The 57671-nt window shown below is 63.7% G+C and carries 46 protein-coding genes (1 of these 46 running past the window's edge); 22 read left to right on the top strand and 24 right to left on the bottom strand.

Annotation, left to right across the window (positions count from 1 at the left end):
* Nucleotides 1-646, bottom strand: the start of a protein-coding gene (locus IG122_RS17580) for a long-chain-fatty-acid--CoA ligase (protein WP_226893707.1). The gene continues 992 nt to the left of window position 1, outside the view; 646 of the gene's 1638 nt are visible here — the first part of the coding sequence; the start codon lies at nucleotides 644-646; its stop codon lies beyond the left edge, outside the window.
* A 160-nt stretch (nucleotides 647-806) separates the two neighbouring features.
* Between IG122_RS17580 and IG122_RS17575 the strand changes: the two genes are divergently transcribed.
* On the top strand, nucleotides 807-1628 hold the full coding sequence (locus IG122_RS17575; protein ID WP_193186678.1) for an SDR family NAD(P)-dependent oxidoreductase: 822 nt from the start codon (nucleotides 807-809) through the stop codon (nucleotides 1626-1628).
* On the opposite strand, the gene IG122_RS17570 is transcribed toward IG122_RS17575, so the two are convergent.
* The 8 genes from IG122_RS17570 to IG122_RS17535 all read right to left on the bottom strand — a co-directional run bounded on the left by IG122_RS17570 (nucleotide 1625) and on the right by IG122_RS17535 (nucleotide 8804).
* A complete protein-coding gene (locus IG122_RS17570; protein ID WP_193186674.1) occupies nucleotides 1625-2623 on the bottom strand; it encodes an MDR family oxidoreductase in 999 nt (332 codons plus the stop codon). The genes IG122_RS17575 and IG122_RS17570 overlap by 4 nt on opposite strands.
* 14 nt (nucleotides 2624-2637) lie before the next feature.
* Nucleotides 2638-3150: a GNAT family N-acetyltransferase gene (locus tag IG122_RS17565; protein WP_404924639.1), complete on the bottom strand. Its 513-nt coding sequence runs from the start codon at nucleotides 3148-3150 to the stop codon at nucleotides 2638-2640.
* Between the two features lie 19 nt (nucleotides 3151-3169).
* Nucleotides 3170-4336 carry an acetyl-CoA acetyltransferase gene (locus IG122_RS17560; protein ID WP_193186668.1) on the bottom strand — a complete coding sequence of 389 codons (1167 nt, stop codon included), beginning with the start codon at nucleotides 4334-4336 and terminating at the stop codon, nucleotides 3170-3172.
* Between the two features lie 131 nt (nucleotides 4337-4467).
* Nucleotides 4468-4989 (bottom strand): hypothetical protein, encoded by a 522-nt coding sequence (locus IG122_RS17555; RefSeq protein ID WP_193186665.1) that lies wholly within the window; start codon nucleotides 4987-4989, stop codon nucleotides 4468-4470.
* A gap of 5 nt (nucleotides 4990-4994) precedes the next feature.
* Nucleotides 4995-5675, bottom strand: a complete 681-nt coding sequence (locus IG122_RS17550; protein ID WP_193186663.1) for a hypothetical protein — start codon at nucleotides 5673-5675, stop codon at nucleotides 4995-4997.
* Between the two features lie 89 nt (nucleotides 5676-5764).
* The gene (locus tag IG122_RS17545) at nucleotides 5765-6745 is read right to left on the bottom strand and encodes a hypothetical protein (protein ID WP_193186660.1); all 981 of its coding nucleotides are present in this window, start codon (nucleotides 6743-6745) and stop codon (nucleotides 5765-5767) included.
* A gap of 16 nt (nucleotides 6746-6761) precedes the next feature.
* Entirely contained in the window at nucleotides 6762-7382 is a 621-nt protein-coding gene (locus IG122_RS17540) for a hypothetical protein (RefSeq protein ID WP_193186657.1), read from the bottom strand.
* Between the two features lie 93 nt (nucleotides 7383-7475).
* A complete protein-coding gene (locus IG122_RS17535; RefSeq protein ID WP_193186654.1) occupies nucleotides 7476-8804 on the bottom strand; it encodes a dihydroorotase in 1329 nt (442 codons plus the stop codon).
* A gap of 165 nt (nucleotides 8805-8969) precedes the next feature.
* On the opposite strand from IG122_RS17535, the gene IG122_RS17530 reads away from it, so the two are divergent.
* Entirely contained in the window at nucleotides 8970-10133 is a 1164-nt protein-coding gene (locus IG122_RS17530) for a YjgN family protein (RefSeq protein ID WP_193186651.1), read from the top strand.
* A 4-nt stretch (nucleotides 10134-10137) separates the two neighbouring features.
* Entirely contained in the window at nucleotides 10138-11199 is a 1062-nt protein-coding gene (locus IG122_RS17525; RefSeq protein ID WP_193186648.1) for a M48 family metallopeptidase, read from the top strand.
* On the opposite strand, the gene IG122_RS17520 is transcribed toward IG122_RS17525, so the two are convergent.
* The 7 genes from IG122_RS17520 to IG122_RS17490 form a co-directional block, all read right to left on the bottom strand.
* Nucleotides 11196-11747 carry a tetratricopeptide repeat protein gene (locus IG122_RS17520; RefSeq protein ID WP_226893706.1) on the bottom strand — a complete coding sequence of 184 codons (552 nt, stop codon included), beginning with the start codon at nucleotides 11745-11747 and terminating at the stop codon, nucleotides 11196-11198. The genes IG122_RS17525 and IG122_RS17520 overlap by 4 nt on opposite strands.
* Nucleotides 11748-11792: 45 nt before the next feature.
* The gene (gene glcF / locus IG122_RS17515; RefSeq protein ID WP_193186645.1) at nucleotides 11793-13100 is read right to left on the bottom strand and encodes a glycolate oxidase subunit GlcF; all 1308 of its coding nucleotides are present in this window, start codon (nucleotides 13098-13100) and stop codon (nucleotides 11793-11795) included.
* Nucleotides 13101-13114: 14 nt separating this feature from the next.
* Nucleotides 13115-14338, bottom strand: a complete 1224-nt coding sequence (locus tag IG122_RS17510) for an FAD-binding protein (protein ID WP_193186642.1) — start codon at nucleotides 14336-14338, stop codon at nucleotides 13115-13117.
* Nucleotides 14339-14375: 37 nt separating this feature from the next.
* A complete protein-coding gene (gene ppk2 / locus IG122_RS17505; protein ID WP_319024918.1) occupies nucleotides 14376-15353 on the bottom strand; it encodes a polyphosphate kinase 2 in 978 nt (325 codons plus the stop codon).
* A 150-nt stretch (nucleotides 15354-15503) separates the two neighbouring features.
* Nucleotides 15504-16991, bottom strand: a complete 1488-nt coding sequence (locus IG122_RS17500) for an FAD-linked oxidase C-terminal domain-containing protein (protein WP_193186637.1) — start codon at nucleotides 16989-16991, stop codon at nucleotides 15504-15506.
* A 175-nt stretch (nucleotides 16992-17166) separates the two neighbouring features.
* The gene (gene ykgO / locus IG122_RS17495) at nucleotides 17167-17292 is read right to left on the bottom strand and encodes a type B 50S ribosomal protein L36 (RefSeq protein ID WP_193186635.1); all 126 of its coding nucleotides are present in this window, start codon (nucleotides 17290-17292) and stop codon (nucleotides 17167-17169) included.
* A 139-nt stretch (nucleotides 17293-17431) separates the two neighbouring features.
* Nucleotides 17432-18301 carry a methyltransferase domain-containing protein gene (locus IG122_RS17490; protein ID WP_193186633.1) on the bottom strand — a complete coding sequence of 290 codons (870 nt, stop codon included), beginning with the start codon at nucleotides 18299-18301 and terminating at the stop codon, nucleotides 17432-17434.
* Nucleotides 18302-18634: 333 nt separating this feature from the next.
* Between IG122_RS17490 and IG122_RS17485 the strand changes: the two genes are divergently transcribed.
* Entirely contained in the window at nucleotides 18635-19444 is an 810-nt protein-coding gene (locus IG122_RS17485) for an acyl-CoA thioesterase (RefSeq protein WP_193186631.1), read from the top strand.
* 3 nt (nucleotides 19445-19447) lie between these two features.
* On the opposite strand, the gene IG122_RS17480 is transcribed toward IG122_RS17485, so the two are convergent.
* Nucleotides 19448-21052, bottom strand: coding sequence for a 5-guanidino-2-oxopentanoate decarboxylase (locus IG122_RS17480; RefSeq protein ID WP_193186629.1), 1605 nt, complete (start codon nucleotides 21050-21052; stop codon nucleotides 19448-19450).
* A 149-nt stretch (nucleotides 21053-21201) separates the two neighbouring features.
* Here IG122_RS17480 and IG122_RS17475 point away from each other — a divergent pair, with 149 nt between their 5' ends.
* The 7 genes from IG122_RS17475 (at nucleotide 21202) to IG122_RS17445 (ending at nucleotide 30944) form a co-directional block, all read left to right on the top strand.
* Nucleotides 21202-21948 (top strand): aldolase, encoded by a 747-nt coding sequence (locus tag IG122_RS17475; protein ID WP_193186627.1) that lies wholly within the window; start codon nucleotides 21202-21204, stop codon nucleotides 21946-21948.
* 132 nt (nucleotides 21949-22080) lie between these two features.
* Nucleotides 22081-22986: an HAD-IA family hydrolase gene (locus IG122_RS17470; protein WP_226893705.1), complete on the top strand. Its 906-nt coding sequence runs from the start codon at nucleotides 22081-22083 to the stop codon at nucleotides 22984-22986.
* Between the two features lie 200 nt (nucleotides 22987-23186).
* Nucleotides 23187-25376, top strand: coding sequence for a glycosyltransferase (locus IG122_RS17465; RefSeq protein WP_193186623.1), 2190 nt, complete (start codon nucleotides 23187-23189; stop codon nucleotides 25374-25376).
* Nucleotides 25377-25416: 40 nt separating this feature from the next.
* On the top strand, nucleotides 25417-26397 hold the full coding sequence (locus IG122_RS17460; RefSeq protein ID WP_193186621.1) for a calcium-binding protein: 981 nt from the start codon (nucleotides 25417-25419) through the stop codon (nucleotides 26395-26397).
* Nucleotides 26398-26400: 3 nt separating this feature from the next.
* Nucleotides 26401-28131, top strand: a complete 1731-nt coding sequence (locus tag IG122_RS17455) for a type I secretion system permease/ATPase (protein ID WP_193186618.1) — start codon at nucleotides 26401-26403, stop codon at nucleotides 28129-28131.
* On the top strand, nucleotides 28128-29432 hold the full coding sequence (locus IG122_RS17450; protein WP_193186615.1) for an HlyD family type I secretion periplasmic adaptor subunit: 1305 nt from the start codon (nucleotides 28128-28130) through the stop codon (nucleotides 29430-29432). The genes IG122_RS17455 and IG122_RS17450 overlap by 4 nt, the downstream gene beginning before the upstream one ends.
* A gap of 78 nt (nucleotides 29433-29510) precedes the next feature.
* The gene (locus tag IG122_RS17445; protein WP_193186612.1) at nucleotides 29511-30944 is read left to right on the top strand and encodes an ABC transporter substrate-binding protein; all 1434 of its coding nucleotides are present in this window, start codon (nucleotides 29511-29513) and stop codon (nucleotides 30942-30944) included.
* A gap of 14 nt (nucleotides 30945-30958) precedes the next feature.
* Here IG122_RS17445 and IG122_RS17440 read toward each other — a convergent pair whose 3' ends face one another.
* The 3 genes from IG122_RS17440 to IG122_RS17430 form a co-directional block, all read right to left on the bottom strand.
* Nucleotides 30959-32128 carry a pyridoxal-phosphate-dependent aminotransferase family protein gene (locus IG122_RS17440; RefSeq protein WP_193186609.1) on the bottom strand — a complete coding sequence of 390 codons (1170 nt, stop codon included), beginning with the start codon at nucleotides 32126-32128 and terminating at the stop codon, nucleotides 30959-30961.
* A gap of 22 nt (nucleotides 32129-32150) precedes the next feature.
* The gene (locus tag IG122_RS17435; protein WP_193186606.1) at nucleotides 32151-35057 is read right to left on the bottom strand and encodes an FAD-binding and (Fe-S)-binding domain-containing protein; all 2907 of its coding nucleotides are present in this window, start codon (nucleotides 35055-35057) and stop codon (nucleotides 32151-32153) included.
* 92 nt (nucleotides 35058-35149) lie between these two features.
* The gene (locus IG122_RS17430) at nucleotides 35150-36007 is read right to left on the bottom strand and encodes an isocitrate lyase/PEP mutase family protein (protein WP_319024917.1); all 858 of its coding nucleotides are present in this window, start codon (nucleotides 36005-36007) and stop codon (nucleotides 35150-35152) included.
* Nucleotides 36008-36147: 140 nt separating this feature from the next.
* Here IG122_RS17430 and IG122_RS17425 point away from each other — a divergent pair, with 140 nt between their 5' ends.
* The 4 genes from IG122_RS17425 (at nucleotide 36148) to IG122_RS17410 (ending at nucleotide 39867) form a co-directional block, all read left to right on the top strand.
* Nucleotides 36148-37545 carry a dipeptidase gene (locus tag IG122_RS17425; RefSeq protein WP_193186603.1) on the top strand — a complete coding sequence of 466 codons (1398 nt, stop codon included), beginning with the start codon at nucleotides 36148-36150 and terminating at the stop codon, nucleotides 37543-37545.
* Nucleotides 37546-37801: 256 nt separating this feature from the next.
* Nucleotides 37802-38365 carry a GNAT family N-acetyltransferase gene (locus IG122_RS17420; protein ID WP_193186600.1) on the top strand — a complete coding sequence of 188 codons (564 nt, stop codon included), beginning with the start codon at nucleotides 37802-37804 and terminating at the stop codon, nucleotides 38363-38365.
* 31 nt (nucleotides 38366-38396) lie between these two features.
* Entirely contained in the window at nucleotides 38397-39155 is a 759-nt protein-coding gene (locus tag IG122_RS17415) for a sulfite exporter TauE/SafE family protein (protein WP_193186597.1), read from the top strand.
* A 43-nt stretch (nucleotides 39156-39198) separates the two neighbouring features.
* The gene (locus IG122_RS17410) at nucleotides 39199-39867 is read left to right on the top strand and encodes a glutathione S-transferase family protein (protein WP_193186594.1); all 669 of its coding nucleotides are present in this window, start codon (nucleotides 39199-39201) and stop codon (nucleotides 39865-39867) included.
* A gap of 79 nt (nucleotides 39868-39946) precedes the next feature.
* Here IG122_RS17410 and IG122_RS17405 read toward each other — a convergent pair whose 3' ends face one another.
* On the bottom strand, nucleotides 39947-43462 hold the full coding sequence (locus tag IG122_RS17405) for a DUF4347 domain-containing protein (RefSeq protein ID WP_193186591.1): 3516 nt from the start codon (nucleotides 43460-43462) through the stop codon (nucleotides 39947-39949).
* A 464-nt stretch (nucleotides 43463-43926) separates the two neighbouring features.
* Between IG122_RS17405 and IG122_RS17400 the strand changes: the two genes are divergently transcribed.
* Entirely contained in the window at nucleotides 43927-46005 is a 2079-nt protein-coding gene (locus IG122_RS17400; RefSeq protein WP_193186588.1) for a tetratricopeptide repeat protein, read from the top strand.
* Between the two features lie 94 nt (nucleotides 46006-46099).
* On the opposite strand, the gene IG122_RS24495 is transcribed toward IG122_RS17400, so the two are convergent.
* Complete coding sequence (locus tag IG122_RS24495) at nucleotides 46100-46867, bottom strand: tetratricopeptide repeat protein (RefSeq protein WP_193186586.1); 768 nt, start codon at nucleotides 46865-46867, stop codon at nucleotides 46100-46102.
* On the bottom strand, nucleotides 46849-47631 hold the full coding sequence (locus IG122_RS17390) for an alpha/beta hydrolase (protein ID WP_193186583.1): 783 nt from the start codon (nucleotides 47629-47631) through the stop codon (nucleotides 46849-46851). The genes IG122_RS24495 and IG122_RS17390 overlap by 19 nt, the downstream gene beginning before the upstream one ends.
* Before the next feature lie 111 nt (nucleotides 47632-47742).
* On the opposite strand from IG122_RS17390, the gene IG122_RS17385 reads away from it, so the two are divergent.
* Both IG122_RS17385 and IG122_RS17380 read left to right on the top strand, forming a co-directional pair.
* The gene (locus tag IG122_RS17385) at nucleotides 47743-48915 is read left to right on the top strand and encodes a glycosyltransferase family 4 protein (RefSeq protein WP_193186580.1); all 1173 of its coding nucleotides are present in this window, start codon (nucleotides 47743-47745) and stop codon (nucleotides 48913-48915) included.
* The gene (locus IG122_RS17380; RefSeq protein ID WP_193186577.1) at nucleotides 48902-49882 is read left to right on the top strand and encodes a glycosyltransferase family 9 protein; all 981 of its coding nucleotides are present in this window, start codon (nucleotides 48902-48904) and stop codon (nucleotides 49880-49882) included. The genes IG122_RS17385 and IG122_RS17380 overlap by 14 nt, the downstream gene beginning before the upstream one ends.
* A gap of 20 nt (nucleotides 49883-49902) precedes the next feature.
* On the opposite strand, the gene IG122_RS17375 is transcribed toward IG122_RS17380, so the two are convergent.
* Nucleotides 49903-50778: an FkbM family methyltransferase gene (locus tag IG122_RS17375; protein WP_193186574.1), complete on the bottom strand. Its 876-nt coding sequence runs from the start codon at nucleotides 50776-50778 to the stop codon at nucleotides 49903-49905.
* A gap of 321 nt (nucleotides 50779-51099) precedes the next feature.
* Between IG122_RS17375 and thrS the strand changes: the two genes are divergently transcribed.
* The 4 genes from thrS (at nucleotide 51100) to hemH (ending at nucleotide 57499) form a co-directional block, all read left to right on the top strand.
* Entirely contained in the window at nucleotides 51100-53019 is a 1920-nt protein-coding gene (thrS, locus tag IG122_RS17370) for a threonine--tRNA ligase (protein WP_193186571.1), read from the top strand.
* A 107-nt stretch (nucleotides 53020-53126) separates the two neighbouring features.
* Nucleotides 53127-53615: a translation initiation factor IF-3 gene (infC, locus tag IG122_RS17365; RefSeq protein ID WP_319024916.1), complete on the top strand. Its 489-nt coding sequence runs from the start codon at nucleotides 53127-53129 to the stop codon at nucleotides 53613-53615.
* 247 nt (nucleotides 53616-53862) lie between these two features.
* Nucleotides 53863-56373, top strand: a complete 2511-nt coding sequence (locus IG122_RS17360; protein ID WP_193186568.1) for a DUF4347 domain-containing protein — start codon at nucleotides 53863-53865, stop codon at nucleotides 56371-56373.
* Between the two features lie 88 nt (nucleotides 56374-56461).
* On the top strand, nucleotides 56462-57499 hold the full coding sequence (hemH, locus tag IG122_RS17355) for a ferrochelatase (RefSeq protein ID WP_193186566.1): 1038 nt from the start codon (nucleotides 56462-56464) through the stop codon (nucleotides 57497-57499).
* Nucleotides 57500-57671 lie beyond the last annotated feature (172 nt).

Here is a 57671-nt window from a genome sequence, read left to right as displayed (position 1 = left end):
TCTTCTCCGCCACCGCGAGAAGCCCCATGGTGTGGATCAGAGTGGAACGGTGCGAATAGAGCACGCCCTTCGGATTGCCCGTAGTCCCCGAGGTGTAGCAAAGGCCCGAGGCCTGCCGCTCGTCCAGTTCCGGCCAGACGATGCTGTCCGGCTGCCCGCTCAGAAGTTCCTCGTAGACAAGGACATCGAGCCCGGTCTCCGGCAGATCCTCCCGCGCGCAGAGAACGACGTAGCGGAGATCCTTCGGCAACCGGTCCGCCAGCTTCTCGACCAGCGGCAGGAAGCTCGTCTCCAGGAACAGGATCCGGTCCGCCGCATGACCGACGATATAGAGAATCTGATCCTCGAACAGACGCGGGTTGATGGTGTGACAGACGGCGCCGATGCCGGAGATCGCGTAATAGAGCTCGAAATGCCGGTAGCCGTTCCAGGCCAGCGTCGCCACCCGGTCGCCGTCGCCGATCCCGAGCTCCTTCAATGCATTGGCGAGGCGGCTCACCCGCCGGTGCGCGTCGGCATAGCTGTAGCGATGCACGTCCCCCTCGACCCGCGCCGAGACGACGGACGCGTCACCGTGAATCTCCGCGGCAAAATCGAGGATACTCGGAACCGTCAGCGGACGGTCCATCATGTTCCCTGGCAGCATTCGTTTCCTCCGGCAGAGGCCGGGCTCTCCGGCCCGGTCCGGTGCGTGTCGGCGCCGAGTCTAGCAAGCGTCGCGGAGACTTGAACAGGCCCCCGCATTGCCGCCCGGCGCGCGTGGCGCCATAGTTCCGTCAAACGAAGGGAAAACGGGAGGGACCGGAATGGAACATCAGGCATTCGCCGCTGGAAATGTCGCGCTGGTGACTGGCGCCGCCCTCGGGATCGGCCGCGCCGCGGCGCTGAAATTCGCCCGGATGGGTCTCCGGGTCTGCATGGTGGACCTGCCGTCCGACGATCTGGATGCGAGCTTCGAGGAAGTCAGTTCGGCCGCGTCGGACGAGGTCGCGGCGGTCCCGGCCGATGTCTCGGATCTGAAGGCGATGGAGGGCCTCCGGGACTCGGTCGGACGCCATTTCGGAGGTGTCGACATCCTCATGAACAACGCCGCCTCGCGCGCCGGGCGCGGCTTCGACGCTGATCTCGCGGATTGGCGCCGGCTGGTGGAGGTCAATCTCTGGGGCGTGATCCACGGCGTGAAATGCTTCCTGCCAGGAATGGGCGCGGGCGGAAAACCGGGCGTGATCGTGAATGTCGGTTCCAAGCAGGGCATCACCAACCCGCCGGGCCACCCGGTCTACAATCTCAGCAAGGCGGCGGTGAAATCCTACACCGAGAGCCTTGCGCACGAGCTCCGGACCAACGGCCCAACCTCGGTGACGGCGCATCTCCTGGTGCCCGGCTGGACCACCACCGGCAAGAACGAGCACAAGCCCGGCGCCTGGCTGCCGGAGCAGGTCGTGGATTACATGCTGAAAGGCATCGATGCCGGAAGCTTCTACATCATCTGCCCGGACGGCGAGGTCTCGGAGGCGGAGGACCGGCGACGCATTCTCTGGGGCGCGGGCGACATCACCGAAGACCGCCCCGCCCTCTCCCGCTGGCATCCGGACTGGAAGGCGGCCTTCGAGACTTTCGAAGTCTAGCTCTTCGCGACCTCGATCACCGTGCGACCGCGGACGCCGCCCTCGAGGATCTTCTTCCCGAGTTCGGGGAGGTCCTCCAGCGTGTGCCGCTCGATCATGTGATGCAGCTTCTGCATCGGCAGGTCCGTGGCGATCCGCTTCCAGATGCCGAGCCGGCGTTCCTTCGGGCACATCACGGAATCGATGCCGAGGATGCTGACCCCGCGGAGCAGGAAGGGCAGCACGGTGGTGTGCAGCTCGTTCCCACCTGCGAGCCCGACGGCGGCGACGGCGCTGCCGTATTTCATCTGCGTCAGCACGTTGGAGAGGGTCGGCCCGGCGACATTGTCGATGCAGCCGGCGAAACGCTCGCCCGCGAGCGGACGCGAGGGCGCCTGCGCCAGTTCGGCACGGTCGATCACCTGCGCGGCGCCGAGATCGGTCAGATAGCTGGCCTGCTCCGGGCGCCCCGTAGAGCCCGCCACCGAATAGCCGAGATTGGCGAGGATCGCGGTCGCCACACTGCCAACGCCGCCGGCAGCCCCGGTGATGAGAACGTCGCCCTGATCCTTCTGAAGGCCGTGCCGCTCCAGCGTGTCGACGGAGAGCATCGCCGTGAAGCCCGCCGTTCCGATCGCCATCGCGTCGTCGAGCCCGATCCCGTCCGGCAGCTTCACCAGCCAGTCGCCGCTGACACGCGCCAGTTCGCCATACCCGCCCCAGTGGATCTCGCCGACCCGCCAGCCGGTCAGCACGACCTTGTCGCCCGGCTGGTAGTCCGGGTGCTCGGAGCTTTCGACAATGCCAGAGAAATCGACGCCCGGGATATGCGGATAGTCGCGCACCAGGCGACCGATGCCGTTCATCACCATGCCGTCCTTGTAGTTCAGCGTGGTGTAGGCGACGCGCACCGTGACATCGCCCTCCGGCAGATCCTCGACCGGGACCTGCTCTATGGCGGCTGTCACTTTCCGGTCCGCCTCGCGCAGCAGAATTGCTTTGAATGTCTCGGTCATTCCTCGATCCCCCCTCAGAAATCAAATCTCATCGCGACCCGGCTGGAGACTGGATATCCGCCTGCCTCCGCGAAGAGCGCGTTTTTCAGTGTCTCCGTCAGCCCGTCCCCAGAAAGCGGCCTGAACCCGATGCGCTCGTAATAGGGTGCATTCCACGGCACATCGGCGAAGGTCGTCAATGTCAGATGCCCGAAACCGCGCCCGGCGAAGAAGCGGCCGAGCGACCGGACCAGCCCGGCCGTCCGCTTTGCGCCGGCATGGACCGGATCGACATCGAGCTGCCGCAGGTGAAGTCCGTCGCCGGACGGCAGAACGCGAAGTGCGCCGACCGGCCGGTCCCGGTCATCGACAGAGACCCAGAGCCACCATCGGTCCTGCGCCGCGGCAAGTTCCTCAGCAGTGTCCGGTTCATGCTCGGCAATTTCCGGATATGGGCTTTCAAGAAACAGGCGGCCCGCCGCGCGCTGGATCTCCCGGATGCGTTCAATCTCATCCGGGCGCGCCAGCCGGCTGGGGCCGCCATTCATCGCCGTCACGACAAGCCGCTTAGCGCAGCGGCTCGAGGATGGAGACGTAGTTCGCGACCGCGGCTCCGCCCATGTTGAAAATACCGCCGATCTTCGCGCCCTTGACCTGCATGTCGCCGGCATCGCCGCGCAGCTGCATCGACGTCATGACATGCATCGAGACGCCGGTCGCGCCGATCGGATGGCCCTTGGCCTTCAGCCCGCCGGACGGGTTCACAGGCAGCTTGCCGTCCTTGTAGGTCCAGCCTTCCTTGACCGCCCGCGCGCCTTCGCCCGGCGCCGTCAGGCCCATGGCCTCGTATTCCAGCAACTCGGCGATGGTGAAGCAGTCATGGGTCTCGACGAAGCTGAGATCGTCGAGCGTCAGGTTCGCCGCGCCGAGCGCCTGCTTCCAGGCCTGGCCGCAGCCCTCGAAGCGGATGATGTCGCGCTTCGACATCGGCAGGAAGTCGTTGACCTGCGCCGCCGCCCGGAAGGCGATCGCCTTGTCCCGGCCGAGCGCCGTCTCGACGTCGGTCAGCACCAGCGCCGCCGCACCGTCGGAGACGAGCGAGCAGTCGGTACGCTTCAGCGGCCCGGCGACGAACGGGTTCTTTTCCGACTCGTTGCGGCAGAACTCGTAACCGAGATCCTTGCGCATCTGGGCGTAGGGATTGTGCACGCCGTTCGCGTGGTTCTTCGACGCGATCAGGGCGAGCGCGTCGGACTGGTCGCCGTGGCGCTGGTAATAGGCCTGGGCAATCTGACCGAAGACGCCGGCGAAACCACCTTCGATGCCGGCCTCTTCCTTCAGATAGCTCGCCTTCAGCAGCGTCTCGCCGATCTGCTTGCCCGGCAGCTTGGTCATCTGCTCGACGCCGACGCAGAGCACGACGCGCGCCTTCTTCGCGGCGATCAGGTTCAGCCCCTGATGCACGGCGGCGCTGCCCGTGGCGCAGGCATTCTCGACCCGGGTGGCCGGCTTGAAGCGGAAATCGTCGGAGCTCTGGAACACCAGGCTGGCGGTGAAATCCTGCGGCGAGAAACCGCCGTTGAAATGGCCGAGATAGACGGCATCCACGTCCTTCGGCTCGAAGCCGGCATCGGCGACGGCCTCGGCCGCGACCTTGACGATCATGCTCTCGACGTCTTCGTCCTCATGCTTCCCGAAGGGCATGTGGGACCAGCCAACGATACATCCGGTCATACGACTTACTCCCTGAGTTTCTGCGCCGCGGACGCGGCTTTGCTTCTCCCTAACAGAAATCGGGAAGAGAGTCCCAACCTACAATGCTGCGGTGCGGGACGGGATCGGTGACGTTCCGGAACGGGCGGGAATCAATCGAGAGCGAGCAAGGCGATACCTATTCTGGTCTTCAACAGGTGAATTCTGTCCCGCAATTCGCTCAGCGGCCTGTTGTAGCTCGCCGCGCTGCCCGGCTGAATGGTCGCGTCGGTATTGAACGGACCCGACTTCGACTGCTGCTCGTTGAGGGCGATCTGGCTGGCGATGACCGGCAGCAGCGCGTCGATACGCTTGCCGATCTCGGTGCCTTTCGACTTCAACTGCACCTCGATCCGGCCTTTCGCCGTGGGTCCGGCAGCGGGCAAGGCAGCGGCGAGCTCCCGCCATTCCGCTCCGTCCAGGGCGAGGGAGTTCAGCAATTCCTTCAGGGAGGGCGACTGGCCGGTCATGATCGCGCCGGGTACCAGTCTTCCGGCTGCGGCCTTGATCCAGCTCCATTCCGCGTCAAATGCGGGCGGATCGGATGTCTCGACAGGCGGGAGATCGATCACGTATCCCCTGATGGGTGCGGTGCTCACGAAATTCTGCCGGATGAACTCGTCGCTGCCCGTCATGCGCCCTAGTCCTCCACAATGTCAGCAACGACATAGGAGATGAACAGCGCCTTATCTTTCTCAAAGTCTGGAGGCTTGCCGAAGGGACGCATCGGCCCATCCGTTATGTGCGGTGCTTGCAAGCATTTCGTCAGCACTTCTTCACGACGACCGACGCGAGGACGAATGTCTTCAATCACATCCATTTGGTAATCGATAAATTTGAGACCCTCTTCCACGCGTTCTGCCGTGAGCCAGTGAGCGGCGTTGATCTGCCCCCGCCCCAGCGCGGTGGTCCAGCGTCCGATCAAGTAGGCGAAACGTGTCCCGATCGGGTAATCTTCCATAAGAGATGTTGCCTCATCGAGGGTCAAAGGGTCGTCGGACGATCCGGTGATATCGACAGTTGCACGTCTACCGCGAGGATTGATGCGCCCGAGAACAAAGTGCAGTCCTTTCACCTGATGGTCGAGGGTCTCCCGGCCCTTTGAGGCGCGCGGCAATCGCTTCAGACCTTCCCAGTAAGCGCCGAAAATTTCATCGCAATCTAGCGGCGGCGCCCGGTGATCGGGGAACTTGTCCAAGAGAATCTTTATCCAGGAACTGCAATTTCCCGTGTCCACGACGCCGCATAGCGTACAGAAAGCACAATTCAAACCAGCAGCCACCGCATTGCTCGCATCATTGACAGGATTGAAGACGGGCATGCACCGAACCTCTCGATATGCCTCAGGAACAGAGACGCACGGAACCCGTTCTGTGAACGGTGTAAGGCGGGAACCTGTTCCACATGCCGTCAGAAATACGCGGCGTTGCCGTAGAAGTTAGGATTGCCATTTCGCCATTCCGAGAATGTCGTGATGAATTGCTGCTGCAAGCCGACATCCGCCGTCACCTCCACCTGCCGTTCCGGATGGTCGCTGTCGAGCCCGAACGCTTCGAACATGGCGTCGATGTTCTCTGTCAGAAGTTCCGCAAATCCGTCGCCTTCCGCCCCGGTCTGCACGGTCGCCTGGTAAGCCAGAAGCAATACGACGATGCGGAACTCCCCGAAGCTGATGGATTCCTCCTCCCGGTCGGTTACCTCGCCGTATGAGAAGGAAGGAGGTTCCTTGCCATATCCAAGGCCGGCCGCGACCCGCAGCACCATCAGGGGCAGCCTGTCGTATAAGACTTCGGGCTGCAGCAATGCAATCAGGGCCTGCCTGAGGCCGGCAAACTCCGGCTCGTCGCTTGCGCAATACATCACCACGGTGTCGAGCTTGTCGTTCTGACCCGGCCCGAGAAACTTCATCACCGAAACCGCGTTCTGGGCATCCATGACCCCGGCAATGTTGCCGACCGCGTCGACCATGCGCTGAGGAAGGACATCCAACACAAAACGCGCGTCTGCGACCGGCCGGTCGCCTTGCGGAGCCAGGTAGATATAGTCGTTGCTGAAGTACATATTGAGATAAGCGTAATACATCAGGGCGCCCGCCTCTTGCGACTGCGCTTCGACATTCAGTGCGACGGCCTCGAACAATTCCCAGAAATCATTGTCAACTTTCGACGTTTGGGTTTGGAATGTCCGCCGCCGGACAACGTCGGTATGGATCGTGTTCAAGGCCTGATTGAGGTCCTCGCCATCTGCGACGACCGGTCTGTCATCATTGTTCGTAGGCGCCAGGTTGGCATAAAGGTCATACATCTCCTCCGGATCCGGATCCGGCCCGTCCGGATGCTGGATTCGATACGCCACCAACCAGTCCCGAAAAACGACAACAGACGGATCCATTTGCCGGGTCCTTCGCTTATTTGAGTTTGGGATAGGCACCCGGATTTGCGGCGACAGCCGCAAGGCCGGATTGGGTTGCCTTCAGCGACGCGCTCTTGACCGTTGCGGGGAAGTCGGCATTGCCGGCCGCCTCGCTTTCTGTGATGCGCGAAACCTCCGTTTCGAAACTGTCGGGGGGAGCAATCATTGCGTTGAAGTCGCTGCCGATCACGGTCAGCACGGACGCAATCGAATCCGAGAGAGTGGCGTCCGTCGCCTGCTGCCGCCGTGCGAGTACCCGGGCACTATCCTGATCCAGAGGCCCCGTTGCGCGGATCTTGTTCTGATCGGCAATCACCGCCGCTGCCAGGGTATCGTCAAATCCGTCAAAACCGAGCGACAACGCCTGCAATCGGGAATTCAGCGCCCTCGTGTCGACCGTTCCGCGCTTCGCCTGCTGCACCAGCGCCTCGTCGTAGAGTGCATCCGCACCCGCGATCTGGCGTCTCAGGCCGGCGATGGCATCGTTGATTTTGTCCTGCGCGGACTTCGGGTGAAATCCGTTCGAATTTCGGTTGTAGCTGTCTACGGCGATCGCGAATTGCGACGAGTAAGGACTTAGCTCGGAGGATTTCCCCGGAGTTCCGCCGCTGGCCATGGAAGTCTCCCGCGCTGTCATTCCTTGTGACAACGCGTGACGGGGCCATTTGTGAACGCTTCAGTTATCGATGCGACAGATCGCGCCGACCGGTCAGAGCGTCTCGACGAAACGGACCGGTTTGCCGGTCGGGCCGCCGACAAGTTCGTCCTCGCGCATGACGAACTTGCCGCGCACCAGCGTCGCCATCACCCAGCCGGTGACCTGCTTGCCGTCGAACGGGGTCCAGCCGCATTTGCTGGCGATCCAGTCGTTGGTGATGGTGCGCTTCGCCTTCAGGTCCACCACCGCGAAGTCGGCATCGTAGCCGCGCGCGATCCGGCCCTTGGCTGCAATGTTGTAGACCCGCTGGGGACCTGCGGAGGTGAGCTCGACCAGACGGCGGAGCGAGAGCCTTCCCTCGTGCACATGGTTCAGCATGTTGACCAGCAGGGTCTGCACCCCGGTCATGCCGCTCGGGCTCTGCGGATAGGGCTTCGCCTTCTCCTCAAGCGTGTGCGGCGCGTGATCGGAGCCGATGACGTCGACCACGCCTTCCTCGATCGCGCGCCAGAGCGCGGCGCGGTGACGCTCCTCGCGCACCGGCGGGTTCATCTGCGCGCGGGTGCCAAGTTCCTCGTAGCAATCGGGCGCGGTCAGCGTCAGATGGTTCGGCGTCACCTCGACGGTCGCGACGTCCTTGTTGGCGGCGAGGATTTCCATCTCCTCCGCCGTCGTCACGTGCAGGATATGCACCGGGCGTCCGGCCTCGCGGGAGAGTTTCAGGATCCGCTTGGTCGCCCGGACCGCGGTCTCCTCGTCGCGCCAGATATTGTGGACGCGGGGATGGCCTTCCTTCTCGGCGATATGCTTGCGCTCCTCCAGCCGGTACTCGTCCTCGGCATGGACGGCGAAGCGGCGGCGGCCGTCGGCGAGGATCCTCGCCAGGGTCCCGTCGTCCTTCGCCAGCAGCGAGCCGGTCGAGGAGCCCATGAAGATCTTGATGCCCGGGCAGCCCGGCAGGTTCTCGTATTCGTGCAGCCTGCCGACATTCTCCGCCGAACCGCCGACGAAGAACGCGAAATCGACCCAGCCGCCCTTCTCGCCCCGTGCGATCTTGTCGGCATGGGTCTCCGGCGACAGCGTCAGCGGCGTGGTGTTCGGCATCTCGAAGATCGCCGTCACCCCGCCCATGGCGGCCGCCATGGTGCCGTGCGTGATGTCTTCCTTGTGTTCGGCGCCCGGCTCGCGGAAATGGACCTGGGTGTCGATCACGCCGGGCAGGATGTGGAGGCCGGTCGCATCGAATACTTCCGGCGCCTTGTCCGGATCGAAGCTGCCGAGGCCGGCGATCTTGCCGTCCTTCACCGCGATATCCATCACTTCGATCGCGCCGGGCGTGGCGACGGTGCCGTTCTTCAGGATCAGATCGTAGTGGGACATGGGGCGGGCCTTTCGGGCGGTTCGGTCACGGAAGCGCTAGCGATACCCTCCAAGGGGCCTCGAAGACAAGCTTGGGGCTACGCACACGAGACAAGTGACGAACCGCGCACAAACGGCTACGACGTCATTGGGGAATACAATGTCGAATGCGTTTGGGGAGCATCCATGACGTTCGAAAGCAGCGGGGCCGGCAGCATCGGACCGGCCGGCGAGAAGGAGCTCGCTAAGCACGAGCTCAGCTTCGATACGAGCGGAGCGGGCGGGCTGATCGGCCTGCATATCGTGAACCTGATCTTCATGGCCCTGACCCTGATGGTCTACCGTTTCTGGGCGCTCACCCGCGTCCGCCGCGCGGTCTGGCCGCGCATGAGGCTCGACGGATCGCCACTCGAATATGCCGGGAACGGGCTGGAGATCTTCCTCGGTTTCCTGAAGGTCTTCGTCCTGATCCTCGTGCCCTACATCCTCGCGTCGAACTGGATCAACTCCAACGTCGTCGACCCCAAACTCGGCCTCGACCCGACCTTCGCGGCGCTTTATCTCCTGCTCGGTATCGGCGCGGTCTTCCTGCTCTCCGCCGCGCGCTATCTCGCCTACCGCTATCGGGTGAACCGGACGCAATGGCGCGGCATCCGCGGCTCCGTCGGGGGTGCCGCTTACGTCTACGGCCTCCGGGTAATCTTCTATTACTTCCTGACCCTGATCTCGTTTGGCGTCCTCAAGCCCTGGGCGGATATCAGGATCCTGCAATACCGGATCGAGAATACGAAATTCGGCGGCCGCCCTCTGGCCTTCGATGCAACCGCGCGCGGCCTCTGGCTGCCGTACATCGTGTTCCTTGCGTTGTACCTAGGTTTCCTTGGTAGCTTTTTCGTTCCCTATCTGACGCTGTTCGGGGATTTCCTCGTCGCTCTGTTCTCCGGCAACTTGAACGGCGCCAATCTTGAGCTTAATGACGAGGACCTCAAATCCGCCGCTATCGGAACGTCTTTCGGCTTGGCGCTCGTCTTAGTCCTCGGCGCCGGGCTCGCCTATCTGAACTATCTGGTGGTGTTCTGGAAGAACGTGGTCGGCAAGCTCCGCTTCGGCCGGGCCCGTTTCAGTTTCCGGCCGACCCGATGGCAGATCTTCTGCCTCTTCCTCGGCAATGCGCTGATCGTTCAGCTCACCTTCTGGCTACTGCTTCCGATTGCCTGGCTGCGCAAGGGCAAGTTCCTGGCGAAGCATCTCGTGATTATCGGAGATCTCGACGAGGACGAGCTAGTGCAGGCGGAGTTCGAGACCGGCACCACCGGCGAGGGCTTCCTCGGCGATTTCGATCTGGCCTAGACGCATGGGATCGCATTTCTTCGACGGTGCCACTCCGAAGCGCCACGATATCGAGCCAGACATCGGTCCAGAAGGCATCGCTTTCAAGACCGAGCGGGGCACGCTTGCTTGGCGTTACGAGGACCTGATCCGGATCTGGGATTACCGGCCCCAGGAGCATCTCGCCTTCACCCATAGACGGCATCAGGACAGCCGGCTGATCATCGAGGAAACCTGGGCGACCGAAACCGTCGCCCGGCAGGCCCCGCGGCTGGTCGAGCGCGGCCGCGAGCGCTGGCGCCATACCGGGATCGCAGCGGGCCTCAGCCTCGGCGTGCTCGCCCTGATCGCCGGGCTCTATTTCTTCGTGCCGCCGGTGATGGACCGCCTCGCACGCGCAATGCCCTGGTCCTTCGAGGCCGCCGACCGGCCGGAGCTCGACGCGCTCGCCATTATGATCGGCAAGCGATGTACCGCCGAAGAACCGAACCGCATCCTGCGCGGTCTCGTCGAGGATCTGCTGAAGACCGCAGAGTTCCCGCATCCGATCACCGTCGACGTCACCAGCTCGAAGATGGTGAACGCCCTGACCTTCGCCGGCGGACGGATCGTGCTGTTGCGGGGACTGATCCAGAAGGCGCGCAGCCCGAACGAGCTCGCAGCCGTGATCGGTCACGAGATCGGTCATGTCGTGCACCGGGACCATACGGAGCGCTGGATGCGCCAGAACGCGCTTGGCGCAGCGTCGGTCCTGCTTTTCGGCTTCGACGGTAGCAGCACGATCGGGCAGACCGTCTTCGAGACCGGGCTCTCCCTCTCCTTTTCCCGGGACAGCGAACGCGACGCGGATCGCTATGCCCTGCGCCTGCTCAACCGCCTGGATCTCGACCCGGCCGGGGGTGCGGAGTTCTTCGAGCGCATGAAGGGCAAAGGCAATCTCTCGGGCCTGTTGCCGGGCTATCTCAGCACCCACCCCGACAATGACGGCCGTGCGGCGCTCTTCCGCGAACAGGGGACCGGCTCAAGGCAGGCACTGACATCGCGGGACTGGCTGATCCTGAAACAGATCTGCGACGAGACCGGCTAGAGCGGCTTGCCCGCCATCGCTTCTGTCAACGTATCCAGCCGCTCCTTGATGTGCGGCATGTGCGGATTGATCTCTAGCGCGGCGCGGAAGGCCTTGATGGCACCGTCGGGGCTCTCGAGCTGCTGGTAGATCAGGCCGAGCCCGGAAAGCGCGCCGAAATGGCGAGGCTCGAGCGCCAGCGTCCGCTCGATATCCCGGACCGAGCCCGCATAGTCGCCGGTGAAATAGAGCAAGGTCGCACGCTTGTTCCAGGCCTCGGCGAAATCGGGGGCGACGTCGATGACAACGCTGAACATCCGGATCGCGCGCTCCAGATGCCCCGCATTCATCAGCAGCAGGCCTTCGTTAAAGCGCATCTCCGCTTCGACATCGGCACCGTGCTCGGACCAGATGCCCCAGATCTCGCGCTCGATATAGCGCGCGTCGGTGACGGAGGCGGCGGTCTTCAGCTCCTCGAACAGCGGATCAAGGCGCGGATCGCGCTGGTCCGCCACCGCCTGGAAGGCGGACAGAAGGGTTAGGATCGTGGCGACGAAAAGACTGCGCATTTTTCTAACCTAGCGCAGCCTGCCCCCGAGCCAAGTCTCAACCCATCACATATGGTCGAGCGCGTCCGGCTTCGGTCCGCCCGTCGCCCAGTCCAGAAGCTCGACCGTATGGACGATCGGCACCTCGGTCCCGGAGCCGATCTGCGTGATACAGCCGAGGTTTCCGGCGGCGATCACTTCCGGTCGCGTCTTGGCGATATTCGACACCTTCCGGTCACGCAGGCGCGTGGCGAGCTGCGGCTGCAGCATGTTGTAGGTTCCGGCGGAACCGCAACAGAGATGGCCTTCCGGAACATCGCTGACAGTGAAACCGGCTTTCCTCAGCAGCGCCTGCGGCAGGCTCTTGATCTTCTGGCCATGCTGCATGGAACAGGCGGAATGGTAGGTCACCCGCATGCTCTCGCCTGCCACCGTTTCCGGCAGGCCGATCTCGGTCAGCAATTCGGTCACGTCCTTCGCCTTGGCGGCGATCCGCGCTGCCTTCTCCGCGTAGGCCTTATCCTCGCGCAGCAGAAAGCCGTAATCCTTCACCGTGGTGCCGCAGCCCGAAGCGTTGATCACCACCGCGTCGAGACCGCCCCCTTCCGCCTCCAGCGCCGCCCAGGCATCGATATTGGCGCGGGCGGAAGCCTTGGCGCTCTCCTCCTTGCCCATGTGATGGGTCAGCGCGCCGCAGCAGCCGGCGCTCTTCGGCACCACGACCTCGACGCCGAGCCGGGTCAGCAGGCGGATCGTCGCGTCGTTGATCGAGGGCGCGAGCGCCCGCTGGGCGCAGCCGGCCAGCATTGCGACCCGCATCTTCCGGGATCCGGCCGCCACGTGTGTGCCCGGCTTGTCAAGCGGGCTGCGCACCGGGAAGCGCTTCGGCGCGAGCGACAGCATCGCCTTGATCCGGCCGCCCAGCGCGTCGCCGAAGATCCCGGCGAAAGGCCGCGCCATCGACGCGCCGAGCAGAGCGAAGCGGAAGCGGTTCGGATAAGGCAGCAGGAAGGCGAGGAGCGCGCGCAGAGCCCGGTCGAGCAGCGGACGGCTGTAGGTCTCCTCGATATGGGTGCGGGCGTGGTCGACCAGGTGCATGTAGTTCACACCGGAAGGGCAGGTCGTCATGCAGGAGAGGCAGGAAAGGCAGCGGTCGACATGGCGCACGACCTCGTCGTTTGCCGGTTTGCCGTTCTCCAGCATGTCCTTGATCAGGTAGATCCGCCCGCGCGGACTGTCGAGCTCGTCGCCGAGCAGGACAAAGGTCGGGCAGGTCGCGGTACAGAAGCCGCAATGCACGCATTTGCGCAGGATGGACTCTGATTCCTTCACCGCGGGATCGGCGAGTTGGGCGAGGGTGAAATTGGTCTGCATCTCTCGTCGCCCTCTCAGATCCCCGCATACATGCGGCCGGGGTTGAGGACCTGATTCGGATCGAAACTCTCCTTCACCCGTCGGCTGAGCGCCGCGATCGGCGCGGCCTGCGGATGGAAGACCGGGACCGCGGCGCGCACGTCTTTTGCCGCCCGCATCAGCGTCGCATGTCCGCCCGCCGCATCGACGGCGGCGCGCACCTCGCCGGCCGAGGCATCGTTGGAAGCCGGGAGCTGGAGCCAGATCAGACCACCCGCCCAGTCGGAGAACCAGGCGGCACCGTCAAGTTTCGAAAGCTCCGCCGCGACCTTCGCTCCGGACGCCGGCGGCATGGAAATGCGCCAGACCGGATCCTGCATCGGTGCGACGAGATAATGCACGTCCCGCACCTCGAGCCAGAAGCTGAGGCTGTTCATCGTGTGCAGCTCTTCGATGGTGCCGAAGGATGCGAGCTCCTCACGGAGCTCGGCGCAGCGCCGCTCGACGGAGGGGCCGAAACCCTCGATGCGCAGCGCCGTCACAGACGTTCCGGCTTCCCTGATGTAGGAGACGGCGGACTTGCCCGCGAGTCCCGCCGGAACGTGCGCCGCCGCGGAGACCTCGTGGGCACTGTTCATGGCCGCGCCCATCGCCCTCACGGCCTGCTCCGCGTCGAGGCCGAGCACGAGGACGGTATAGACCTTCTCGGGCCGCGGCAGCACCTTCACGTCGATCCTGGTCACGGCGGCAAGCGTCCCGTAGGAGCCGCAGATCACCTTCGGCAGGTCGTATCCGGTGACGTTTTTCACCACGCGCGCGCCGGACTTGAAGCTCTCCGCCCGGCCGCTCACGGCCTCGAATCCAAGCAGATGATCGCGGGCCGCCCCGGACTTGATCCGCCGCGGCCCGCCGCTGTTGATCATCAGCGAACCGCCGAGACTCCCTTCGGAACTGGCGCCGCCGAGCAGAGCCGTCAGATCCATCGGCTCAAAGGCCAGCATCTGATTGTTTTCGGCGAGCAGCTTCTCGATCTCGGCCATCGGCGTGGCGGGACCGGCGGTCAGCACAAGCTCCGCCGGTTCGTAATCGATCACCCCCGCAAGACCGGAGAGATCCAGAACCGTCTCGGCCTGAAACGCCCGGCCAAGCGCCCGCTTGCTTCCCCTCCCGATCAGTTCGAGCGGCTCTCCGTTCGCAACCGCCCAGGCAATCGCTTCCTCGACCTGCCGCGCATCATCCGGCTTCAGTGTAGACGCCATATCTCTCCACGCTCACGCTGAGGCCGGTTTGCCGGCCCTAGTTGGTAGTTTCAGGTGCGGCGTCGCCACCATTGGCCCGGCCCCGTTTCAGGTCCGGATGCAGCGACTTGCCGAGAATATGATCGTCATGGCCGAAGACATGGGCGCTGGAGCCGACGATCAGCGGATCCGGACCGCGGACCACCCTGCGATCCTTATTGTCATAGGGAAGGGACGAGAGGAAGTGCTGCATGCAGGCCAACCGCGCTCGCTTCTTATCGTCCGACTTCACGATCGTCCAGGGCGCGTCGGCGGTGTCCGTATAGAAGAACATCGCTTCCTTGGCTTCGGTGTAATCCTCCCATTTATTGAGAGACGCCAAGTCGATCGGAGAGAGCTTCCACTGCTTCAGCGGGTCGGATTTCCGAGCCTTGAAGCGGCGTCGCTGCTCGTCCTGGGTGACCGAGAACCAGTATTTGAAGAGACGAATCCCGGAGCGGGCCAGCATCTGCTCCAGCACCGGGGTCTGGCGCATGAACTCGAGATATTCGGTCGGCGTGCAGAAACCCATGACGCGCTCGACGCCAGCACGGTTGTACCAGGAGCGGTCGAACATCACCAGTTCGCCCGCGGACGGCAGATGCTCGACATAGCGCTGGAAGAACCACTGGCTCTTTTCCCGGTCGGATGGCTTGTTGAGCGCCACGACATGCGCGCCGCGCGGGTTCATATGCTCCATGAAGCGCTTGATGGTCCCGCCCTTGCCGGCGGCGTCCCGTCCCTCGAACAGGATCACGACCTTCTGCCCGGTTTCCTCGATCCAGCGCTGCGCCTTCAGCAGTTCGGCCTGCAGATTGGCCTTCTGGCGCTCGTAGACCGCGCGCTTCATTTTCTCGTGGTAGGGATATTCGCCGGTCTCGAAGATCCTGCGGATCTCCTCTGGAGAGTGCCGCATTTCCGCCAGATGATGCAGCGTCGCCGCCGCCTCCGCATGGCCGTCGTCTTTTTGGACGGGCTGCGCGTCAGCCTTGGGCACCGGCCTTGTCCTGCTTCTTCTCGGAGCCGCCGGTTTCGCGCCGGCTGCCGGGTCTTTGGAAGCTTCAGTCATCTCACTTCTCCTTGCCAGTCCGGTCCCCCATGAACGTTCCAGTAGACGTCGCTGAGCCCGCACCGGCATTGATGAAGATCAAAAACGCGGAATGTCCGGAAACGGCAGCTGCCCGCCCGATACATGCATGCGGCCGAGCTCGGCGCAGCGGTGCAATTGCGGGAACACCTTGCCCGGGTTCAGAAGTCCGTCCGGATCGAAGGCGCATTTCACGCGCTGCTGCTGCTTCAGATCGGTTTCGGTGAACATCTCTCCCATCAGGTCGCGTTTCTCGATGCCGACCCCGTGCTCGCCGGTCAGCACGCCGCCGAGTTCTACACAGGCGGTCAGGATGTCGGCGCCGAAAGCCTCCGCCCGCTCCAGCTCGCCCTCCTGGTTGGCATCGAACAGGATCAGCGGATGCAGATTGCCGTCTCCGGCATGGAACACGTTCGCGACCCGCAGCCGGTGCTTCTTCGACATCTCGCTCATACGGCTGAGAATCTCCGGCAGCTTCTTGCGCGGGATCGTGCCGTCCATGCAGATGTAATCGGGAGAGATCCGTCCAACCGCGGGGAACGCGGCCTTGCGCCCGGCCCAGAAGTTGTTCCGCTCTTCCTCGCTTTCGCTGATCCGCACCTCGGTCGCGCCATTGGCCTCGGCGATCTCCTTCACCCGTCCGATCAGGTAGTCGACCTCCACCTCGGGCCCGTCCAGCTCGACGATCAGAAGCGCCCCGGCATCGCGCGGATAACCCGCGTGAACGAAATCCTCGGCCGCGTTGATCGCCGGATTGTCCATCATCTCCATGCCGCCCGGGATGATGCCGTTCGCGATCACCGCGGCAACGCAAGCACCTGCCTCTTCCGGCGTCGGAAATCCGACCAAAAGGGCGCGCGCGGTTGACGGCTTTCTCAGGATACGGACCGTAACCTCGGTGACCACGCCGAGCAGCCCCTCGGAGCCGGTGATCAGACCGAGGAAATCGTACCCGTCGGCTTCCAGATGCTTGCCGCCGAAGCGCAGGATCTCGCCGTCCATGGTGACGAACTCGACACCGAGCACGTTGTTGGTGGTCAGTCCGTATTTCAGGCAATGCACGCCGCCGGAATTCTCGGCGATGTTGCCGCCGATCGAGCAGGCGATCTGGCTGGAGGGATCGGGCGCATAGTAGAAGCCGTCATCCTGAACGGCGTGGGTGATCCCGAGGTTGGTGACACCCGGCTGGGTGACGACGGCGCGGTTCTCGTAATCGATCTCAAGGATCCGGTTGAACTTGCCGAGCCCCAGCAGCACGCCGTCGGCGAGCGGCAGGGCGCCACCGGAAAGCCCGGTCCCCGCTCCGCGCGGCACCACCTTCACGCCCTGCTGCTTGCAGTAGCGCAGAATCGCGGCGACCTGTTCCGTCGTCTCCGGCAGCACGACGATCATCGGAAGCTGGCGGTAGACGGAGAGACCGTCGGTCTCGTAAACCCGCATCTCGTCAGTCGCGGTGATCACGCCCTCGCCCGGCACGATCCCACGCAAGGCCGCCGTGATCTCCTCGCGGCGCTCCATCACCGAACGGTCCGGCTCCGGCATCAGCATGTTGCTCTCCTCGAGTCTTTTCCGGCCACAATAGGGCCGTCGCCTCCGGGGAGCAATCTGGCGCCCGGTTTCCGAATGGGAAGATCTGATCCCACCATGCGGAAACCGGATTCCGGACATGAAAAAGGCGGCGGTCCTTGCGGACGGCCGCCTTGATCGGATCAGACCGGGGCGATCAGCCCTGGCGTGCCTTGAAGCGCGGATTCTGCTTGTTGATCACGTAGGTCCGGCCCTTACGGCGGATGACGCGACAATTGCGGTCCCGCTTCTTCAGCGTTTTGATCGAATTCGCGATTTTCATGACACGAGTCCAAAAAACCTGTCGGGAGGACCTTCCGGCCCTCGGGAAGCGCGGAACATATGGTGGTGAATGGAGGATGTCAACGCCTGATCCCGGAAATTTCCCGGCTTTCTTCAGGGCGCATGCACGGCGCCGAAAATCAGGCTTTGACCGGCTTCAGCGCGAAATAGCGATGCAGCTTCACTTCTCCCGACTCCAGCAAGGCTGCGAGCCGGGCCCAGCGCTCCACCTCGCCCATCAGTATGGGAAGCTGATTCTTGGAGGCCCTGATCTTGCCTTCCTGATAGCGGTCGATAAAGCTCTGGAACGCGCGCGTCATGTAGAGGTGATATTCCTTGCTGATGTTCTCCGAGACGCGGACATCGAGCCCGAGGGCTTCGATTTCCTGTTCGTACTGGTCGACGCTCCAGAGATGGATCGGAAACGGGTCCGACTCGATCCATTTCTTGAGCGACGGCGAGGGCTCCCTCTTCGAATCCAGCATGAAATCGGTCAGCGAAAGCTGACCGTACATCCGCATCGCCCGCTTGATCGTCTGCAGCATCCGGGTCTTGTCCTCAACGCGGAAAAGGAACTCGCGGGTCAGGATGCAATCGAAACTGTTCGCCTTAAGCACGATCTTGGCGGGGTCGAATTCCTGCAGTTTGATCTTCGAGCGCACCTCGGACATGTCGATGTTGCGCTGGGAAATCGTGGCAAGTTCCGGAACGTTCTCGAGCAGGGTCGCGTAACAGCCGAATTGGCTGGAAACGGCAATGGTGCCGCCGCCCATGCCGCTGCTGATATCGAGCAGGTTCATCTGGTTGTCGAGGGCGAACGGCTTGGCCAGCGTCAGCACGTGCTGTGAGCCGCCAGGCATGTTGAAGCCCTTGCCCCAGATCGTCTCGATCATCTCGATGGCTTTCGGATGCCAGGGACCGAGAACCTCTTCCTGGACGACTTCCTCTTCCTCGGGCTCGTAGTCGACCTGGAAATTCGGCTCGTCGACGGACAAGGCGCGCAGAATCATGTACCACGCGCGCCGCGCATGCCGGACAATGCGTTTCCCTTGAGTCGCTGCGGCCAAATGGTCCCCCACCAGGAAGTATCAGGGTGTCTTTCCAGACTTTTATATACCCTGAATTTTTAACAACCTATTGAGACCAAGGCGAGCCGATCCAACTTTACATACATATTTGCTCCCCACTCCCAAACCTTAACTAATACATTGAAAGACTTCAGCATAGGAAATTTACAACTGCGCAAAGGATCCAAGCGGAAGGTCTCGAACCCCGGCGATTGACCTCAAGCACGGATGTCCGTTTATTCTCCGCTGCCGATCCCCCGATAGCGGACAGGAAGAATGACATCCGATTTCCAAGAGACATACCGCGGCGACGTAAAGGCCTGGGAATGCGACGTGGTCGAGCATTTCACAGTGGCCTACTACTACGAGAAGTTCGAGGCTGCGGCCTGGCGCTATCTACGCGAGAGCGGTGTCGATCCACGCATGGCACGGACGATCGATTGCTACACGCGGTATCATGCCGAGCTCAGGAAGGGCGATCTGTTCCATATCGAGACCGGCCTCATTGAAACCGGACTCCGGCCTGTGATCGCGCACCGCCTGTTCAACTCCGACACCGGTGTGCTCTGCACCACCATGGAGCAGACACTTGACGGGATCCCCCTTAAGGGCTCGCCCGCCGAATGGGACGGTCCGGCGAGAGAAGAGAGGGCGCCCGCGCCTAAATCTGCGAAATGGATTCGCGCCGGCACCGACGTGGTGCGCCCGAGCGATCTCGACTGGACCGGAAAACTTGGCCTTGGCGGGCTGATTCACCAGTTCTCCGGCTCCGGCTTCCACGCCCTTGCGACAATCGGCATGAGCCCGAGCTATCTCAGGGACAACCGGCGCGGCTTCTCGACCTTCGAATTCCAGATCGAGATGGACCACTGGCCGGAAGGCGGCGATCTCGTCCATGTCGAGAGCACCGTCGCCCATGTCGGCTCGTCCTCAATCCGCATGGTCCACCGGCTCGTCGATACGACCCGCAAGAAGCGCCTCGCGGAGCTGAGCCAGTTCGGCGTACATCTCGATCTCGACGCCCGCAAGCCGACACGCCTGCCCGAGAACATTCTCGAGCGGGCGCGCGCCATGCTCGGCGGCTGATCGTCAGGACTTCAGAAACGCCGCGTCGGCCCTCACTTCGATAAGGGTCGGCCCGGACGCCGCGAAAGCATCGGAAAGCGCCGTGGCGAAATCGCCGGCACTTTTCGGCGCGGCATATCCGCAGCGGTATCCCTTTGCCAGCGCGGAGAAATCCGGCACCAGAAGGTCGGTTCCGAGCGGTTGTACGCCGGCCTCGACCATCGAGTCGCGGATCTGCCGGTAGCCGCCATTGTTCCAGACCAGCACCGGAAGCGGCAGACCGAGCTCGGCCGCGACGATCAGCTCTTCCGCCGTGAACAGCAGCCCGCCGTCGCCCGCGATCGCCACCGCCGGACGGTCCGGTGCGCCGAGTTTCGCGCCGATCGCCGTCGGCACCCCGGTGCCAAGCGTTCCGAAGCCGTTCGGGAAATGCCAGCCGTTCGGATGCCCGATCTGGAAGTATGAGGCGCCGGTATAGGCCACCTGGGTCGAGTCGAGGGAAATGAAACAGTCCGCCGGCAGGCACTCCATCAGCAGATCGAGCAGCCGGCAGCGGTTCGCGGTCTCGGGCGTGTCGCTCGCGCTCCGGATCTCCGGCCAGAGCGACGCGGCCAAAGAAGATCCGGCCGCCGGCCCGGCCCGCTCGATCAATCCCGAAAGCGCGGAAAGCGTGAGCCCGGCATCGCCGAGGATGGCGAGATCCGGACGGAAACTGCGTACGAGTTGAGCCGGGTCGATGTCCACCCGAATGAGTTTCGCCCCGAGCCGGAGATCCGGCGCGGGTCTCCAGAAGGAGGTCTCTGCAAGTTCGCTGCCTATGGCGAGCACGACATCCGCTTCCGCGAGTACGTTCTGTGTCGCTTCATGCTCGAGCGACGAGCCCGCACTCTGTGGATGCGTTTCCGGGATCACACCCTTTGCCGAATTTGTGGTGACGACCAGAGCGCCAAGTTTCTCCGCGAACGCCAGCGCCTCCGCACCCGCCCATTTGGCGCCGCCGCCGAGCAGCAGAACGGGACGCGCCGCTTCGCCCAACAGCGCCGCCGCGCGTTGGAGCATCTCCGGATGCGGCGCCGGCTTTGGCGTCCGTGGCCATGCCGTCGCATCAGCCCGGCAGGTCCGCCCGAACAGATCGCGCGGCACCTCGATCCCGACCGGACGCGGACGCCCACTATCGAACACCGCGTAAGCCTGCGCGAAGATTTCCGTCAGGTTCTCCGGCGCTCTCAAGACGTGATTGAACGCCGTCACGGTCCGCGCCGCGTCGTGCTGGTTCGGCATCTCGTGCAGGAACCCCTGCCCCATGGCCAGCTCGTGACTCTGGTTGGTCGCGGCCAGGATCAGCATCGGCACGGAATCGGAATAGGCCTGTCCGATCGCCGTCGCCGCATTCAGGAGCCCCGGCCCGGTGATGACGGAGATCGCCGCCGGACGGCCGGTCGCGAGGCCGTAACCATAGGCCATGAGCCCCGCGCCCTGCTCGTGCCGAGGCGTCACATGACGCAGACCGCTTGCGGTCAGCGCCCGGTAAAACTCGACCGTATGCACGCCCGGGATCCCGAAAATCGTGTCGATCCCGTAGCTTTCCATCAGCCCGACGATCACGTCGGCGCAGCTCTTCCCGGACATTCCGCCCCCGTCCTGTTCTTCGATTGGCGCCGCGCCGGGCCTGAACCCGTTCGCAGCCGGACACTTCACGCGACCCTAGCCGCCGGTCTATCGTCGGCAAAACAACAATTTCTTATGTCCGCATAAGCCGGCCAGCAGGGAGAGACCGCATGAGTACCGACATCCGCCAAGCCCGTATCGACCTTGCCTGTTCCCTGCGTTGGGCGGCCCGTTACGGCCTGAACGAAGGGGTCGACAACCATTTCTCCCTCGCCCTGCCGGACGATGACGGGGTGATGCGCGGCAACCGCTTCCTGATCAATCCTTTCGGCTGGCACTGGTCGGAGGTCACCGCCTCCTCGATGGTGCTCTGCGACGGCGACGGCAACATCCTTGAGGGTACGGAGGCAGTCGAGGACACCGCTTTCTTCATACACAGCGAGATGCACAAGGCGGTGCCGAGCGCGGTCTGCATAATGCACACCCACCAGCCCTACGCGACGGCGCTGACCCTACTCGAAGGCGGCCGGCTCGAGATGTGCGAGCAGAACGCGCTGATGTTCGACGGCCGGATCGCCTATGACGACGAATATGGCGGCCTCGCCCTCGACGAGAACGAGGGTGCGAGGATGGCAAGCAAGATCGGCAACCATTCGGTCCTCTTCCTCGCCTGCCACGGCGTCATCACCACCGGCCCGACGGTGCAGGACACCTTCAATGATCTCTATTATCTGGAGCGCGCGGCGAAGTTCCAGGTGCTGGCGAAATCCACCGGCCAAAAGCTGCGCGCAATCCCTGAAGAGACCCGCGCCCATACCCGCCAGCAGGCCTCAACGGAGAATGCACGCGTCGCGGATCGGCATTTCAAGGCACTGCGGCGGATGCTGGAGAAGGAAGAACCCGAATTCCTGAACTAGGTGCAAACCCTTCTGAGTACAGGCTTATTTAGAAACAGAAATCTATTTTACCCTCTTTCGTTGCATACTGAATGGTGGCACGATCCCGGTTCCTCTTGAGCCGAAAGGCTCATCGGCATGGAGCCGGGAACGATGGACGGGCACGGGAAAATCGGGGGGAAGCGGGCCGAACCGGTGGTTGCGGGTCCGCCGCCATATCTTGACGCACTGGGGACGAGCGCCGGGCTGCGCAGCTTCTACGCGTCATCCGAAGATCGCGCCGCCCTTCTCGATGCCGTCGCCGAACGGGTGACCGGGCACCGGATCGCGCTGCTGTCGATCGACATCTTCGACACGGCCCTGCTGCGCGGGCAAAGGTCCGAACTCGCCCGGTTCAGAAGCGCCGCCGAGCGCTTCCACCGGACCGTCTTCGGAACGGGCGGCAAATCGGACTTCTCCATCGATGACGCGTTGCTCGCTCGCATTACCGCCGCCAGGGCGGCTTACAGCATGAACGGCAGCAAATCAGAAGGCGGTGATCCCACCTTCAGTCAGATCGCAAAGACCGTCTGCACCCTGCTCCGCCGACCGGAGCTCACAAGGAGCTACATCGAGAGCGAACTCGCCTCTGAAATCGCCGATGTGCAGGTCAATCCCCTGCTTGAAGCGATCCGGCGCCGTTTTCCGGCCTTGCGGACGGTTTTCCTGACGGACACCTATCTTGAGAGCCCTCAGGTGCGAAAAATCTTCAGCGCGGCGCACGGGAAGACAAGACGGCCTGCGATCCTGTCCTCCGCCGACGGTTTCGGCAGCAAGGCCGCGGGGACTCTCTTTGCCCATGCGGAACGGACCTTCGGAGCCCCGCCCGCGCATGCGCTACACATCGGCGACAATCTGGAAACCGACTATCTCAGCCCGAAACGCCGGGGTTGGCAGGCTCTGCATGTCCCCTTGCCTGCCAGGGAGCTGGCCGCCCGGCGCACCAGCTTCGAGAAGATCATTCGCGGAGACCGCGACCTGCCGGCCGCGTTTCGCCGGGATGTCGCATTCGTCCCATGAGCATCAATCGGACAATGCCGGCGGAGTTGAGAGAACTCGGGTGTGACCTGCTCGGTCCGCTCGTAAATTTCTATTTCGTGAGGCTGCAGGCTCATCTTCTGCAGACCGACCCGTCGGCGGACCGCATCCTCTTCGCGATGAGGGCCGGCTTGAGGCTGAGATCCCTCTATCAGGACTGGCTCCGGCGTCGAGGAGCCCCCTTGCCAGGACATGCACACCTCTTTCGGTCCTCGCGCCTGATGGCGATCAAGGCCGCCTTCGGGAAAGCTCCGGCGACCGCCATGACGGCTCTCGGCATGGAACTCGACGGCGAGTCCCTCGACACCATCGTCCGGGCGGTGCTTCGCGCCGAACATCCGCGCGGTGCGGCTCCAGCTATTCCCTTCGTGCCGCCGCAGCCTTTGCACGAATTCCTGAAATCGGACACACCGGTCGCCGAGCGGGTGCGCCGCCATCTCCGCCAGCAGGCACGGATCTTCAAGGATTATGTCGAAACGATCGCCGGATCCGCGGAGCGCGTGATCCTCGTCGATACGGGCTGGCGCGGCACCCAGCAATTGCTGCTCGAACAGACCTACACCGACCGGGAATGGAACGGCCTTTATTTCGGATGCATCGGCCGTGCCGAGATTCTCGGAAATCGTCCGGGCGGGATGACCGGACTGATCTTCGACAGCCCGCAACCCTCTCCCGAAGAGCCGGCATCGATCCTCGCCGGACACAGGCACCTCATCGAGAGCCTGTTCGAGCCCAATCACCCGTCCATTGAGCGCGTGGATCATGCCGACATCGAGGCAGTCCGGGACGGCAACCAGAACCGGATAAGGGAGCGCAGGCTCGCGGATCCGGTCTATGACGGACTCTCCAAGCATATCCGCGATCATGCTGGAGACGGCCTCTCGGAGATCGGCGACGCCTATGAGGAGGCGCTGACGAAACTGTCACGGATGATCTCTTTCCCGGAGCGGGAAACCGTGGCGCTTCTCGCCCACAAACCGAGATCCCTCGACCTCGGACGGAGCGGCTCCGTCGCGGTCGTCCTGCCGGCGAAGGATCGGCATGCCGGCGACATCCCGTCACAGCGCATTTCAGACGCGCTTTGGCCAGCCGGACAAGTCGCCCTCGAATTCGGCGGGCCGCGCAGGGAGCGGATGCAAAGGCGCCTGCTTAAGAATGCAGTGTCAGCGCCGGACCTCCAGCCGTCCGTGGCGATCATAACCCGCACCAAAGACCGCCCGCTGCTGCTGGCGCGTGCCGCGCGCAGCGTCGCGGCGCAGAGCTACCGGAACTACTACTGGGTCGTTGTAAATGACGGCGGCGAACCCGATCCGGTGCAGGACATTCTCGCGACCGCTCCGATCGATCCGGCCCGCATGCTGTTCTGTTCCTTCGAAGAGAGTCAGGGCATGGAGGCCGCCTCCAATGCCGGTATCGCGGCCAGCCGCTCCGACTTGATCGTCATTCACGACGACGACGACAGCTGGGAGCGCGATTTTCTCACCGAGGCGGTCGCCTTTCTCGTCGAGCACGAGGACCGCTACGCCGGAGTCATCACGCACAGCACTTACATCGCCGAAGAGATCCGGAACGGGCAGGTGCAGGAAAAGGAACGCCGTCCGTTCAACGATTGGGTCAACAGCATCCACCTCGCAGAAATGGCGGTCGCCAATCTGTTTCCACCGATCGCCTTTCTCTACCGGCGCGCGCTCTGGGAGCAACTCGGCGGCTATGACGAGAGTCTACCGGTCCTCGGAGACTGGGACTTCAATCTCCGCTTCCTCATGGAGGCGGATATCGGCGTGCTGGCGAAGCCCCTCGCCAACTATCACCACCGCGCCGGAACCTCCACCGGGGACGCCTATGCGAATTCCGACATCGCCGCGCGCAATCCGCATATCGCCTACAACGCGATCGTCCGGAACCGCTATCTCCGGGCGGCGGAGCAAAGCCCGAACCACCGCACACTCGCGGCCCTCATGGGCCAGGCCTATGCGCAGGAAGACATCAGGGGCCGGATCGACCGGGTGGCCGGCATTCCGGAACGCGCCGCGCATCGCCAGGGCGACGGAACCGGTCTGCGGAAGCCCGGTTTCGAAGACCTGCATCGCGAGCTGAACCATCGCTGGACTTTGCTGCACATGGTCGTCTCCGAAATCATCGCCTCGCGCGGCCTGCGGATCGGCGTGGAGGAGATGATCCGGCAGCTCTCCGGTCTCGCGGACGAATATGCGCGGACCGCAAACATCCGCTTTCCAGCACCTCCCAGCGTGGAGGAAGGCGGGAGACTGAACAAATCCCGGCCCGGAACCGCCGGCAACGGTCCGTGCGCCAGGACGGATAAATCACGGGCACTGCATTTCGCGGTGCCCGAAGGACGTCACGGGGACTGAAAGCCGGCAATAGACCGGCGCTAAATTGGGGGTAGAACAGGTGGCATCGCTTCCGGGCGGCTTCGATCCTGTACTGAACAGGAACATCGACGCGGGCCAGAGCACGCTGATCCGGGATTTTCTGGACAATATCGGCGTCGCCGAGAGCTCGATCGAAACGTTCGAACCAACGGCTTCAGACATCGCCGCAGGCAACGACGGGCTGACCCCGTATCTGCTACCCGACGCCATGCCTTTCGGAACCACCGCTGTTGCCGAGGGCCAGCAGGTCTCGATCCTGCTCAATCCCGATGCGACCGACGGCACCGTCCTGATCATTCAGGGCGAAGGCAATGCACGCATCCGGGGCGGCGGCGGGAGCGACAAGATCCAGGGCGGCAGCGGCGACGACACGATGACGGGCGGTCTCGGCGACGATCTGCTGCGCGGCGGCGGCGGCAACGACTCGATCTTCGGCGGCGCCCATGACGACACCATCTACGGCAATATCGGCGACGATACGATAGCTTCCGACGACGGTGCGGACAGCTTTTTCGGAGGCCGGGGGAACGACGAGATCGCCGGAGGCGCCGGCGACGACATGCTGATGGGCAACCGGGACGCGGACCTGGCCTACGGGAATATCGGCAACGATATCCTCTACGGGAACCAGCAGGACGACACGCTGTTCGGCGGATCCGGTAACGACACGCTCTTCGGCGGCCAGGACGCGGACATCCTGGAGGGCGGCAGAGGAGACGACGCGCTGCATGGAAATCTCGGCGGCGATCAGTTCGTCTTCCGCAACGACAGCGGGGTCGACGTGATCTACGACTTCGTCGGCGGCACGGACCGGATCCTCGTCGCCGCGAACATCAACGGCCTCCCGGTGACCGACGCCGCCGATCTCGCCGTCCGCATCTCCAGCGACGCGACCGGCAACGCGGTGATCGATCTCGGGAACGGCAATGTCGTCACAATCGACGGGCTGAGCGCGACCGACCTGGTCAGGGATATCGCCTCCTACATCACGGTGACCTGACACATGCGCAGCGAGACCGGCAGAAGCTCGTCCGACCCCGCATACGATTGCAGGTCGATGCTCGCCAAATGCGCCCCGGGGCTGGCGCTCGGCCTTGCGCTCAGCTTCGCCATCTCGCTCACCATGTTCATTCCTCCGCTTTACATGTTGAAGCTGTTCTCCGGCGTGGCCACGAGCGGGAGCGCCGCGACCGTTGCCGGCCTGTCCGTTCTCGCCCTCGGGGCCGTGCTGTTGTTCTGCGTGCTCGACTATCTGAGGAGCTGCACCTACCAGCGGCTCTCCGCCTGGCTCGCGGGCAGGCTCGGAGATCGCGCTCTGGAGCCGATCGCGACCCGGTCTCTCGGCGGCACCGCCGAGCCGGCTGAACTACTGAGGGATATCGGACAGATCCGTGACTTCGTCGCGGGCGGCGCGCTGACCGCCGGCTTCGAGCTGGTCTGGGCGCCGATGTTCTTCGCCGCGCTATTCCTTCTGCACCCCTATTTCGGCTGGATCGGGCTGGCGGCCGGTGCGGCCCTACTGCTTCTCGCACTGGCAAACGATCTGCTGACCCGGCGCCCGGCGCGGGAAAGCGGTGAGCGGGCAACGCAGGCCTACCGCGAGATCGGCAACGCGCTCAGATACGGGGAATCCCTTGAGGCGATGGGCATGCTGCACCGCCTCGCGGAACGCTGGCACCGGCAGAACGCGGCGATGATCGTCGCGACAATGCAGGGTGCTCACCGGCAGGCTATCGCAACCAGTATCGCCAAAGGCCTCCGCATGAGTTTGCAACTGGCGGTGTTTGGCGGCGGCATGCTGCTCGTCATCCATCAGTCGGCCGGAATCGGCGCACTTCTTGCCGCCTCTATCATCATGGTCCGCGCTCTCGCACCGCTGGAACAGATCCTGGACCGCTGGCGGCAATGGGGAGCGGCCGCTTCCGCACTGCGTCGTCTGAACGAAGCGCTCGAGGCACCGCCCAGGATCGAACGCGCCTCGGCTTTCCTGCCCAAACCGCGCGAAACGCTGGACCTCGAACGTGTCTTCTTCGTCCCGCCGGGTGCCAGCCAGCCTGTGATCAGGGGCGTATCGCTGCATCTGGAATTCGGCAGACTGGTCTGTATCGCCGGTGCGGCCGCCGCCGGCAAGACGACGCTGCTCCAGCTTATCGCCGGTCTCTGGAAACCGACGGCGGGCGCAGTGACTGTGGACGGCCATGACACACACAGCTGGAACCGGGAGGATTTCGGCCGCCATATCGGCTATCTGCCGCAATCGATCGAACTCTTCGGTCCGACAGTGCGCAGCGCGATCGCGCGGCTGACTGAAGGCCCGCCCGACGCCGTGATCAAAGCGGCCAAGCTTGCCGGCATCCACAAGACGATCGGCCGCTTGCCGAAAGGTTACGACACCGATCTTGAGACCTGCCGCACATTGCTCAGCGGCGGGCAGAAGCAACAGCTCGCCATCGCCCGCGCGTTCTATGGCGATCCCTCCCTGATCCTGCTCGACGAGCCGGACGCCGGTCTCGACAGGACCGCGCTCCGCTCCCTGACGGCGACGCTCCGCTGGCTGGCGGAACGGGGCCGCCTCGTTGTCGCGACGAGCCACCGGATGGAGATGTTGGAAGCCGCCGACACGGTGGCGCTGCTCGACCACGGCGCGGTCGCGCGGATCGTGGCTCCACGCTCCACCCCGGCAGCGCTAGAGACGACAGCAACAGGGACACCGGTCGAGGTGGCGAGCCCATGACCCTGTCGCCCGTCACCGATACCACGGCGGGACCGCGGATCGCGCCCATTGCCGTCCTGGCCCTGGCGTCGATTGGCCTCTTTCTGCTCGGTGCCGCGCTGTGGAGCCGGCTGGTCCCGATCAACGCAGCAGTGCTCGCAGAAGGCAAGGTCACGGTTCAGTCCTACCGCAAGCAGATCCAGACACGGGAAGGCGGCCGGATCGCGCGCATTCTCGTCTCCGAGGGCGAGAACGTTGCCGCTGGCCAGCCGCTGCTCCGGCTCGACCCGACCCAGGCCTGGAGCGAGCATGACATCCTCCGCGATCGCCTGTTTCAGATCCTCGGACGCCGGGCGCGCCTCACCGCCAGTCTGCGCGGCGCGGAAAGCCCCGACTGGCCGGAGGAACTGACTGCCGCCGGTGCGCCACCGGAAGGTCTCCGTGTGATGGAGATCGAGGCGGCTCTGTTCGCCGCCTCGGAGCGCGAGCGCGCCGGGAAAGAACGCGTGCTGGAGCGGAAGATCTCCGAACTCCACGAAGAAGCGGGCTCTCTGGTCGAGGAAGTGCGCTCGGTCGACCGGCAATTGCCGATGATCGAGGAGGAAACCGCCGACGTCGCGACGCTTCTTGCCAAGGGGCTCGAGCGAAAACCGCGGCTGCTCGCCCTGAAGCGCGCCCGCGAAAGCCTGATCGGAGAGCGCAACGCGCTGCGCCGCCGGATCGCGCAGGCGGAGGAGAATCTCGCCGCCGCCGAACTCAATCTCGATGCCTTCCGCCACCAGTGGCAATCCGGTCAGGCCGAAGCCTTGACGGAGGCCTCGAACGAGATCGCCCTCCTCCGCCAGCAGCTGAAGGGCGCGCGGGACCGGCTGCGCAATACCGAGCTTCGCGCGCCCGTCGCCGGCGAGGTGGTCGATCTCGCGTTTCACACCATAGGCGGCGTGATCGCACCGGGAGAAACGGTCCTCAGCATCGTGCCGCGCGCGGACGAACTGGTTGTGGATGCCCGGGTCCGGGCCGGAGACATCGACTCCGTTTTCCGCGGGCAGATCGCCGAGATCCGTATAGGCGCCTTCCGCTGGCGCGACCGCCCACCCCTCGCGGCCCGCGTCATCCGGGTCTCCGCCGACCTGCTGGACGATCCGGCCACCGGTCAGCAGTACTATGAAGCGCGCCTTCGCTTCGACGGAACGGGCGGTTACGATGATCTCAAGGTCGGCATGATGGCCGACATCGCATTCCTGACAGAGGAGCGGACGGCCGCCGACTACATTCTCGGCCCCGTGACCCGCCAGCTCTTTCGCGGTTTTCGCGAGCGTTGATCTTCGTCTCTCGGCGGGCCTCAAAGCCCTCTCCGCACGGACGGAATAAACTTCTATGCTGCCGGGAGGGAGAAAGCGATGACCGAAGAAATCGTAATCCTGCAATCCCGGCTCCAGCTGGTCGATCCGCAGGACTGTACCGACAATTCCGACACTCTGGCGCTTCTGGAAGCGCTGTTCGACGCACTGGTACGGCGCGGGCCGGACGGGCGCTATGTGCCCGCGCTCGCGGAGAGCTGGGAGATGTCGGACGACGCACGGCACTGGCGTTTCCGTCTCCGGCCGGGTTTACGCTTTCACGACGGCACCCCGCTCGATGCGGCGGCCATGCGCTTCTCCATCGCGCGCATGCAGCGGCCCGAGATCGGGGCCACGCTCGGCGCACCGGCGGTCTGGGGCCAGTATCTCGGCGGCGCGACGATCGCCGCCCCCGATCCGCTGACGCTGACCATCGAGACCGTGGAGCCCTGCGCCGATCTTCTCGATGTCCTGGTGTCGGGTTATGCGCTGCCGCCGCATCTCGCGGACAAAGCCGATTTCCTCGACCATCCGGTCGGCAGCGGTTCCTTCCACTTCGAGAGCAAGACCGGGACGAACGAAATCCGCATGCTCTCCAACCCGGACTGGTGGGGCGGAAGCTCGGCGGAACATCGACTGATCTGGCGCGAGGTTCCGCGTTCGGCGGACCGGGCCCGTGCCCTCGCGCTGGGAGAGGCACAGGTGGCGACACGACTCTCGCCGGCCGACGCCGCAACGCTCAAGGGAACGTTCAGCCGGCACGACTACATCGACCCGACCTCGATCATCTTCCTGCTGAATGCGGCAAGCGGGCCGTTCACGGATCCGAGGGTCCGGCGGGCGGTAAACCTCGCCACCGACCGAATGGCCTTGATCGAGGAGGTGCTCGGCGGTGCGGGCAGCCCGCTCGGCGGGTTCGTGAGCCGCTTCCATTCCGGAGCGGCGCCGGAACCGGCGGATATCGAACCGGACCTGGAGGGTGCCGCGAAACTGCTGGTCGAAGCCGGTTACGGCAAAGGACTTACAATCGAGATCGACTGCCCGACCCGCCTTCCGGACGAGGCTGAAACCCTGACGGCCGCCCTCGCGCGTCAGCTTTCAGAAGTCGGAATATCGCTGAAAGTGCACCGGGTCGAGGACAGGGTCGCCTATGCGGAGCAGGTCAGGGACAAGAAGATCCATGATATGTGCGTCTTCGATTCCAGCCCGATGAGCACCTTCCGGGTGCTCTACGAGAAGATCGACAGCCGCGTCCGCGGGTCCTGGTGGGAGGGATACCGGAACGAGGAGGTGGAGAAACTGCTGGACTGTTCGCGGACCACGGTCGAACCCGCCGCGCGCGAGGCCCTTCACCGGCAGAGCTACGAGGCCCTGCGCCGGGATCCGCCCTGGCTCACGCTCTATCATCACAGCTTCGTCGCCGCCCGCGCCGGCACCCATCCGGACTGGCGGATGCGTGCCGACGGAGTGCTGGACGTCACGACCTTGCTATAACGTGAACCAGTAGGTCAGGCGTTGCCGGTCAGGTAATCCATCGCCGCCTGGGCGCCGCCCTTGTTGTGCGGAACCCCCGCGACCGCGAGGCCCATCTCGACGCCGGAGAGGGTGCCCATCAGCATCAGGTCGTTGAAATAGCCGAGATGGCCGATGCGGAAGACCTTGCCCTTCACCTTGCCGAGGCCGGAGCCGAGCGACATGTCGAACTTGTCGAGCACCACCTCCCGGTACTTGTCCGCGTCGTGGCCCTCCGGCATCAGCACGGCGGTCAGGACCGGGCTGTATTCGTCGGCATTCTGGCAGAGCACCTCGAGGCCCCAGGTCTTCACCGCTCGGCGGGTCGCCTCGGCCCAGCGCTCGTGGCGGGCGAAGACGTTCTCCAGCCCCTCCTCCATGATCATGTCGCAGGCCTCTTTCAGGCCGTAGAGCAGGTTGGTGGCCGGGGTGTAGGGGAACCAACCGTCCCTGTTCATGCCAATCTGGTGCTGCCAGTCCCAGTAGGAGCGGTTGGTCGTCGCCGTCTCTGATGCCTTCAGAGCCTTCGGGCCGACCGCGTTGAAGCTGAGGCCCGGCGGCAGCATGAGCCCCTTCTGCGAGCCGCTGATGGTGACGTCCGCGCCCCATTCGTCATGCCGGTAATCGGCCGAGCCGAGGCCGGAAATGCTGTCGACCAGGAGCAGCGCCGGATGCTTCGCCGCGTCGATCGCCTTGCGCACCGCCTGGATGTTCGAGGTGACGCCGGTCGAGGTCTCGTTATGGACGACGCAGACGCCCTTGATCTCGTGCGCCTTGTCCGCCTTCAGCCGCTCCTCGATCGCCGCCGCGTCGACGCCGTGGCGCCAATCGCCCGGAATGACCTCGGGCTTGAGACCGACGCGGGTCGCGAGCTCGGACCAGAGGGTCGAGAACTGGCCGGTCTCGAACATCAGAACCCGGTCGCCCGGGCTCATCGTGTTGACCAGCGCCGCTTCCCAGGCGCCGGTGCCGGAGGACGGGAAGATCACCACCGGGCATTCGGTCTTGAAGACCGGCTTGACCTTCGCCAGCACTTCGTTCGCCAGCTTCTGGAACTCCGGGCCGCGATGGTCGATGGTCGGCTGGCCGATGGCATGGAGGATCCGGCCGGGGACGTGGCTCGGTCCCGGGATCTGCAGGAAATGGGGGCCGGACTTGTAGGTCATTGCTCTTCTCCAGAGGATGGGATCACGCCAGCGCGCGGTCCAGGATGGTTGCGACATGCACCGCCTCGCGGGCGGCGCCGTCCTTGATCTGATGGCGGCAGGAAGTGCCGTCGGCGACGAGCAATGTGTCCCCGTCGGCGGCGCGCACGGCGGGCAGCAGGTCGCGCTCCGCCATAGCCATGGAGACCTCTTGGTTCTTCTTCTCGTAGCCGAAGGCCCCGGCCATGCCGCAGCAGCTCGAATTGATCACCTCGACCTCCATGTCCGGCACGAGGCGGAGCGCAGTCTCGACGGCGCCCATGGCGGCGAAGGCCTTCTGGTGGCAATGGCCGTGCACCAGCGCCTTCTTCGCGACCGGCTTGAAACTGGCAGAGATCTTGCTCGCCTTTTGCTCGCGGGCGATGAATTCCTCGAACAGCAGCGCATGCTCGGCGACGAGATCGGTCTCCGCGCCGGGCAGCATGGCCTTGAACTCGTCGCGCAGGGTGAAGAGACAGGACGGCTCCAGCCCGACCACCGGAATGCCGCGGCGGACATAGGGCAGGTAGGCGGCGATCATCCGGCGCGCCTCGGCTTTCGCCTCGTCTACGAGACCGGAGGCGAGGAAAGTCCGTCCGCAGCAGAGATGACGCCCGCCCTCTTCGCGCGGATCGACGACATGTACCCGGTAGCCGAGGCGCTGCAGTACGCGCAAAGCGGCGCGCAGGTTTTCCGGCTCGAAATAGGTGCTGAAAGTGTCGTTCAGCAGGACAACGTCGCGGCCGTCGCTCTCGTCCGGATCGACTGCCTCCGTCTCGGCGCCCGAGAAAGGCACGTCGCTCCAGACCGGCAGGCTGCGCTTGGCGCTGAAACCGAGCAGCCACTCGGAAAGCCCCTTCAGGCCCGGCACCACGTCCCGCGCATTGGCGAGATAGCCGAAGCGCGAGGCCGCCTCGGCATAGCGCGGCAGGTAGGAGATCAGGCGATCCTTCAAGCCTAAACCATGTTTCTTGCGATAGTGATGCAGGAACTCGACCTTCATCCGCGCCATGTCGACACCGGTCGGGCATTCCCGCTTGCAGCCCTTGCAGGAGACGCAGAGCTCCATCGTCTCCTTCATCTCTTCCGAGACCAGCGCCTCGGATCCGAGCTGGCCGGAGAGCGCGAGGCGGAGCGTGTTGGCACGGCCGCGGGTCAGGTCCTTCTCGTTCTGCGTCGCGCGGAAGCTCGGGCACATCACGCCGGCGTCGCGTTTGCGGCAGGCACCGTTGTTATTGCACATCTCGACCGCGCCGGAGAAACCGCCCCACTCGGACCAGTCGAGCGCGGTCTCCAGCTTGATCGGCGCATAGCCCGGCTTGAAGCGGAAGAGCGCGCGGTCGTCCATCTTCGGCGGATTGACGATGCGGCCCGGATTCATCGTGCCGGCCGGATCGAAGGCCTGTTTCACGTCACCGAACGCCTTCACCAGGCGCTGGCCGAACATCTTCTCGTGGAACTCGGACCGGACGATGCCGTCGCCATGCTCGCCGGAATGGGAGCCTTTGTATTCGCGGACCATGTCGAAGGCGGCCTCGGCGATGGAGCGCATGCGCTTCACATCGCCCTCGTCCTTCATGTTCAGCACAGGACGGACATGCAGGCAGCCGACCGAGGCATGGGCGTACCAGGTGCCGTGCGTGCCGTGGCTTTCGAACACCTTCGTCAGCCGGTCGGTGAACTCCGCCAGATCCTCCAGCGGCACGGCGCAATCCTCGATGAAGGAAACCGGCTTTCCCGCCTGCTTCATCGACATCATGATGTTGAGGCCCTGTTTGCGGACCTCGCCGATGGTCGCCTGCAGCCTCACGTCGGTCGCGTCCACCACCGCGTCCGGATAGCCGAGATCGCCCATCAGGACCTCCAGCTCGCGAAGCTGGGCGACGCAGGCGGCGTGATCCTCGCCGGCGAACTCGACCACGAGGACGGAGTCCGGCTCGCCCTTCACGAACTCGGCGATCATCGGCTTGAAGATCGGGATGTCGCGGGCGAGCTCGATCATGTTGCGGTCGATCAGCTCCACCGCGTGCGGCTTCAGCTTCACGATATGCTGGGTCGCGTCCATCGCCTCGTAGAAGGTCGGGAAATGGCAGACGCCCATGACCCGGTGCTTCGGGATACGGTGCAGCTTCAGCTCGATCTGCCGGAAGGCCGCGAGCGTGCCCTCCGAGCCGACGAGCATGCTCGCCATGTTGTGTCCGGCGGGATCGACCGTGTTGATGTTGTAGCCGCCGACCCGGCGCATCAGTTTTGGAAACTTCGCGGCGATCTCCGCTGCCTCGCGGCCCGCGATGGCGCGCATCTCCCGCACTAGATCGCGGTAGCGCGGCTCGGCCTCGATAGCGCCGAGATTGCCCGGCACCGGTCCGAAATGGAGCTGCTCTCCGGTCGGAAGGACGGCGTCGATGGAGAGCACGTTGTCCACCATGATGCCGTAATGGATCGAGCGCCCGCCGCAGGAATTGTTCGCCGTCATGCCGCCGATTGTGGCGCGGCTGGCGGTCGAGACATCGACCGGGAAGAAGAGGCCGTACGGCTTCAGCGCTGCGTTCAGATGGTCGAGCGCGATGCCCGGCTCGACCACCGCGCGCATGTTCTCCGCGTCGATCTCGATGATGCGGTTCAGGTGCCGGGAGCAATCCATCACCAGGGAATGGTTGACGGTCTGCCCGCACTGGCTGGTCCCGCCGCCGCGCGGCAGCAGGGAGACTCCGGCTTCCCGGCCGATCTCCATCGCCGCGATCAGGTCGTCCTGGGTCTTCGGCACGACCACACCGACCGGCTCGACCTGGTAAATCGAGGCATCGGTCGAATAGCGCCCGCGGGAGAAGCGGTCGAACAACACCTCTCCTTCGAGCGCGCGTTCAAGACGCGCGGCCAGTGACCCGTTATCCGACGACACGGCGGCCATCCAATTCTCCTGACATCAGCGAAGCCCAAAGTCTGGCGGCAATTTCCACCATGACAAATCGACTTCCACGATGCGGCAACATGCCTGATGCGTCAGTCGCGCGCGTGGGCCTTCTCGAAATCCCAGACGTCGGTGAAGCCCATGGTCCGGGAGAAGGCGCCGAAATCGTCCAGCTTCTGCGCCGCGCCGAGACTGGAGCCGGTTTCCTTCAGGCGTCCGTAGACCGAGCGCAGCGCCGCCCCCATGGCAAGGAAGCCGGTGCCCGGATAGATCGCCATGGAATAGCCGAGCTTGGTGTATTCATCCGCGCTCAGCACTGGCGTCTTGCCGCCCTCGACCACGTTCACCAGCAGCGGTTTGTCGAAGCTGGTGCAGATCTTCTCCATCTCCTCGACCGATTCCGGCGCCTCGATGAAGAGGATGTCGGCGCCCGCTTTCGCGAAGGCCTCGCCCCGGCGCAGCGCCTCGTCGAGCCCATAATTGGTCCGCGCGTCGGTGCGCGCGACGATGGCGAAATCGGAGCTGTCCCGGCTCTCCGCCGCAACCTTGATCTTCTCGACCATGTCCTCAAGCGGAATCACCTTCCGGTTCGGCGTGTGGCCGCACTTCTTCGGGAATTCCTGGTCCTCGAGCTGGATGCCGGCCGCGCCAGCGCGCTCGTAGCCGCGCACCGTGTGCTGGACGTTCAGCAGACCGCCATAACCGGTATCGCCGTCCGCCACCAGCGGCGCCGAGACCGTGTCGGCGAGCACCTTCACCCGCCCGACCATGTCGGTGTAGCTCGCGAGCCCCGCATCCGGCAGCCCGAGATGGGAGCCAACCGCGCCATAACCGGTCATATAGAGCGCCTCGAAGCCGTACTCGTCGGCGATGCGGGCGGAAATGCCGTCGAAGATGCCGGGGGCAATCAGCAGCTTGCCCGGCTTGATCAGGTCCATCAGCCGCGTCACGGCGTCTCCTCTCGATCTCTGGGTTCGACCCCTTGTTTGCCGCACGATAGCGAGCCAAACTGCCGGGGATCAATCCTCGCCCTTTCCACTGACGGAAAAACTCTCTGCGTGGATTGCCCTCAATTCAGCCAAGGTGCCCCATGTCAAAGGACCTCCTCGCCCCCGTGCTCGCCCGCATCGACGCCAACCTCGACAAGTCCGTCGAGCGTCTGGTCGACGTGCTCCGCATCCCGAGCATCAGCACCGACCCGAAATACGATCCGGACGTCCGCCGCGCCGCCGAATGGATGGCGCAGCAGCTCTCGGAAATCGGTTTCGACGCCGCGGTGCGCGATGCAGACAAGCATCCGATGGTGGTCGGCCACATGAAGGGCCCGGAAGGCGCGCCGCACATCCTCTACTACGGCCACTATGACGTTCAGCCCGCCGATCCCTACGCTCTCTGGGACAGCGACCCGTTCGAACCTGTCATCGTCGAGGCCGAACGCGGCAAGCGGATCGTCGCCCGCGGCGCGGTGGACGACAAGGGCCAGGTGATGACCTTCATCGAGGCCTTCCGCGCCTGGAAGGAAGTCCACGGCTCCCTGCCCATCGGGGTGACCGTGCTACTCGAAGGCGAGGAGGAAAGTGGCAGCGAAAGCCTCGAGCCATTCATGGTAGCGCACAAAGACGAGCTCAAGGCCGATGCCTGCGTCGTCTGCGACACCGGCATGTGGTCGGTCGACAAGCCGGCCATCACCTACATGCTGCGCGGCATCGTCTCCATCGAAGTCAAGATCAAGGGACCGAGCCGGGACCTGCATTCCGGCATGTATGGCGGCGGCGTGATCAACCCGATCAACCTGCTTGCAAAGATCCTCGGCGATTTCCACGACGAAAGCGGGCGTATCCGGATCGAGGGCTTCTACGACGACGTGCTCGCGGTCGGCGACAACGAGCTGAAACAGTGGGAAGGGCTCGGCTTCGACGAGAAGGCCTTCCTTGGCGAGATCGGCCTCACCACGCCCGGCGGCGAGAAAGGCTACTCGGCGCTGGAGCGGCTCTGGGCCCGGCCGACGCTGGACATCAACGGCATCACGGGCGGCTATCAGGAGCCGGGCGGCAAGACCGTGATCGCCGCCGAGGCCTCGGCCAAGATCACCTGCCGTCTCGTGCCGGACCAGGACGCGGAAAAGATCATCGCCGGCCTGAAGAAATTCGTCGCCGACCGGCTGCCCGCGGACTTCAAGCTGGAGATCGTCCATGCGAGCGGGTTCCCGGCCCGCCGGGTGCCGACGGACTCGCCCTATCTGCAATCCGCGCTCGCGGGTCTGAAGGACGAGTACCAGACCGACGCGCTGCTGATCGGCTGCGGCGGCTCGATCCCGGCGGTCGGCTCGATCAAGGACCTGCTCGGCATCGACAGCCTATTGGTCGGTTTCGGCCTCGAGGACGACCGGGTGCACAGCCCGAACGAGAAGTTCGAGCTGGTCTGCTATCACCGCGGCATCCGCTCCAACGCCGCGATCATGGCGCGGCTGGCGGAGATCAAGGGGTAGAAACGCGGAAATCGCATGGCGGGACAGCGCTGCGGAGATAACTCCGCAGCGCATTTTTCGCTGGAATGTCCGTGGGATATGCAGTATCTGCGAATTTCGACTTGGGAAACGGATCACGATGATCACGAAGGCCAGAGAGCTGCGACGAGCAAACCCGCGACGACGACGTATCGCCGCGCGTTTTGCGCTGTCCGTCATCAAGCTCTAGGCCGGCTCCCTCGCGGGGCGGCTTTCTCCAGGCCGGAAGACCCGCCCAATGATCGTCATCGAAAAAGAAACCGCCGCTGACGCGGCCGCCATCGAATCCCTGCTGGATATCGGCTTCGGTCCCGACCGCACCGGCAAGACCGTCTATCAGCTCCGAGTGGGACAGCCCCTGCCGGAACTCAGCCTCGTCGCGCGGACCGGGTTTGACGCCCGTGTCGGCGCCTCGATCCGCTACTGGCCGATCGACGTCAAGGACGGTCGGAAGACGCTCCCCGCCCTCGTTCTCGGCCCGTTGGTCGTGGATCCGGAACTGCAGGGCAAGGGTCTCGGCCGCACGTTGGTTGCGCGCTCGCTCGAGGAAGCCGACCAGGACGGCTGGAACCTCTGCCTCGTGGTGGGCGAGCCTTCCTATTACGAGCCCTACGGCTTCATTCCGGCCGAACCCTATGGTTTCGAGCTGCCCGGCCCGGTTGAGCAGCGCCGCTTCCAGGTGCGCGGCACTCCGGAGATTCTCGAGGCTTTGCTGGCCACGAAGAGGAAGCGCCCAGTGCGGCCTTGGAGCGGCAAGGCAAGTGGCGTAGAAAATATCGGCGGCACGATCCACGCCGCCTGATCCCTTCGCCGCAATCAAGGCAAATCTTTACATGTTCGAGACCGACTTCTTCGGATGGGGCGCCCATATCTGGGCCGTCGCCGTCGCGGCCACTTTGCTCGGCGGGATCGTCCGCGGATTCACCGGGTTCGGCTTCGCCCTCATTCTCATCAGCGCCTTGCTGCTGGTCGCCGATCCGGTTGCGGTCGTCCCGCTGGCCCTGATCCTCGATCTACTCGCCGGCTTCACGCTGCTGCCGCAGAATTACCGGGACGTGCACTGGACGGGTATCCGGCAGCTCGTGCTCGGCTCGGTGATCGGCGTTCCCGCCGGCTTCGCTTGCCTTTTGCTGGTCGAGCCCGAACCGATGAAGATCGCGATCTATTTCGGCATCCTCGTCTCGGTGCTGCTGATCGCGCGCGGCTTCAGGTTGGCTTCCGTGCCGGGCAACGGGATGCTGGCCGGGACCGGCGTCGTCTCCGGCTTCATGTCGGGCGCCGCCGGCGTTCCGGGCCCGCCGATGGTGCTGCTCTATCTCTCCTCGCCGTTGCCGGTCGCGATCACCCGGGCGACGGGTATCGCGTTCTTCATCGTGGTCGACGTCTTCGCCCTGGCACTCGCCGTCTTTAAGGGACTGATCGACGCGGAGATGCTGCTCCGGAGCGCAATCCTGATTCCGGTCATGGCCATCGGAACCTCGCTCGGGCACAAGCTCTTCGGCATCACACGGCCGGAGGTGGTCAAACGGGCGGCAATCGCCCTGCTCGGGCTGCTGGCGATTGTCGGAATCGGAAAGGTTCTGATAGGTTAGCGCCGCCAACCTGACGGCATCCTCAGACCCACCGGTGAATTCAATGCCGACCCTCTATCACCTCTGGATTTCCCCCTTCTGCCGCAAGATCCGCGTCGTTCTGGGCGAAAAGAAGATCGAGGCCGAGCTCAAGGTCGAGCAGGTCTGGGACCGGCGTCCGGAGTTCCTCGCCCTGAATCCGGACGGCACCGTGCCGGTCTTCGTCGACGACGACGGCACCGTGGTCGCGAATTCGGCCGCGATCTCGGAATATCTCGAGGAAACCCGCCCGGAGGTCCCGCTGCTGCCCGGCGACGCGGCGGCACGGGCGGAGATCCGGCGTCTGGTCGCCTGGTTCGATCTCAAGTTCAATGCGGAAGTGACGGAGATGCTGGTCGGCGAAAAGCTGATGAAGCGCTTTCTCGGCACCGGCGAACCGTCCAGTGCCGCGATCCGCGCCGGACACACCAACATCGCGACCCACCTCGCCTATATCGGCTTCCTCGCCGAACGCCGGAACTGGCTTGGCGGGGACCATTTCAGCCTCGCCGACATCGCAGCGGCGTCCCAGCTTTCCGCCGTCGACTACATCGGCGACGTGCCGTGGGAGAAGTATCCGGAGGCGAAGGAATGGTATGCGCGGGTTAAGTCCCGCCCGAGCTTCCGGCCGCTGCTCTCCGACCATATCCCCGGCGTCCGCCCGCCGGCACACTACGCCAATCTGGATTTCTGAGCGCTTCGCCGACGAGTGTCACACCATAAACGGTATCGTCATCCGGGCTGTGCGGTCCGGATGACGATCGGCAGAATGGTTACACGAGGTCCCACCCGGTCGCGGCTGCGACATCGGCCTTTTGCACACCGATGATGGTGACTGTGCCGCCGTCGGAGAAGGTGACGACGGTGTTCCCGTTCACCTCGGTTCCTCCGCTGACCCCGAGCCCACTTTCGAGTGCCAGCGTATCGGTGCCGGCCGCGAAGTCGCTTACGGTCTCGTTGCCGCCACCGAAGCTGAAGACGAACGTGTCAGCGCCCTCGCCACCGGAGAGCGTATCGTCGCCTGTATTTCCGGCGAGATAGTCGTCACCGCTGTTGCCCCATAGCAGGTCGTTGCCCTGGCCGCCGTAGAGCGTGTCGTTGCCGAGGTTGCCAAACAGGCTGTCATTACCGGAGTTGCCGTAGACGATGTCCTCGTCCTGGCCTCCATAGACCATGTCGTCGTTCTCGCCGCCGAGGACCGTATCGTTCCCCTTGTTGCCGTAGACGAAGTCATTGTCGTTGTCGCCGGCAACCGTATCGGCGTCCTGGCCGCCGAACAGGGTGTCCCTGCCCCCGCCGCCAAACACGCTGTCGGTGCCCTGGTTGCCATAAACCAGATCCTCGCCCCAGCCGGAACCGACGGTGTCGTTGCCGCCGCCGCCAGCCAGCGTGTCGTCCTCGGCGCCGCACGAAATGAACTGGGTCGATTCATCGCCGACCACGTAGTTCTTCCCGGCGCCGCCGGTCACCGTCGCATTGCCGACGATGGCGGCGAACTCGATATTGTCGAGCTGCAGGGACGACCCTGTAGGCAGGTTCGAGGTGTCGATGACGAACGCCTCGGAGCCGCTGGAGGATTGCCCGGTGAGATGCACTGTCTGCGCCGAGCCGCCGGTGCTGGAGAACACGATCGAGCGGACATCCAGCGACATGCCGGCGTTGTTGGCGAGGAAGGACTGGCCGTGACCGTCGAGGAAACCCTGCCCGGTCACAGACGGCTCCGTCGTCTGGATTTCCCCGCGCAGGGTCGTGCCCGCCGATGACGAGACAACCGCGTTGGAGGTCCCGCTCTGGGTCAGGGAGACGCCCGCCGGCAGAGTGACGGTGACGACGTTGCCGTTGCCCGTGCCTTCGACCAGAGCACCCGTCGCGCTGCTGCCGGAATTGTTGACCAGCGTACGGCCGGTCGCGGTTCCGGCGGTGTCGTCGGAGGTCTGGTTGGTGACCGTCAATCCGCTGCCCGAAGATGATCCGCCGCTTGAGCCGCTGCCCGAGCCGCTGCTCGCGGCACTGAAGGTGAGGGTCGTGTTCCCGCCACTTACGCTCGCGTTGATCACCAGGTTGGCATCGGCACCGGAGACGACGATGCTTTCCGCACCGAGCGAGATCGTACCGCCAAGAGTCGAACCGTTCAGGCTGCTCACATCCGTACCGGAAACAACGATCTGGTCGCCGGCGGCAAGCCCGGAGATCGTATCGCCGTTGAACTCGCTCGCAGTGCCGCTGAAGGTATCGTTGCCGGCCCCGCCGAACAAAACGTCGGTGCCCGCGCCACCAACCAAGCTGTCGGCGTCGGAGCCGCCCACGAGCGAATCGCCGCCACCGCCGCCACTCAGAGTGTCGGCTCCACCGCCACCTGAGATCGTGTCTGCGGCACTGGTGCCGGTGATGGCATCCGCCGAAGCACTGCCGGTGATCAGCTCCACGCTGTCCAGCGTCGTGCTGGAAAGGTTGAAGGCGCCGCCGCCGTTCAGTTGCAGCACGTCGGTGCCGCCGCCGCCGCTGACCGTCTCGGCCAGGCCGGTGATGTCCGCAGAGGTCGCGATGAAGGTGTCCGCGCCGGAACCGCCGATCAGGTTGTCGGCGGCAGCGCCGCCGGAAACCACATTGGCGCCGTCGCCGGCATTGATCGCGTCGGCACCGCTGGTGCCGGTGATGGAATCCGCCGCGGCGCTGCCGGTGATCAGCTCCACGCTGTTAAGCGTGGCACTGGAAAGGTCGAAGGCGCCGCCGCCGTTCAGTTGCAGCACGTCGGTGCCGCCGCCGCCGCTGATCGTCTCGGCCAGGCCGGTGATGTCCGCAGAGGTCGCGATGAAGGTGTCCGCGCCGGAACCGCCGATCAGGTTGTCGGCGGCAGCGCCGCCGGAAACCACATTGGCGCCGTCGCCGGCATTGATGACATCCGCGCCATCGCCGCCTGCGATCGTGTCCGCGGCGCTGGTACCGGTGATGGAGTCGGCCGAAGCACTGCCGGAAATCAGCTCGATGCTGTCTATGGTCGCGCCGGAGAGATCGAAGGCACCACCACCGTTCAGCTGCAGCACATCCGTGCCGGTGCCGCCGCTGATCGTCTCGGCGAGGCCCGTGATGTCGGCGGAGGTCGCGGCAAACGTATCGTCGCCCGCATCGCCGGAAAGATTGTCGGCGCCCGCACCGCCGGAGATCGAATCGTTGCCGTCCCCGCCGAGCACAACGTCGGCATCGTCGCCGCCGAGGATCGTGTCGTTGCCGGCTCCACCCGTGATCGTGTCGGCCCCGGCGAGGCCGGAATAGGAGTCGTTGCCGGCCAACAGGTCGATCGTATTGGCCGTGCCGTCACCCGTCAGGGCGTCGTTGCCGGTCGTCGGACCGGCGATGGTGTATTTGATGTTGTCGAGCCCGACCCGCCAGTTGGCGGCGCCCGCGTAGGAAACCGTAATGGACGTAACGCCGGTCCAGTCGCCGGGGTTCAAAGTTGCGATCGCGCCGACAATGTCGCCGCTGTTGTCGGCGAGGGTAATCGCGGTGCCGGTATTCGGTGTGAAGGTGTAATTCGCCCCGGCGGAAAGATTGGTAAATTCGCCGATCTGGAACTGGGTGATGTTGACCGGGCTTGAGTAGCTCAGCGTGTAGGTCGTGGAGCTCGCGATCTCGCCGGCATTGAGAAAGCCCGAGCTGACGCCTGCCATCGCCGTGCCGTCCGAGCGCTCGACGCTGATCGTGACGTCCGGCTCAGTGACCACCAGCGTGGTGGTGGACTGAATCGTCGTGACGATCCCGAATGTCGTTTGACCAAGCGTATGCGGATATCGGGCCGCGCTCTCCGGCGCGAAGGCAGTCAGCGCGGCGGCGAAAGCCCCCCATCCCCAACCGGCACCGACCGGCAGCGCGGATGCGAGGACCTCGGCGCCAAGGCGTTTTTCCAACGCGTCGACGAATTCACGGCCCGTATTCCCGGCCCCGACGGAACAGCCATAAAGAACGATGTCGGCGTCCCAGGCGAGGCTTGACCGTATGGCGTCGAGATATTTCGACGACCGCCCCAGAATCTCCGTGTCGACCCGCGTATTCGCCAGAATCAGGGCGCCCGGCTCGCCGTGGGAAAGGATGTGCAGGCTGGCAACATCGCGCTCGCCGGCAAGTGCCACGGCGATCTGCCCCAGCGGATCTCCATCCTTCTCGAGGCGGATGACCTGGAAGGACGGGTCGCGTTCTGCGAGCAGGATATCGCTGTCACGAACACCGCGATCTACAACGAGGTACCCGCGGCGGCTGGAAAAAAGCGAGGGAACGGTTGCGGAAACCGACATTGGTATCTCCGTTTGATTCAAAGTGGCTCTATTTGGTGACTTCTATTCACCATTGGCCGCTCAAGCTCAACTTTGACGGATGACAGGCGAGTGACTTTTCGCCAAACCAATGATTGAATTTACAAAATCAAAGGGAGACATAATTCTATTTTTTTATCTCTCTTTGATTTTATTTTTCAGACCACTGATTGCCTTCCGTACACTGATCGTATATCGACATCCATCGTCGCTTATACGGCTATTCTTATCGACCCTATCGTCGAAATCTTTACCAAAAGTGAAGCAAAATCACTTTCTGGTTTCTCGATAGCGAAAAAATTTCGAATTTCCAATAAAATTTTATCTTTATCTGCTTCGCCATTCGCGAACCGATCTTGTTACGTTGGGTCACATCGAATGAGACTGAGCCCCGCATTGGCGGAAAACCCGGCATGGCTCAGCTTTAGGAAGGTTGGGAAGCTGGTATGAGCGAGGCCTCTTTGCGCCTCCTGGAAGACGCCCGGCGCCGTTACCAGGCAGGCTTCAGGTCGCGGGCTGCGCGCATGTGTCGCAGGATCCCCGAAGGAGACGCGTACTACCCGCACGCCTTGGAACTGCTCGGCGCTATACGTTCCGAGGACGGGGCCTACCGCGAAGCGGCGGAGCTCCTGAGCCAGGCGGCCCCCTCAATTCCAGGCAATGCGCACATCTGGAAATTACTGGGTGACGCCACCGGCCGGTTGGGACGCACCCGGACGGCGGCTCTTTGCTTGCGTCGCGCTGCGTTGCTCACTCCGGCAGCATTCGAGGCGGTCCGGGGAATGGCCGACCTGACATCAGCGAACGAGCGAAAGAGCATGTTGCGGCGCTGTTCCATTCTCTCGCCTTTGGACGGTCGTACGCATTTGCAGCTGGGCCTGGATTTGAAACAGGCCGGGAGATACGCGGCGGCAGCACGCTGTTTTCAGCGTGTGCTCGCTCTCAACCCAGCGGACGCCGACCAGACATTCCGCTTTGCCAACACCCTGATGGATCTGCAGGACGTTGACGAAGGTACGAAATTCTACCTCCGGACACTCATGATCGCGCCCGGCAGCGGAGCGGCCCGAAACAATCTGGGTTTGATAGACTTCGAGAATGAAGCGTTCGAAAGCGCCGAAGAGTGGTTCCGTTCAGCTACCGTTGCAGCGCCGGGCCTCGCGGAAGCGTGGCGGAACCGGACGCGAGCCCTGTTGAAACTGGAGCGGTACGGAGACGCGGTGGAGCCCTGCCGGCACGGTCTGGTGGTGGAACCTGAAAATCAGGCCGCCAGCGGTGACATGGCGGCACTGACGCAAACTCGGGACTGGGCCAAACGAGCCATGGTTCTCGGTCCCGATACGTCTGAATTCTGCAACACCATGGCCGTCGCAGCGGCGCGGGCTCCCGACCGGAACGGTGTTTGGTCCTGGCTCCATAGAAGTGCGATCGCCAACCCGGCGCATCCCGAGGTCTGGTTCAAACTCTCCAGCGAATCAAGTCGCACAAACGACCTCGACGCCGCTATCCGGTTCGGGCGCCGGGCAACCTTCATCTCCGACGATTACGCATCGGCTCGCAACAACACGGCGTTTGCGTTACTGAGCCAGGAGCGTTTCAGGGAAGGCTGGAAGACCATGACCCGCCGGCTCGAAACGGCCGAAGGGCGGAAAATCGAGCGACATTTCGCCATCCCGCAGTGGCAGGGAGAGGAACTCGAGGGCCGCCACCTTCTCCTCTGGGGCGAGCAGGGAATTGGCGACGAAGTACAATACCTTACGCTGCTGAAGCCCCTTCTCCGGCGAGGGCCACGTGTAACGGTCATCGCGGAACCTCGTCTCCGCCCCCTGATCCGGAGGAGTTTCCCCGGAGTCGCTGTGCCAGAGGCGGCTCCTGCCAGCGGTCAGCTGGAAGATCATTTCGGCACGGACCTGCATTTGGCGATGGGGGATTTGCCGCACAGGCTGAACCTGTTCTGCGGTGGCCAGGCGAAGCCGGAACCATGGATCGTCCCCGATCCCGAGCGTGCGGCTTCCTTGCGGTCGGATTTGCGGGCCCGTCATGCGGGAAGGAGATTGGTCGGAATTTCCTGGCGGTCCGAGGCCCCGAAGACCGGCGAACAACGGACGGTGCTGCCCGGGCATTGGAGCGGGATCGCGCGTGTCCCCGGCAATGCCCTGATTTCGCTGCAATATAGTGTGCGCGAAGACGACCTTCTGGCTTTTCGGGACGCCGGCATAGAGGTGAGCGCAGATCACGGCATCGACATACTGAGCGATCTCGACGGTCTCGCGGCGCTTATCGCTGTCATGGATCTCGTTATCTCTCCAGCCAACAACACGGTCCATTTTGCCGGCGCTGCGGGCGTACCGACCTGGGTGATGCTCACGACGCGCCCCAATTGGCCATGGGGCCTTCATCGCGATGATTCCCTCTGGTATCCCAAAACGAGATCGTTTCGTCAGGACACGGACGGCGACTGGGCTCCGGTATTGTCCAGAGTTGCTGACAGCCTGAGAGCGTACGGAGAGACAGACCTCTCGTAATCGATCCGGCGTCCGCCTGTCGGCATATCACGCGAACCTGAACGCCGAAGCCGTATCGTCTCGGGCGCTGCGGCGATCGCGGGCGGGTGCGCGCTCAGCGCACCTGCACGTCCATCTCCTCGATCCGAGCCCGCGCCGCGGCGGCGGCACGGCTGTCCGGATCGTTCTGGATCACCAGCAGCCAGTCGGCCCGTGCGCCGTCGAGATCGCCCTGATACTGGCGAAGGATACCGCGCTCGAGCAACGCATCCGGCTGGTACGCCTGAAGCGCGAGCACGGTCTCGACTTCCGTCCAGGCTTCGCCCAGCCGGTCCAACTGCCGCAGGGCGACGGCACGGTAGGTCCGGGCCTCGACGAGATGAGGATCGAGCCGGATCGCCTCGTCCAGATCGGCCAGCGCCTGTTCGTAGCGTTCGAGATCCATCAGCGAGACGGCGCGGTCGAGCCAGAGATCCGGATCGCCCGGCGCGAGTTCCAGCAGATTGTTCTGAAGTGTCAGAGCCTTTTCCGCCCGTCCGGCGAGCGACCAGGCTTGACCGGCCTGCATGAGGATCTCGGCGAGCAGCGAGGTCCGCGCCGTGCCGAGATCCGTTGCCAGCCGTTCGAGCCGGGCGGCCGCCTCGTCGTACTGGTGCAGCTCCAGCAGGGCGACGGCGACGCAGTGCCGCGCCGGAAAACCGCCGCCGAGCTTGTGCCAGGCGAGTCCCGCCTTGTAGGCCTCTTCCGGACGTTCGCGGGCAAGCTGCATGCAGGCGGCGTATTCCTGCTCGTGGTCGATCTCCGCGGCCGGCGCCGGCACGATGAGCGCCGGCAGTGCCAGCACCGCCCAGAGCGGTATCAGAATCAGGCGGCGGAGTCGCACAGCGCCGCCACGGTGTCTTTGAGGATAGCGATGTCGCGGTCGGTGGAGAGCCTGTGATCGCCGTCCTTGACGAAGCGTATCTGCACATCCTCGCTCGCGACATTGTCTGCGATCTTCAGCGAGAGCTCGTAGGGTACGGACTCGTCCCGCATCCCGTGCAGCAGCCGGACAGGCGTCGCGATCGGCATCGTCTCGCGCATCAGCAGATGGTTCCGGCCGTCCTCGATCAGCTTCATGGTGATGGTGTAGGGCTCGTCGCTGTATTCGGACGGCTCGTAGTAAACCCCGTCCCGCTCCAGGGTCTGCCTGATCTCGTCGGAGAAACCGGCCCACATCAGATCCTCGGTGAAATCCGGCGCCGGGGCTATCCCGACCAAGCCCGCGATTCGCTCCGGGCGCTGCAGCGCCGTCAGCAACATGATCCAGCCGCCCATGGAGGAGCCGACCAGCACCAGCGGGCCCTCGGTCACCGAGTCGATCAGGTAGAGCGCATCGGAAAGCCAGAGGCCGATGCTGCCGTCCTCGAACTTTCCGGAAGACCGGCCATGCCCCTGATAGTCGAGGCGCAGAAAGGCCTGGCCACGGGCCCGCGCCAGTTCCTCCAGCGCCATCGCCTTGGTTCCGGTCATGTCCGACATGAAGCCGCCGAGGAAGACGATTGTGGGTCCAAGTCCGTCCAGTTTGTGATAAGCGAGACGCGCGCCGTCCGGCTTCTCTGCATAAAGAGGAGAAGGTACCTCGGGCTGCTGGGTTTGCTCTGTCATTGTGGTAAACTTTTTGACAATGAAAACTGAAAGCTGGGAACGCCGGTGAACGACGGCCCGTCCATGAGGCCTAACATACCGAACCTCCGCCAATCGAGCGGCGATTTCGATATGTTCCGCCACCCGGCCCATGAAAAGAAGCCGGTCGTCCTGCAGGTACTTCCGGCCCTTGTGTCCGGCGGCGTGGAGCGCGGCACCATCGATGTTGCCAATGCGCTGGTGCAGGCCGGCTGGGACGCGCTGGTGGTCTCGGCCGGTGGCCCGATGGTGCATGAGCTGACCCGGGTCGGCGCGCGCCATATCGAACATCCGCTGGGGTCCAAGAACCCGATGAGCTGGCGGCAGAATTTCGACTGGCTGGTCGATGTCATCCACAACGAGAATGTCGACATCGTGCATGCCCGCTCGCGCATGCCGGCCTGGATCGCCTGGCGCGCGGCACGCAAGAACAAAGTTCCCTTCGTCACCACCTTTCACGGCCGCTTCCCGGACACCAATCCGCTGAAGAAGGTCTACAATTCCGTGATGGTCCGGGGTGACCGGGTGATCGCGATCTCGCATTTCATCGCCAGCGAGATCGAACGCCGCTTCGGCACCGGCAGCGACAAGCTGCGCATCATCCCGCGCGGGGTGAACACCGACCTGTTCGATCCCGACGGGGTGTCGGCGGAACGCATGATCAAGCTCAGCCGCGAATGGCGCCTGCCGGACGGAGTGCCGGTCGTCGTGCTGCCCGGCCGGGTGACGCGCTGGAAGGGCCATGAGGTGCTGATCGAGGCCCTCACCCGGCTCGGCGACCAGCCCGTGCATTGCATCATGGTCGGGTCCTACGAAGGCAAGGAAAGCTACAAGGCCGAGCTGGAGGAAAAGATCGCCAAGGCCGGACTGACCGCCTCGGTCATGTTCACCGGCGCGGCGAGAGACCTGCCCTGCGTCTACAAGATTGCCGATGTCGTTGTTTCAGCCTCGATCGATCCGGAGCCCTTCGGCCGGGTGATGATCGAGGCGCAGGCCATGGGCCGCCCGATCGTCGCGACCGACCATGGCGGCGCCAGGGAATCGGTGCTGCCTGGCGAAACCGGCTTCCTCGTGACGCCCAACGACCCGGACGCGCTCGCCGCCGGGATCCGCTGGGCACTCTCGCTCACCTCGAATGAGCGGGCCACACTGTCCGAGAAGGCGATCGCCCATGCCCGCGAGCACTACACGACGCGGGACATGTGCTTGCGCACCCTCTCGGTCTATGAAGAAGTCCTGCCGCTCTCGCCAAATGCCGGCAAGTAAGCGCCACGACCGTATCCTGGTCATCAAGCTTGGGGCGCTTGGCGATTTCATCTATGCCGTCGGCCCGATGCAGGCGATCCGCCGCCATCATCCGGATGCCGAGATCACCCTGCTGACCCGCCCCGCCTACGCGGAGCTCGGGGAGCGGACCGGCTTGTTCGACGCTGTCTGGACCGACAGCGAGCCGAAACTCTGGAACCTGCCCGGTCTTCTTGCCCTTCGCGCGCGGTTGGTCGGGGGCAGGTTCGGGCGCGTCTACGATCTTCAGACCTCGGATCGCACCGGCTTTTATCACCGCCTGTTCTGGCCGGGCAAGGCACCCGAATGGTCGGGCATCGTCCCCGGCGGCGGACTCTATCATCACTACCAACGCCCGACCCTGATCCACACCCAGGACCGGCAGCGCACCCAACTCCGGATCGCGGGGATCGAGGATGTCCGGCCCTCCGACCTCTCCTTCATGCAGAGCGATATTGCTCGCTTTGGCCTGCCGGAGCGCTTCGCACTACTCATTCCCGGCTCCTCTCTGAAGATGGCGGTCAAGCGCTGGCCGGCGGAGTCCTATGGCGCAATCGCGACTTGGCTCGAAAGCGAGAATATCCGGCCGGTCCTGATCGGCGGCGCGGAGGATAAGGATCCACTGGAGATCATCCGCGGTCTCTGCCCGTCGGCCCGGGACCTCTCGGGTGAAACCTCGCTCTACGACCTGCCGGAACTGGCGCGGGCAGCGTGCCTTGCTATCGGCAACGATACCGGACCGATGCATATCGCCGCGCTCGCCGGCTGCCCTACCGTAGCGATCTTCTCGACCGCGAGCTTCCCGGCCAAGGCCGCGCCGCGCGGTAAGAATGTACGGCTGCTTGTGGCGGAAAATCTTGCGGAGCTACCCGCGGAATTGGTCAGGGACGCAGCCGAGCAGATGATTGGGACGGCCCTCGATCCGGCGGGCTACGATACGCAAGCCTGACCTCGCGCCTCCAATTACCCCTAGGCCTGCAGGTTGCCTCTCCTGTAGCGGGAATTGAAAGCCTGCAGCTCCGCTTCGCCGGGAAATTCCTCTCTCGGGATACCGTCCAGGAGTTCCATGTGACTCATGCCGGGGGGAAGCGCGAAGGCATTCACGCATACCACCATCGGGAAGCCTTCAATCGCACGTCCCTTGAAGTTCGGCGCCGTGAAGATGAAGGTGCTGACACCGAAAATCCGATAACCGAGTCCCCGCAGAAAAGGCAACCACGTGCCGTCATGCTGCGGGTCGCCGATCTCCAGCGAGAGTACCGGCAGGCACCTCTCGATCGTGCGGGCCGCGCCGCGAACCACAGCGGCCTCGAAACCTTCCACATCAACTTTGATGAAGGCGCAATATTCCAGGTCCAGGGAGTCGACGGTCACGACCTCCGTTTCGACATTCCTTCCGCCCGAGCCGGAAATCCTGGAATCCAGCGACAGAACCCCGAAATTGAACCTGCTGATCTTTTCCGGGTCCGGGTCGGCGAATTCCGTCCTGCCGGAGTGTTCCGAAACAGCAGCGCGCCTCGGCAGGACATTTCTCACACCATTGGCTTCAAGATTGTGTCGCAGAAGCCCGAAGGCGAAAGGGCTGGGCTCGAACGCATGGACCGTCCCGGCCTCTCCCACGAGACGCGAGAGATGCAGGCTCATAAGACCGATATTCGCTCCGACATCCAAAACCACCGAGCCCGGGCGGACAAGCCGCTCCTGGACCATCATCTCGCCGTGGCAATAGTCGCCACATTCGGCCAGCGCCTTCAGAAGATACGGATCGACCACCGGGAACGCTACACGTCCGACTCTCGTGTCCGTACACATACAGTTGGAAAATCGGTCAAGTTGTTCGGACATCACCTGATTTGCTACCTCGGTCGCAAAGCTTCTTCGAGAGCCATCCTATAGAGAGGAACCCGCGACCAAACAACTCGCCACGCGACGATGCGCCCCGCTCCTTCCCCAGTCTCCCCTTGCAGTCGCGCCACCCAAGCGTTACATAGCCCAACCACGGATAACGGCAGAATTACGGACCCATGTGGCATCCGATCCAGACGATCGTGACTAGTTAGCCGTTTCGGCCTGGCCGGCCGAGACGGCATACGGATTCGGGAACATCCCCCGCCAAGGCCTTCCGCACCATCGTCACGTCACGTACCAGTAAAAGGGTCTTTACCCATGCCTGCCATTACGCTTCCCGACGGTTCCGTCCGTTCGTTCGACGCCGCCGTCACCGGCGCGGAAATCGCCGCCGATATCGGACCGGGCCTCGCCAAGGCCGCCATCGCGGTCCGCATCAACGGCAAACTCTCCGACCTGTCGGTTCCGATCGCCGAAGACAGCGAGGTCGCTCTCGTCACCAAGAAGAACGACGAGGCCCTCGAGCTGATCCGGCACGACTGCGCGCACATCATGGCAGAGGCCGTACTGGAGCTTTATCCGGAGACCCAGGTCACCATCGGCCCGGCGATCGAGAACGGCTTCTACTACGACTTCTATCGCGAGGAGCATTTCACGCCCGAGGATCTGGAAAAGATCGAGCAGCGGATGCACGAGATCGTCGACCGCGACGAACAGATCTCCCGCGAGGAATGGGACCGCGACGAGGCGGTGCTGCACTACAAGAAGGTGCACGAACCGTTCAAGGTGGAGCTGGTCGAGACTATTCCCTCGGGCGAAACGATCAGCTTTTACCGCCAGGGCGGCTTCCTCGATCTCTGCCGCGGCCCGCACATGCCCTCGACGAAATATACCGGCCATGCTTTCAAGCTGATGAGCGTGGCGGGCGCCTATTGGCGCGGCGACAGCAACCGGCCGCAGCTTCAGCGCATCTACGGCACGGCCTGGCCGGACCAGAAGCAGCTCGACGCCTACCTGCATATGCTGGAGGAGGCGGAGAAGCGCGACCACCGCAAGCTCGGTCGCGAACTCGACCTTTTCCACATCCAGGAAGAGGCGGTCGGCTCGGTCTTCTGGCACCCGCACGGCTGGACCCTCTACCGCACGATCGAAAACCATCTGCGCAAGAAGCTCGACCGTGCCGGCTACAACGAGGTGAAAACCCCGCAGCTGATCGACCGCTCGCTCTGGGAAGCCTCCGGCCACTGGGAGAAGTTCCGCGAGAACATGTTCACGGCCAATGCCGAGGACGACAAGGTGCTCGCGCTGAAGCCGATGAACTGCCCGGGCCACGTGCAGATCTTCAAGCAGGGCCTGAAAAGCTATCGCGACCTGCCGCTGCGTCTTTCCGAATACGGCTCCTGTCACCGCAACGAGCCTTCCGGCGCGCTGCACGGCATCATGCGCGTGCGCGCCTTCACCCAGGACGACGCGCATATCTTCTGCACGGAAGACCAGATCACCTCCGAGAGCGTGAAATTCTGCGAGCTGCTTTCCGCGGTTTACAAGGATTTCGGCTTCACCGACGTGCGGGTGAAATTCTCCGACCGCCCGGAAGTCCGCGCCGGCTCCGACGCGATCTGGGACAAGGCGGAAAGCTCGCTGCGCGATGCCTGCGACGCGGCCGGTCTCGAGACCACGCTGAACCCGGGCGAAGGCGCCTTCTACGGTCCGAAGCTCGAATTCGTGCTGACCGACGCCATCGGCCGCGACTGGCAGTGCGGCACCCTGCAGGTCGATTTCGTCCTGCCGGAGCGGCTCGACGCCTCCTATATCGCCGAGGACAGCAGCCGCAAGCGTCCGGTCATGCTGCACCGGGCGATCTTCGGCTCTATGGAGCGCTGGATCGGCATCCTGATCGAGCAGTATGCCGGCCGCTTCCCGCTCTGGCTCGCGCCGGTGCAGGGCGTGGTCGCGACCATCACCAACGATGCGGACGAGTATGCCGCGAAGGTCATGGATGCCTGCAAGGCGGCCGGGCTCCGCGTCGCCATGGACCGCCGGAACGAGAAGATCAACTACAAGATCCGCGAGCATTCCAATGCCAAGATCCCGGCGATCCTCGTCGTCGGCCGCCGCGAGGCGGAGGAAGGCATGGTGGCGCTGCGGCGGCTCGGCGGTCAGGCTCAAGAAGTCCTTGCGCTTGACGAAGCCATTACTAGACTTAAGGATGAAGCGTCGGCCCCGGATCACCTTTGATCCGGGCCGTGTTTTCATGCTCTAACCGTAACTGAAACAGTGAATGAAGGAGGCGTTAGATCGCCAGACCACCATTTAATCAGCCGCCGGCCAAGGACGGCCCGCGGGTGAACCACGATATTTCCGTCGACAAAGTCCGCTGCATCGACCCCGAAGGGGAAATGCTTGGCGTGATGACCGTTCAGGAAGGTATCCGGCGCGCAGAGGAATTCGGTCTCGATCTGGTCGAGGTTTCTCCGAACGCGGACCCGCCCGTCTGCAAGATCCTCGACTACGGCAAGTACAAGTACGAGGCGCAGAAAAAGAAGAACGAAGCCAAGAAGAAGCAGAAGGTCATCGAGATCAAGGAGATCAAGCTCCGTCCGAATATCGACGAGCACGATTTCCAGGTGAAGATGAAGAACGTCCGCAAGTTCATCGGCGAGGGCGACAAGGTGAAGGTTACGATGCGGTTCCGCGGGCGCGAGATGGCGCACCAGGAACTCGGCATGGACGTGCTGAACCGGGTCCGGGATGAAATGGAAGAAGCCGCCAAGGTAGAATCCCATCCGAAAATGGAAGGCCGGCAGATGATCATGGTCATCGCCCCGCGCTGACTGGCGGGTCAGCACTGACAATCTCGCGAACGTGACGAGGCCCCGCTCCGGCGGGGCCGCACTGTTTCCAGGCTATGATTTCAGATTGTTTGTGTACGCACCGGGCCACTGAAGCCGGGGAGTTCGCTCCAGTGTTTCTTGCAGCATCGCAAAATGGCTGAGAACTCCGCTCTGGCGCATTGACATATGCACAACAAAGCGAGGAACAATTAACCAAAATACGAGTTATCGCGTGCTGGGGAGCGCAATGCGGGACCGATCGCCTACCGATATCGTCTTCGTCGACACCGGCGTCCAGGAAGCGCATATCCTGGCCACAGGACGAGCTTCGGGTGTGCGGGTTGTCCGGCTCGCGGCAGACCGGGATCCCTTCGAGCAGATCGCTCGTTATGCAGAGAAAAATTCGCCGGCCCGGAGAATTTCTATCCTCTGTCACGGTCGGCCGGGCGCGATCCAACTCGCCAATAACGAGATCACCGAGACGTCCTTGGAGAGCCGCGGGCATCTTCTCACGCGAATTGGCAATACCTTAAGCGAAGACGGCGAATTGCTGCTGGTGTCCTGTGCAACTGGTGCAGGTGCGGCGGGAACGCGGTTTGTAAACGCGCTTCGACGCATGCTTGGCGCACCTGTGAGAGCCGCCAACGGCGATCTCGGCGGCGCAGCTGGCTGGCTGGGCCTCCTGGCCGCCGCAAAGATCTTTTCCGAAACCTCGCTTGAAGCCTACCCGTACCGCCTTGGGATCATCGGTGGCTCCATTACTACCGGCGGCGACAACATCACCGCGGATGCAGCGGCCGATACGATCGACGCCTTAGACGGCAACGATACGATTACAGGCGGCGACGGCGCGGATGAGCTATCCGGAAATACTGGCGCAGACCTTATTTTCGGCGGCGACTCCGGTGGGGCCGACAATGCGGGCAACCTGATCGACGGCGGCGCCGGCGCAGACACGCTAAGTGGCGGCAGCCTGGACGATACGATCTCCGGCGGCGCCGACGGGGACAGCATTCAGGCGCAAGCAGGCGACGACATCATTTACGGCGGTGACGGCGACGATACCGCGAACGGCAGCACCGGCAATGACCTGATCTATGGCGGCACCGGCAACGACAGTCTCGCTGGCAGCGGCGACAACGATTCATTATACGGCGATTCCGGCGACGACAGTTTGACCGGCGATGCCGGCAATGACGTACTTGTCGGCGGCACCGGGAACGATTTGCTGATCGCGACCTCCGGGAACAACAAACTTGACGGTGGCGATGGCAACGACGTGCTTTCCGCCGGCAGCGGCGCCGACACCCTGAGCGGCGGCGCCGGAAATGACACCTTCGAAGGATCCACCGCCAACTTCAACACGGATACGGTCTCCGGCCTCGCCGTCGGCGACGCCATTCTCGTGAAGAGCTATGACGGCTCTGGGCTCGACGGTAACTCCCTAGGCACCACCATCAGTCTCGGCGGCAGCACGCTGAATGTCGCGGGTGCCGCCGCAAATCTCACCATCAATGCCTCCTATGACGGAACGAACACCACACTTACCTTCTCCGCTCCAGCTTCCTCTTCCGGATCTGAGGGCACAGGCGGGGTAACGACGACCTCCGGGAGCGGTACAGCCAGCTACACCATCAGCAATACAAGCGGGGTTAGTGCGACCGGCACACTGATCGCCAACACGGGAAGCGGAAGCGCGGTCTTCGTGACGCTCCCGGACCGCGCATCGATTTTCAATTCGGGAACCAGCACCGCCGAAACGGACAACGCAGCCAAGCAGTCACTCTATGCCCACATTCAGGCAAGCGATACGGATGCCAGAGAGCAGCAGGCCTTCACCCGTCATGCGGACGCCTTCTTTGACTGGAAAGGTAATGTCCCGATGGATGTCCGCTCGCTTTCCCTGACTACCTCGGGGAACGGTGAGACCGTCGAGATTTTCGATACCGCGTCGAGCGCGATCGGCACGCACGCCCTGATGATCGATACCTCGAGCCTCGCTACCAATAACATTCTCGACCTCAATAACATAGATTTTGCCGCCATCGTCGGAGCCGCTTCGATCACCGGCGGCGAGGGTCAAAACTATGTGGTCGCGGACGATGCCATCCAGTTCATCTCCCTCGGTGACGAAGACGACACGCTGGCCGGTGGCGGCGGAAACGACACGGTCGGCTCGAGCTGGGGAGAGGACCTGGTCTACGGCAACCAGGGAACGGATTTCCTCTTCGGTGGCGGCGGAAATGACACTCTGTTCGGTGGACAGGACGCAGACACGCTCGAAGGCGGAAATGACAGCGATATCGTCTATGGCAACAAGGGCAGCGACATCCTGATCGGTGGCAATGGCGATGACCGGCTCTATGGCGGCCAGAATTCGGACATCGTCTACGGCAATTCGGGCAATGACCGGCTCTTCGGCAATCTCGGCAAGGACACGCTTTATGGCGGCCAGGGGAACGACAGTGTGAACGGCGGAGACGGCGACGACCGGCTGGAGGGCAATACCGGCAACGACATGCTGTCCGGCGGCGCGGGGGCGGATACCTTCGTCTTTTCGTTCGGTACAGGTCACGACAGGGTCGAAGACTATGTCTCCGGGACCGACAGCTTGGCCTTCGAGAGCGGCCTCACCTATTCGGCTTCGGAGAGCAACGGAGACACGATCCTCAGCCTCTCCGACGGGAGCAGCGTAACCCTGGTCGGCGTCCCTGCCTCCGGGTTCGCCGCCCTGCAGGGTTGGATTATCGCAAACTGATCCGCCTGCGGCATTTTTCGGACTGGTCCCAGCGCTTCCGGACCCTATGTTGACCTCGTTGTGAAATGAAGCGTTCCGGAAAGTTCAGATGGCCTTCGCCAAGAGACACCTGCCCACCGACCATCCCGCCCTCGCGGACGAGAAGATCGGCGTCCTGCTGCTCAATCTGGGCACCCCCGATGCGACCGACTACTGGTCGATCCGGCGCTATCTGAAGGAGTTTCTCTCGGACGGCCGGGTGATCGAGCTGAACCCGCTGAAATGGCAGATCATCCTCAACCTCTTCATCCTGCCGACCCGGCCGTTCAAGACCGGGCACGCCTACGAGCAGATCTGGCTGAAGGAAACCGACGAGTCGCCGCTGCGGTTTTATACCCGCAGTCAGGCGGAAAAGCTCGGCGCCTTACTGTCCGCAAAGCATCCGAACATCGTCGTCGACTGGGGCATGCGCTACGGCAATCCGAGCACCGAAAGCCGGATCCGCGCGCTGCAGGAACAGGGCTGCGAGCGCGTCCTGCTGGTCGCGCTCTACCCGCAATACAGCGCCAGCACCACCGCGACGGCCTATGACAAGGCTTTCGAGGCGCTGATGAAGATCCGCTGGCAACCGGCGATCCGGACCGCGCCTGCCTATCACGACCATCCGGCCTATATCGAGGCGCTGGCCTCTTGCATCAAGGGTCACCTGAAAGGCCTCGACTGGACGCCGGATCTGGTGATCACTTCCTATCACGGCCTGCCGGAACGCTATTTCCGAAACGGCGATCCGTACCATTGCCACTGCTTCAAGACGACCCGCCTCGTGCGGGAGAGGCTCGGCTGGACGGAGAAGAGGATGATGGTCGCCTTCCAGTCCCGCTTCGGCCGGGAGGAATGGCTGAAGCCCTACCTTCAGGACACGGTGGAGGCGCTTCCGTCAAGAGGCGTGAAGAATCTCGCCATCATCTGCCCCGGCTTCTCCGCCGATTGCGTCGAGACGCTGGAGGAAATCAACATCGGCATCCGCGAGACCTTCGAGGAGGCCGGCGGGGAGAACTTCACCTACATCCCGTGCCTGAACGACACGGAGGACGGGATGAAGGCGATCGAGGCGCTGGTGGAGCGGGAGCTCGCGGGGTGGGTTTGAGGAGCAACGAATCAGCCAAAACTACAACCTATTGCTTATAAATTTTTAAATGATATCGTATCAGGAATTATATTTTTCAATGATAACTAGGAATTATCGTGAATTTTCCCCGATTAATGCCAGACGAAAAACTTTCCATCCAAATGATTATTCTGTCTTCTGGTGTCGTTTT

It is taken from the genome of Nisaea sediminum (assembly GCF_014904705.1).
Taxonomy (GTDB): Bacteria; Pseudomonadota; Alphaproteobacteria; order Thalassobaculales; family Thalassobaculaceae; genus Nisaea; species Nisaea sediminum.
The sequence above is the reverse complement of the archived record's forward strand: the minus strand, read 5'-3'. Positions and strand labels throughout refer to the sequence as shown.

Bases quoted from the DNA above. Each gene is read 5' to 3' on its own strand.
- IG122_RS17410 (WP_193186594.1), top strand. From the start codon at position 39,199: ATGCCGACCCTCTATCACCTCTGGATTTCCCCCTTCTGCCGCAAGATC.
- IG122_RS17475 (WP_193186627.1), top strand. From the start codon at position 21,202: ATGAGTACCGACATCCGCCAAGCCCGTATCGACCTTGCCTGTTCCCTG.
- IG122_RS17555 (WP_193186665.1), bottom strand. From the start codon at position 4,989: ATGACGGGCAGCGACGAGTTCATCCGGCAGAATTTCGTGAGCACCGCA.
- thrS (WP_193186571.1), top strand. From the start codon at position 51,100: ATGCCTGCCATTACGCTTCCCGACGGTTCCGTCCGTTCGTTCGACGCC.
- IG122_RS17480 (WP_193186629.1), bottom strand. From the start codon at position 21,052: ATGTCCGGGAAGAGCTGCGCCGACGTGATCGTCGGGCTGATGGAAAGC.
- IG122_RS17520 (WP_226893706.1), bottom strand. From the start codon at position 11,747: ATGCGCAGTCTTTTCGTCGCCACGATCCTAACCCTTCTGTCCGCCTTC.
- IG122_RS17455 (WP_193186618.1), top strand. From the start codon at position 26,401: ATGCGCAGCGAGACCGGCAGAAGCTCGTCCGACCCCGCATACGATTGC.
- hemH (WP_193186566.1), top strand. From the start codon at position 56,462: ATGGCCTTCGCCAAGAGACACCTGCCCACCGACCATCCCGCCCTCGCG.
- IG122_RS17415 (WP_193186597.1), top strand. From the start codon at position 38,397: ATGTTCGAGACCGACTTCTTCGGATGGGGCGCCCATATCTGGGCCGTC.
- IG122_RS17425 (WP_193186603.1), top strand. From the start codon at position 36,148: ATGTCAAAGGACCTCCTCGCCCCCGTGCTCGCCCGCATCGACGCCAAC.
- IG122_RS17525 (WP_193186648.1), top strand. From the start codon at position 10,138: ATGGGATCGCATTTCTTCGACGGTGCCACTCCGAAGCGCCACGATATC.
- IG122_RS17535 (WP_193186654.1), bottom strand. From the start codon at position 8,804: ATGTCCCACTACGATCTGATCCTGAAGAACGGCACCGTCGCCACGCCC.
- IG122_RS17575 (WP_193186678.1), top strand. From the start codon at position 807: ATGGAACATCAGGCATTCGCCGCTGGAAATGTCGCGCTGGTGACTGGC.
- IG122_RS17440 (WP_193186609.1), bottom strand. From the start codon at position 32,128: ATGACCTACAAGTCCGGCCCCCATTTCCTGCAGATCCCGGGACCGAGC.
- IG122_RS17435 (WP_193186606.1), bottom strand. From the start codon at position 35,057: ATGGCCGCCGTGTCGTCGGATAACGGGTCACTGGCCGCGCGTCTTGAA.
- IG122_RS17490 (WP_193186633.1), bottom strand. From the start codon at position 18,301: ATGATTCTGCGCGCCTTGTCCGTCGACGAGCCGAATTTCCAGGTCGAC.
- IG122_RS17470 (WP_226893705.1), top strand. From the start codon at position 22,081: ATGGACGGGCACGGGAAAATCGGGGGGAAGCGGGCCGAACCGGTGGTT.
- IG122_RS17570 (WP_193186674.1), bottom strand. From the start codon at position 2,623: ATGACCGAGACATTCAAAGCAATTCTGCTGCGCGAGGCGGACCGGAAA.
- IG122_RS17530 (WP_193186651.1), top strand. From the start codon at position 8,970: ATGACGTTCGAAAGCAGCGGGGCCGGCAGCATCGGACCGGCCGGCGAG.
- IG122_RS17405 (WP_193186591.1), bottom strand. From the start codon at position 43,462: ATGTCGGTTTCCGCAACCGTTCCCTCGCTTTTTTCCAGCCGCCGCGGG.
- IG122_RS17510 (WP_193186642.1), bottom strand. From the start codon at position 14,338: ATGGCGTCTACACTGAAGCCGGATGATGCGCGGCAGGTCGAGGAAGCG.
- ykgO (WP_193186635.1), bottom strand. From the start codon at position 17,292: ATGAAAATCGCGAATTCGATCAAAACGCTGAAGAAGCGGGACCGCAAT.
- IG122_RS17560 (WP_193186668.1), bottom strand. From the start codon at position 4,336: ATGACCGGATGTATCGTTGGCTGGTCCCACATGCCCTTCGGGAAGCAT.
- IG122_RS17375 (WP_193186574.1), bottom strand. From the start codon at position 50,778: ATGTCCGAACAACTTGACCGATTTTCCAACTGTATGTGTACGGACACG.
- glcF (WP_193186645.1), bottom strand. From the start codon at position 13,100: ATGCAGACCAATTTCACCCTCGCCCAACTCGCCGATCCCGCGGTGAAG.
- IG122_RS17550 (WP_193186663.1), bottom strand. From the start codon at position 5,675: ATGCCCGTCTTCAATCCTGTCAATGATGCGAGCAATGCGGTGGCTGCT.
- IG122_RS17400 (WP_193186588.1), top strand. From the start codon at position 43,927: ATGAGCGAGGCCTCTTTGCGCCTCCTGGAAGACGCCCGGCGCCGTTAC.
- IG122_RS17390 (WP_193186583.1), bottom strand. From the start codon at position 47,631: ATGACAGAGCAAACCCAGCAGCCCGAGGTACCTTCTCCTCTTTATGCA.
- IG122_RS17540 (WP_193186657.1), bottom strand. From the start codon at position 7,382: ATGGCCAGCGGCGGAACTCCGGGGAAATCCTCCGAGCTAAGTCCTTAC.
- IG122_RS17450 (WP_193186615.1), top strand. From the start codon at position 28,128: ATGACCCTGTCGCCCGTCACCGATACCACGGCGGGACCGCGGATCGCG.
- IG122_RS17420 (WP_193186600.1), top strand. From the start codon at position 37,802: ATGATCGTCATCGAAAAAGAAACCGCCGCTGACGCGGCCGCCATCGAA.
- IG122_RS17485 (WP_193186631.1), top strand. From the start codon at position 18,635: ATGACATCCGATTTCCAAGAGACATACCGCGGCGACGTAAAGGCCTGG.
- IG122_RS17565 (WP_404924639.1), bottom strand. From the start codon at position 3,150: ATGAATGGCGGCCCCAGCCGGCTGGCGCGCCCGGATGAGATTGAACGC.
- IG122_RS17380 (WP_193186577.1), top strand. From the start codon at position 48,902: ATGCCGGCAAGTAAGCGCCACGACCGTATCCTGGTCATCAAGCTTGGG.
- IG122_RS17500 (WP_193186637.1), bottom strand. From the start codon at position 16,991: ATGCTGATGCCGGAGCCGGACCGTTCGGTGATGGAGCGCCGCGAGGAG.
- IG122_RS17360 (WP_193186568.1), top strand. From the start codon at position 53,863: ATGCGGGACCGATCGCCTACCGATATCGTCTTCGTCGACACCGGCGTC.
- IG122_RS17385 (WP_193186580.1), top strand. From the start codon at position 47,743: ATGTTCCGCCACCCGGCCCATGAAAAGAAGCCGGTCGTCCTGCAGGTA.
- IG122_RS17545 (WP_193186660.1), bottom strand. From the start codon at position 6,745: ATGGATCCGTCTGTTGTCGTTTTTCGGGACTGGTTGGTGGCGTATCGA.
- IG122_RS17445 (WP_193186612.1), top strand. From the start codon at position 29,511: ATGACCGAAGAAATCGTAATCCTGCAATCCCGGCTCCAGCTGGTCGAT.